This is a genomic window from Sphingomonas sp. ASV193 (assembly GCF_040203355.1).
In the GTDB taxonomy this organism is placed as follows: domain Bacteria; phylum Pseudomonadota; class Alphaproteobacteria; order Sphingomonadales; family Sphingomonadaceae; genus Sphingomicrobium.
Genome location: NZ_JBEHBW010000001.1, coordinates 107,902 through 162,579, shown reverse-complemented (window position 1 = coordinate 162,579; position 54,678 = coordinate 107,902). Strand labels below are relative to the sequence as shown.

58 protein-coding genes, 2 tRNA genes and 2 pseudogenes (2 of these 62 cut by a window edge) are annotated in these 54,678 nt (G+C 68.0%); 28 read left to right on the top strand and 34 right to left on the bottom strand.

Annotated elements, in window-relative coordinates:
* From ABDK56_RS00915 to thiE, 16 genes are all read right to left on the bottom strand, one after another.
* Positions 1-81, bottom strand: the beginning of a protein-coding gene (locus ABDK56_RS00915; protein WP_349806191.1) for a hypothetical protein. Its footprint begins 156 nt before the window's first position; only the first 81 of its 237 coding nucleotides appear in the window; its start codon is at positions 79-81; its stop codon lies beyond the left edge, outside the window.
* Positions 82-89: 8 nt separating this feature from the next.
* Complete coding sequence (nuoG, locus tag ABDK56_RS00910) at positions 90-2,102, bottom strand: NADH-quinone oxidoreductase subunit NuoG (protein ID WP_349806190.1); 2,013 nt, start codon at positions 2,100-2,102, stop codon at positions 90-92.
* Positions 2,102-3,409, bottom strand: coding sequence for an NADH-quinone oxidoreductase subunit NuoF (nuoF, locus tag ABDK56_RS00905; protein ID WP_349806189.1), 1,308 nt, complete (start codon positions 3,407-3,409; stop codon positions 2,102-2,104). The genes nuoG and nuoF overlap by 1 nt, the downstream gene beginning before the upstream one ends.
* Entirely contained in the window at positions 3,409-3,546 is a 138-nt protein-coding gene (locus ABDK56_RS00900; protein WP_349806188.1) for a hypothetical protein, read from the bottom strand. The genes nuoF and ABDK56_RS00900 overlap by 1 nt, the downstream gene beginning before the upstream one ends.
* Positions 3,543-3,689 carry a hypothetical protein gene (locus ABDK56_RS00895; RefSeq protein ID WP_349806187.1) on the bottom strand — a complete coding sequence of 49 codons (147 nt, stop codon included), beginning with the start codon at positions 3,687-3,689 and terminating at the stop codon, positions 3,543-3,545. Before ABDK56_RS00895 ends, ABDK56_RS00900 begins: the two co-directional genes overlap by 4 nt.
* Complete coding sequence (locus ABDK56_RS00890; protein WP_349806186.1) at positions 3,686-4,354, bottom strand: complex I 24 kDa subunit family protein; 669 nt, start codon at positions 4,352-4,354, stop codon at positions 3,686-3,688. Before ABDK56_RS00890 ends, ABDK56_RS00895 begins: the two co-directional genes overlap by 4 nt.
* Positions 4,347-4,574 carry a hypothetical protein gene (locus ABDK56_RS00885; protein ID WP_349806185.1) on the bottom strand — a complete coding sequence of 76 codons (228 nt, stop codon included), beginning with the start codon at positions 4,572-4,574 and terminating at the stop codon, positions 4,347-4,349. Before ABDK56_RS00885 ends, ABDK56_RS00890 begins: the two co-directional genes overlap by 8 nt.
* Positions 4,571-5,770 (bottom strand): NADH-quinone oxidoreductase subunit D, encoded by a 1,200-nt coding sequence (locus ABDK56_RS00880; protein ID WP_349806795.1) that lies wholly within the window; start codon positions 5,768-5,770, stop codon positions 4,571-4,573. Before ABDK56_RS00880 ends, ABDK56_RS00885 begins: the two co-directional genes overlap by 4 nt.
* Before the next feature lie 32 nt (positions 5,771-5,802).
* Positions 5,803-6,609: an NADH-quinone oxidoreductase subunit C gene (locus ABDK56_RS00875; protein ID WP_349806184.1), complete on the bottom strand. Its 807-nt coding sequence runs from the start codon at positions 6,607-6,609 to the stop codon at positions 5,803-5,805.
* Positions 6,606-7,175 carry a NuoB/complex I 20 kDa subunit family protein gene (locus ABDK56_RS00870; RefSeq protein WP_502959239.1) on the bottom strand — a complete coding sequence of 190 codons (570 nt, stop codon included), beginning with the start codon at positions 7,173-7,175 and terminating at the stop codon, positions 6,606-6,608. The genes ABDK56_RS00875 and ABDK56_RS00870 overlap by 4 nt, the downstream gene beginning before the upstream one ends.
* Positions 7,166-7,543, bottom strand: a complete 378-nt coding sequence (gene ndhC / locus ABDK56_RS00865; RefSeq protein WP_349806183.1) for an NADH-quinone oxidoreductase subunit A — start codon at positions 7,541-7,543, stop codon at positions 7,166-7,168. The genes ABDK56_RS00870 and ndhC overlap by 10 nt, the downstream gene beginning before the upstream one ends.
* An 85-nt stretch (positions 7,544-7,628) precedes the next feature.
* Entirely contained in the window at positions 7,629-8,441 is an 813-nt protein-coding gene (locus ABDK56_RS00860; RefSeq protein WP_349806182.1) for an inositol monophosphatase family protein, read from the bottom strand.
* The gene (gene efp, locus ABDK56_RS00855) at positions 8,441-9,004 is read right to left on the bottom strand and encodes an elongation factor P (RefSeq protein ID WP_349806181.1); all 564 of its coding nucleotides are present in this window, start codon (positions 9,002-9,004) and stop codon (positions 8,441-8,443) included. Before efp ends, ABDK56_RS00860 begins: the two co-directional genes overlap by 1 nt.
* A 68-nt stretch (positions 9,005-9,072) precedes the next feature.
* A complete protein-coding gene (locus tag ABDK56_RS00850) occupies positions 9,073-9,732 on the bottom strand; it encodes a M23 family metallopeptidase (protein ID WP_349806180.1) in 660 nt (219 codons plus the stop codon).
* A gap of 7 nt (positions 9,733-9,739) precedes the next feature.
* The gene (locus ABDK56_RS00845; protein ID WP_349806179.1) at positions 9,740-10,894 is read right to left on the bottom strand and encodes a L,D-transpeptidase family protein; all 1,155 of its coding nucleotides are present in this window, start codon (positions 10,892-10,894) and stop codon (positions 9,740-9,742) included.
* Positions 10,895-10,961: 67 nt separating this feature from the next.
* Positions 10,962-11,630 carry a thiamine phosphate synthase gene (gene thiE, locus ABDK56_RS00840; protein WP_349806178.1) on the bottom strand — a complete coding sequence of 223 codons (669 nt, stop codon included), beginning with the start codon at positions 11,628-11,630 and terminating at the stop codon, positions 10,962-10,964.
* Positions 11,631-11,763: 133 nt separating this feature from the next.
* Here thiE and ABDK56_RS00835 point away from each other — a divergent pair, with 133 nt between their 5' ends.
* Entirely contained in the window at positions 11,764-12,066 is a 303-nt protein-coding gene (locus ABDK56_RS00835; RefSeq protein ID WP_349806177.1) for a hypothetical protein, read from the top strand.
* Between the two features lie 13 nt (positions 12,067-12,079).
* Here ABDK56_RS00835 and ABDK56_RS00830 read toward each other — a convergent pair whose 3' ends face one another.
* The 4 genes from ABDK56_RS00830 to tkt are packed head-to-tail and all read right to left on the bottom strand — an operon-like array spanning position 12,080 to position 17,187.
* Entirely contained in the window at positions 12,080-12,979 is a 900-nt protein-coding gene (locus ABDK56_RS00830; protein WP_349806176.1) for a fructose bisphosphate aldolase, read from the bottom strand.
* Positions 12,980-12,993: 14 nt separating this feature from the next.
* Entirely contained in the window at positions 12,994-14,196 is a 1,203-nt protein-coding gene (locus tag ABDK56_RS00825; RefSeq protein WP_349806175.1) for a phosphoglycerate kinase, read from the bottom strand.
* A gap of 4 nt (positions 14,197-14,200) precedes the next feature.
* Positions 14,201-15,205 (bottom strand): type I glyceraldehyde-3-phosphate dehydrogenase, encoded by a 1,005-nt coding sequence (gap, locus tag ABDK56_RS00820; RefSeq protein WP_349806174.1) that lies wholly within the window; start codon positions 15,203-15,205, stop codon positions 14,201-14,203.
* On the bottom strand, positions 15,202-17,187 hold the full coding sequence (tkt, locus tag ABDK56_RS00815) for a transketolase (RefSeq protein WP_349806173.1): 1,986 nt from the start codon (positions 17,185-17,187) through the stop codon (positions 15,202-15,204). Before tkt ends, gap begins: the two co-directional genes overlap by 4 nt.
* A gap of 111 nt (positions 17,188-17,298) precedes the next feature.
* On the opposite strand from tkt, the gene ABDK56_RS00810 reads away from it, so the two are divergent.
* The 5 genes from ABDK56_RS00810 (at position 17,299) to ABDK56_RS00790 (ending at position 19,922) form a co-directional block, all read left to right on the top strand.
* Complete coding sequence (locus ABDK56_RS00810; protein ID WP_349806172.1) at positions 17,299-17,487, top strand: hypothetical protein; 189 nt, start codon at positions 17,299-17,301, stop codon at positions 17,485-17,487.
* Positions 17,487-17,801, top strand: a complete 315-nt coding sequence (locus ABDK56_RS00805) for a cell division protein ZapA (protein WP_349806171.1) — start codon at positions 17,487-17,489, stop codon at positions 17,799-17,801. Before ABDK56_RS00810 ends, ABDK56_RS00805 begins: the two co-directional genes overlap by 1 nt.
* 153 nt (positions 17,802-17,954) lie before the next feature.
* Positions 17,955-18,542: a 5-formyltetrahydrofolate cyclo-ligase gene (locus tag ABDK56_RS00800; RefSeq protein ID WP_349806170.1), complete on the top strand. Its 588-nt coding sequence runs from the start codon at positions 17,955-17,957 to the stop codon at positions 18,540-18,542.
* Complete coding sequence (locus tag ABDK56_RS00795) at positions 18,539-18,742, top strand: DUF2842 domain-containing protein (protein WP_349806169.1); 204 nt, start codon at positions 18,539-18,541, stop codon at positions 18,740-18,742. The genes ABDK56_RS00800 and ABDK56_RS00795 overlap by 4 nt, the downstream gene beginning before the upstream one ends.
* A gap of 97 nt (positions 18,743-18,839) precedes the next feature.
* Positions 18,840-19,922, top strand: coding sequence for a cell wall hydrolase (locus ABDK56_RS00790; protein ID WP_349806168.1), 1,083 nt, complete (start codon positions 18,840-18,842; stop codon positions 19,920-19,922).
* 53 nt (positions 19,923-19,975) lie between these two features.
* Here ABDK56_RS00790 and ABDK56_RS00785 read toward each other — a convergent pair.
* From ABDK56_RS00785 to ABDK56_RS00770, 4 genes and pseudogenes are all read right to left on the bottom strand, one after another.
* Positions 19,976-20,052 (bottom strand) — tRNA-Asp (locus ABDK56_RS00785).
* A 53-nt stretch (positions 20,053-20,105) separates the two neighbouring features.
* Entirely contained in the window at positions 20,106-21,272 is a 1,167-nt protein-coding gene (locus ABDK56_RS00780) for an AI-2E family transporter (RefSeq protein ID WP_349806167.1), read from the bottom strand.
* A 120-nt stretch (positions 21,273-21,392) separates the two neighbouring features.
* Positions 21,393-21,476 (bottom strand) — tRNA-Leu (locus ABDK56_RS00775).
* Positions 21,477-21,521: 45 nt separating this feature from the next.
* Positions 21,522-22,397 (bottom strand): annotated as a pseudogene (locus ABDK56_RS00770) (YifB family Mg chelatase-like AAA ATPase); the annotation flags it as partial.
* 67 nt (positions 22,398-22,464) lie between these two features.
* Between ABDK56_RS00770 and ABDK56_RS00765 the strand changes: the two are divergent.
* The 4 genes from ABDK56_RS00765 (at position 22,465) to ABDK56_RS00750 (ending at position 29,411) form a co-directional block, all read left to right on the top strand.
* Positions 22,465-24,054: a recombinase family protein gene (locus tag ABDK56_RS00765; RefSeq protein WP_349806166.1), complete on the top strand. Its 1,590-nt coding sequence runs from the start codon at positions 22,465-22,467 to the stop codon at positions 24,052-24,054.
* A gap of 636 nt (positions 24,055-24,690) precedes the next feature.
* Entirely contained in the window at positions 24,691-25,386 is a 696-nt protein-coding gene (locus ABDK56_RS00760) for a hypothetical protein (protein ID WP_349806165.1), read from the top strand.
* Positions 25,387-27,840: 2,454 nt separating this feature from the next.
* The gene (locus tag ABDK56_RS00755) at positions 27,841-28,536 is read left to right on the top strand and encodes a recombinase family protein (protein ID WP_349806164.1); all 696 of its coding nucleotides are present in this window, start codon (positions 27,841-27,843) and stop codon (positions 28,534-28,536) included.
* A gap of 116 nt (positions 28,537-28,652) precedes the next feature.
* Positions 28,653-29,411, top strand: a complete 759-nt coding sequence (locus ABDK56_RS00750) for a hypothetical protein (RefSeq protein WP_349806163.1) — start codon at positions 28,653-28,655, stop codon at positions 29,409-29,411.
* 19 nt (positions 29,412-29,430) lie between these two features.
* Here ABDK56_RS00750 and ABDK56_RS00745 read toward each other — a convergent pair whose 3' ends face one another.
* Both ABDK56_RS00745 and ABDK56_RS00740 read right to left on the bottom strand, forming a co-directional pair.
* Positions 29,431-30,147 (bottom strand): helix-turn-helix domain-containing protein, encoded by a 717-nt coding sequence (locus ABDK56_RS00745; protein WP_349806162.1) that lies wholly within the window; start codon positions 30,145-30,147, stop codon positions 29,431-29,433.
* A 197-nt stretch (positions 30,148-30,344) separates the two neighbouring features.
* Positions 30,345-30,992, bottom strand: a pseudogene (locus tag ABDK56_RS00740) (magnesium chelatase domain-containing protein); the annotation flags it as partial.
* A gap of 113 nt (positions 30,993-31,105) precedes the next feature.
* On the opposite strand from ABDK56_RS00740, the gene ABDK56_RS00735 reads away from it, so the two are divergent.
* From ABDK56_RS00735 to ABDK56_RS00705, 7 genes are all read left to right on the top strand, one after another.
* Complete coding sequence (locus ABDK56_RS00735; protein WP_349806160.1) at positions 31,106-31,417, top strand: hypothetical protein; 312 nt, start codon at positions 31,106-31,108, stop codon at positions 31,415-31,417.
* Between the two features lie 90 nt (positions 31,418-31,507).
* The gene (gene rpmH, locus ABDK56_RS00730; RefSeq protein ID WP_028970824.1) at positions 31,508-31,642 is read left to right on the top strand and encodes a 50S ribosomal protein L34; all 135 of its coding nucleotides are present in this window, start codon (positions 31,508-31,510) and stop codon (positions 31,640-31,642) included.
* Between the two features lie 56 nt (positions 31,643-31,698).
* Positions 31,699-31,965, top strand: a complete 267-nt coding sequence (gene rnpA, locus ABDK56_RS00725) for a ribonuclease P protein component (RefSeq protein ID WP_502959238.1) — start codon at positions 31,699-31,701, stop codon at positions 31,963-31,965.
* Positions 31,962-32,174, top strand: a complete 213-nt coding sequence (gene yidD, locus ABDK56_RS00720; RefSeq protein ID WP_349806159.1) for a membrane protein insertion efficiency factor YidD — start codon at positions 31,962-31,964, stop codon at positions 32,172-32,174. Before rnpA ends, yidD begins: the two co-directional genes overlap by 4 nt.
* Before the next feature lie 29 nt (positions 32,175-32,203).
* Positions 32,204-33,922, top strand: a complete 1,719-nt coding sequence (gene yidC / locus ABDK56_RS00715) for a membrane protein insertase YidC (protein WP_349806158.1) — start codon at positions 32,204-32,206, stop codon at positions 33,920-33,922.
* Positions 33,922-34,563 (top strand): ribosome biogenesis GTP-binding protein YihA/YsxC, encoded by a 642-nt coding sequence (yihA, locus tag ABDK56_RS00710; protein WP_349806157.1) that lies wholly within the window; start codon positions 33,922-33,924, stop codon positions 34,561-34,563. The genes yidC and yihA overlap by 1 nt, the downstream gene beginning before the upstream one ends.
* Before the next feature lie 18 nt (positions 34,564-34,581).
* Positions 34,582-35,250: a glutathione S-transferase family protein gene (locus ABDK56_RS00705; RefSeq protein ID WP_349806156.1), complete on the top strand. Its 669-nt coding sequence runs from the start codon at positions 34,582-34,584 to the stop codon at positions 35,248-35,250.
* On the opposite strand, the gene ABDK56_RS00700 is transcribed toward ABDK56_RS00705, so the two are convergent.
* Complete coding sequence (locus tag ABDK56_RS00700; protein WP_349806155.1) at positions 35,247-35,708, bottom strand: cupin domain-containing protein; 462 nt, start codon at positions 35,706-35,708, stop codon at positions 35,247-35,249. The genes ABDK56_RS00705 and ABDK56_RS00700 overlap by 4 nt on opposite strands.
* 80 nt (positions 35,709-35,788) lie before the next feature.
* Between ABDK56_RS00700 and dapE the strand changes: the two genes are divergently transcribed.
* Complete coding sequence (dapE, locus tag ABDK56_RS00695; RefSeq protein ID WP_349806154.1) at positions 35,789-36,910, top strand: succinyl-diaminopimelate desuccinylase; 1,122 nt, start codon at positions 35,789-35,791, stop codon at positions 36,908-36,910.
* Here the strand turns inward: dapE and ABDK56_RS00690 are convergent.
* The 4 genes from ABDK56_RS00690 to ABDK56_RS00675 form a co-directional block, all read right to left on the bottom strand.
* The gene (locus ABDK56_RS00690; RefSeq protein ID WP_349806153.1) at positions 36,907-38,562 is read right to left on the bottom strand and encodes a putative bifunctional diguanylate cyclase/phosphodiesterase; all 1,656 of its coding nucleotides are present in this window, start codon (positions 38,560-38,562) and stop codon (positions 36,907-36,909) included. The two genes, dapE and ABDK56_RS00690, sit on opposite strands and share 4 nt — an antisense overlap.
* 82 nt (positions 38,563-38,644) lie before the next feature.
* Positions 38,645-39,184: a Smr/MutS family protein gene (locus tag ABDK56_RS00685; RefSeq protein ID WP_349806152.1), complete on the bottom strand. Its 540-nt coding sequence runs from the start codon at positions 39,182-39,184 to the stop codon at positions 38,645-38,647.
* Positions 39,165-40,349, bottom strand: a complete 1,185-nt coding sequence (gene mltA / locus ABDK56_RS00680; protein ID WP_349806151.1) for a murein transglycosylase A — start codon at positions 40,347-40,349, stop codon at positions 39,165-39,167. The genes ABDK56_RS00685 and mltA overlap by 20 nt, the downstream gene beginning before the upstream one ends.
* Entirely contained in the window at positions 40,346-41,005 is a 660-nt protein-coding gene (locus ABDK56_RS00675; RefSeq protein ID WP_349806150.1) for a Tim44/TimA family putative adaptor protein, read from the bottom strand. The genes mltA and ABDK56_RS00675 overlap by 4 nt, the downstream gene beginning before the upstream one ends.
* Before the next feature lie 203 nt (positions 41,006-41,208).
* Between ABDK56_RS00675 and secB the strand changes: the two genes are divergently transcribed.
* The 3 genes from secB to trpS are packed head-to-tail and all read left to right on the top strand — an operon-like array spanning position 41,209 to position 44,359.
* Positions 41,209-41,733 (top strand): protein-export chaperone SecB, encoded by a 525-nt coding sequence (secB, locus tag ABDK56_RS00670; RefSeq protein WP_349806149.1) that lies wholly within the window; start codon positions 41,209-41,211, stop codon positions 41,731-41,733.
* Between the two features lie 5 nt (positions 41,734-41,738).
* Positions 41,739-43,343, top strand: coding sequence for a murein biosynthesis integral membrane protein MurJ (murJ, locus tag ABDK56_RS00665; RefSeq protein ID WP_349806148.1), 1,605 nt, complete (start codon positions 41,739-41,741; stop codon positions 43,341-43,343).
* Between the two features lie 11 nt (positions 43,344-43,354).
* Entirely contained in the window at positions 43,355-44,359 is a 1,005-nt protein-coding gene (gene trpS / locus ABDK56_RS00660; RefSeq protein WP_349806792.1) for a tryptophan--tRNA ligase, read from the top strand.
* Between the two features lie 758 nt (positions 44,360-45,117).
* Here the strand turns inward: trpS and dnaA are convergent.
* The 3 genes from dnaA to mutM all read right to left on the bottom strand — a co-directional run bounded on the left by dnaA (position 45,118) and on the right by mutM (position 48,104).
* On the bottom strand, positions 45,118-46,506 hold the full coding sequence (gene dnaA, locus ABDK56_RS00655) for a chromosomal replication initiator protein DnaA (protein WP_349806147.1): 1,389 nt from the start codon (positions 46,504-46,506) through the stop codon (positions 45,118-45,120).
* 389 nt (positions 46,507-46,895) lie between these two features.
* On the bottom strand, positions 46,896-47,156 hold the full coding sequence (gene rpsT, locus ABDK56_RS00650) for a 30S ribosomal protein S20 (RefSeq protein ID WP_349806146.1): 261 nt from the start codon (positions 47,154-47,156) through the stop codon (positions 46,896-46,898).
* A gap of 129 nt (positions 47,157-47,285) precedes the next feature.
* The gene (gene mutM / locus ABDK56_RS00645; protein WP_349806145.1) at positions 47,286-48,104 is read right to left on the bottom strand and encodes a bifunctional DNA-formamidopyrimidine glycosylase/DNA-(apurinic or apyrimidinic site) lyase; all 819 of its coding nucleotides are present in this window, start codon (positions 48,102-48,104) and stop codon (positions 47,286-47,288) included.
* Between the two features lie 48 nt (positions 48,105-48,152).
* Between mutM and ABDK56_RS00640 the strand changes: the two genes are divergently transcribed.
* The 7 genes in view from ABDK56_RS00640 to ABDK56_RS00610 are tightly spaced (at most 18 nt apart) and all read left to right on the top strand, a layout consistent with a single transcriptional unit that may run on beyond the window.
* Positions 48,153-48,884, top strand: coding sequence for a class I SAM-dependent methyltransferase (locus tag ABDK56_RS00640; RefSeq protein WP_349806791.1), 732 nt, complete (start codon positions 48,153-48,155; stop codon positions 48,882-48,884).
* A gap of 3 nt (positions 48,885-48,887) precedes the next feature.
* The gene (gene ubiB / locus ABDK56_RS00635; protein WP_349806144.1) at positions 48,888-50,420 is read left to right on the top strand and encodes a 2-polyprenylphenol 6-hydroxylase; all 1,533 of its coding nucleotides are present in this window, start codon (positions 48,888-48,890) and stop codon (positions 50,418-50,420) included.
* Complete coding sequence (locus tag ABDK56_RS00630) at positions 50,417-51,487, top strand: hypothetical protein (protein WP_349806143.1); 1,071 nt, start codon at positions 50,417-50,419, stop codon at positions 51,485-51,487. Before ubiB ends, ABDK56_RS00630 begins: the two co-directional genes overlap by 4 nt.
* Entirely contained in the window at positions 51,484-52,683 is a 1,200-nt protein-coding gene (gene coaBC, locus ABDK56_RS00625) for a bifunctional phosphopantothenoylcysteine decarboxylase/phosphopantothenate--cysteine ligase CoaBC (protein WP_349806142.1), read from the top strand. Before ABDK56_RS00630 ends, coaBC begins: the two co-directional genes overlap by 4 nt.
* Positions 52,680-53,120, top strand: coding sequence for a dUTP diphosphatase (gene dut, locus ABDK56_RS00620; protein ID WP_349806141.1), 441 nt, complete (start codon positions 52,680-52,682; stop codon positions 53,118-53,120). Before coaBC ends, dut begins: the two co-directional genes overlap by 4 nt.
* Positions 53,117-53,881 carry a HesA/MoeB/ThiF family protein gene (locus ABDK56_RS00615; protein ID WP_349806140.1) on the top strand — a complete coding sequence of 255 codons (765 nt, stop codon included), beginning with the start codon at positions 53,117-53,119 and terminating at the stop codon, positions 53,879-53,881. Before dut ends, ABDK56_RS00615 begins: the two co-directional genes overlap by 4 nt.
* A gap of 18 nt (positions 53,882-53,899) precedes the next feature.
* A protein-coding gene (locus ABDK56_RS00610) for a carbohydrate binding domain-containing protein (protein ID WP_349806139.1) crosses the window boundary here: on the top strand, positions 53,900-54,678 show its 5' portion. 262 nt of this gene lie beyond the right edge of the window; the window shows 779 of its 1,041 coding nt (coding positions 1-779); its start codon is at positions 53,900-53,902; the stop codon falls past the right edge of the window.

Below are 54,678 nucleotides of genomic sequence, written 5' to 3'. Positions count from 1 at the left end.
CATTGCAGCAATGTTCGTCGTCACCGTGACAAAGAAGTTCAGGGCCGCGACGACCAACAGGATGACCGACGCGGACTTCATGAGCGACCTCATTCCGCCGCCTCCGCGAAGGGCGAGCGCCCGTGGATCAGCTCGTCCGAACAACGGTGCATCATCGGGCTCGCGCGGCAGATCGCGTTGGTGAGGTAAAAGTCGGCGATCGCATAGCCAACCGCGCCTTCCGCCTTCGCGTCGAGCTGTGGCGGGTTCCAGCCATAGTCGAGGATCGTCCCCTCGTCGGCGCCCAGCCCCGGCGTGTCGGCGACCATCGCGCTACGAAGCTGGTCGAACCGGTCGAACGGCAGCGGCTTGCCGATCAGGTCGCTCACCGCGCGGAAGATCGTCCAGTCCTCGCGCGCATCCCCCGGCGCGAAGGTCGCGCGTTCGCCACGCTGCACCCGCCCCTCGATGTTGACGTAGGTGCCGTGCTTCTCGCTGTACGCCGCGCCCGGCAGCACGAGGTCCGCCTGCCGCGCCCCGCGGTCGCCGTGATGGCCGACATAGACCTTGAACGCGCCCGCGAACGCGTCGTCGGCAACCTCGTCGGCGCCGAGCAGCAGCACCAGCTTCGGCCCCGCCGCCTGCACGTCCTTGAGCCCGCCCGGCTGCGCATAGCCGAGCATCAGCCCCGCCATCCGCGCCGCGCTGGTGTGGAGCACGTTGAACCCGTTCCAGCCGTCGCGCACGAACGCCTTGCCCGCCTTCAGCGCCGCGCCGAGCGCGCCCTTCGCCAGCGCGCCGGGACCGACGATCATCAGCGGCCGATCGGCCTTGCCCAGCGCCTCGGCGGCCTCCTTGGGCAGCTTGGCGAGCGCCTTGAGGTCGTCGCCCAGCCATTCGACCTTGTAGGTCAGGTCGACTTCCGGCCCGATCGCGAAAACCTTCGCCCCGCGCTTGACCGCCTTGCGCAGCCGCGTGTTGACCAGCGGCGCTTCCCAGCGGACGTGGCTTCCCACCAGCAGCACGAAGTCGGCGTTCTCGACTTCGGCCAGCGGGGTGTTGAATCGCACCGCGCCAAGCGACGTCACGTCATAATCGAGCCCGGTTTGCCGCCCTTCGAGCAGGTTCGACCCCTGCCCCGCAAGCAGCGCCTTGGCCGCGTACATCGTCTCCGCATCGAGCAGGTCGCCGGCGATCGCCGCGACGCTGCTGCCTGCCGCGTTGAGCTGCTCGGCGAACAGCGCGAGCGCCTCGCTCCAGCTCGCTTCCTGCAACTTGCCGCCGCGCCGCACCCACGGCCGGTCGAGCCGGCTTCGCACCAGCGCGTCGACATGGTGGCGCGTCTTGTCGTGCGCCCACTCCTCGTTGACCGCGTCGTTGATGCGCGGAAGCACCCGCATCACCTGCCGCCCGCGCACGTCGAGCCGGATGTTGGTGCCCAGCGCGTCCATCACGTCGATTCCCGGGACCTTTTTCAGCTCCCACGGCCGCGCCTCGAACGAATAGGGCGCGCTCAGCAGCGCCCCGACTGGGCACAGGTCGACGAGGTTGCCGGACAGCTCGCTGGTCAGCGTCTTTTCGAGGTAGCTGGTGATCTGCGCGTCCTCGCCGCGATAGAGCATCCCCATCTCGGGCACGCCCGCGACTTCCTCCGAAAAGCGGACGCAGCGCGTGCACTGGATGCAGCGGGTCATCGAGGTCTTGACGACCGGACCCATGTACTTGTCCTCGACCGCGCGCTTGTTCTCGTCGTAGCGCGAGCTGCCGCGGCCATAGGCCATCGCCTGGTCCTGCAGGTCGCACTCGCCGCCCTGGTCGCAGATCGGGCAGTCGAGCGGGTGATTGATGAGCAGGAACTCCATCACCCCCTCGCGCGCCTTCTTGACCATCGGCGTGTCGGTGCGGATCGTCTGCCCGTCGGCGGCGGGAAGCGCGCACGACGCCTGCGGCTTGGGCGGCCCGGGCGCGACCTCGACGAGGCACATGCGGCAATTGCCGGCAATGCTCAGCCGCTCGTGATAGCAGAAGCGCGGGATTTCCTTGCCCGCAAGCTCGCACGCCTGCAGGACGGTGGCGCCCTGCGGCACCTCGAGCTCGACGCCATCGACGGTAACCTTGGGCATTATTCCGCCGCCTCCTGCATCGCGCCGCCGCTGCGCGCCGCAATCCGTCGCTCGAGCTCCGGCCGGAAATGCCGGATCAGCCCCTGGATCGGCCACGCCGCCGCGTCGCCCAGCGCGCAGATGGTGTGGCCCTCGACCTGCTTGGTGACGTCGTGCAGCCGGTCGATCGTCGCGACCTCGGCGTCGCCCTCGCGAAGCCGCTCCATCGTCCGCCACATCCAGCCGGTGCCCTCGCGGCACGGGGTGCACTGGCCGCAGCTCTCGTGCTTGTAGAAATAGCTGAGCCGAGAGATCGCGCGGACGATGTCGGTCGACTTGTCCATCACGATCACCGCCGCGGTGCCGAGGCCGCTGCCGAGCGCCTTCAGCCCGTCGAAGTCCATCGGCGCGTCCCAGATCTGCTCGGCGGGCACCAGCGGCACCGACGACCCGCCCGGGATCACCGCCAGCAGATTGTCCTTGCCGCCCCGAATGCCCCCGGCGTGCTTCTCGATCAGTTCGGAGAAGGGGATGCTCATCGCCTCCTCGACCACGCAGGGCCTGTTCACATGGCCCGAGATCTGGAACAGCTTGGTGCCTTCGTTCTTGGGGTTGCCGATCCCCGCGAACCAGGCCGCGCCGCGCCGCAGGATGGTCGGAACCACCGCGATGCTCTCGACATTGTTGACCGTGGTCGGGCAGCCATAGAGCCCCGCCCCGGCCGGAAACGGCGGCTTCAGGCGCGGCTGGCCCTTCTTGCCCTCGAGGCTTTCGAGCATCGCGGTCTCTTCGCCGCAGATGTAGGCGCCCGCGCCGCGGTGGACGAACACGTCGAAGTCACAGCCCGACCCGGCGGCATTCTTGCCCAGCAGTCCGGCGGCATAAGCCTCGGCCACCGCCTTGCGCAGCGTCTCGCACTCGCGGATGAACTCGCCGCGGATGTAGATGTAGGCTGCCCGCGCGCGCATCGCGAAGCCCGCGATCAGCGCGCCTTCGACCAGCTTGTGCGGGTCGTGGCGGATGATCTCGCGGTCCTTGCAGCTTCCCGGCTCGCTTTCGTCGGCGTTGATGACGAGGAAGTTCGGCCGGCCCGCGGTCGGCTCCTTGGGCATGAAGCTCCACTTCATGCCGGTCGGGAAGCCCGCCCCGCCGCGCCCGCGCAGGCCCGACGCCTTGATCTCGTCGATGATCGCGTCCTGTCCGCGCTTCATCAGATCGGCGGTCTTGTCCCAGTCGCCGCGCGCCTCCGCCGCCTTCAGCCCCCAGTCCTGGAAGCCGTAGACGTTGGTGAAAATGCGATCCTTGTCGGTGAGCGAGGTAATCCCCATCAGCGCACGCCCCCATACATCACGAACAGCACGCCGATGACGACGATCGCCGCGATCACGGCGAACTTCACCATCCCGGCGATGAACCGGAAAGCCAGGAACGCAAGCAGCGCGGCGATGACGAGCGCGACGATCACCGGATTTCCTTCCGGCCGAACATCTTCTGCGCGACCAGCACGATGAACACCGCCATCGCGAGACCGATGGCGATGCCGATGATCTTGAGGATCAGCCCGAGGAACACGACCAGCAGGATCGCGACGATGATGACGGCGATCATGACCATTGGCTCCGATAATCGTAATTGCGCTCGGCCATTTTCTTCAGGGTCGTCGGGCCGCCCTCGGGGCAGCTCGTCTGGCGATCGACCTGCGGGCCGGGTTTGGGATGCTTGCCGTCGGCGAGCGCATCGAGCACCGCGCCCATGCTCTCCTCGGTCAGATCCTCGAAATTGTCGTCGTTGATCTGGACCATCGGCGCGTTGGCGCAGGCGCCGAGGCATTCGACCTCGGTCAGGGTGAACAGCCCGTCGTCGGTGGTGTGGCCCTTTTTGAGGCCCCGCTTGAAACAGGCCGCCAGCACGTCGTCCGACCCGCGCAGCAGGCACGGCGTCGTGCCGCACACCTGGACGTGATATTTGCCGACCGGCACCAGGTTGAACATGGTGTAGAAGCTGGCGACCTCCATCACCTGGATCGGCGGCATGTTGAGTTCGCGCGCGACGAACTCGATCACCGGGATCGGCAGCCACCCTTGCGTCCCCGTCATCTCGCCGACCTGCCGCTGGGCGAGGTCGAGGAACGGGATCGACGCCGACATCTGCCGCCCCGCCGGATAGCGCGACACGATATCCGCCGCCGCCTTGGCATTGGCTTCGGTCCAGGCGAAATCGGCCCATTCGGCGCGAAGTTCGGGCGTATCAGGTGCGAACGCGCGCTCAGCCATTGGCGTTTTTCCAATCTTGCCAGGCGTTGTACGCGGCTACTGCAGCGATGAGACAACCCGTCGCATAACCGGGGAACGAGCCCGTCCGCAGAAGCTTCACCAGACCCGCAGCCAAAAGGATCGTCCCGACGACACCATAACCAAGCATTCTGGTTTTGGCTCGCGAACGCAGTTCCTCGTGTGTGGGATACCAAGGCGATGTATGCAGCCCGTCGCTCACCGGTCGCACTCCCCGAACACCACGTCGATCGCGCTCAGCACGGCGGTCGTGTCGGCCAGCATGTGGCCCTTCATCATGAAGTCCATCGCCTGCAAGTGCGAGAAGGCGGTCGGCCGGATCTTGCAGCGGTACGGCTTGTTGGTCCCGTCGGCGACGAGGTAAACGCCGAACTCGCCCTTCGGGCTCTCGGTCGCCACGTAAACCTCCCCCGCGGGGACGTGATAGCCCTCGGTGTAGAGCTTGAAGTGGTGGATCAGCGCTTCCATCGACTGCTTCATCTCGCCGCGCTTGGGCGGGAACACCTTGCGGTCGAGGCTGCCGATCGGACCGGCGGGAATATCGCGCAGGCACTGGCGCATGATCCGCGCCGACTGCCGCACCTCCTCGACCCGCACCATGAACCGGTCGTAGCAGTCGCCGCGAGTCCCGACCGGCACGTCGAACTCCATCCGGTCGTAGACGTCATAGGGTTGTGAGCGCCTGAGGTCCCACGGGATCCCCGCCGCGCGGATCATCGGGCCCGAGAAGCCCCACGCCAGCGCGTCTTCCTTGCTGACCGTCCCGATGTCGACGTTGCGCTGCTTGAAGATGCGGTTGTCCGCGACCAGCGAGATCGCGTCCTCGAACAACGGCATGCGCTTGTCGAGGAACGCCGCCATGTCCGCCAGGACCTTTTCGGGAATGTCCTGGTGGACCCCGCCGACGCGGAAGTAGTTGGCGTGCATCCGCGCGCCCGATACCGCCTCGTACAGCTGCAGCGTATCCTCGCGCACCTCGAACAGCCACAGGTTCGGCGTCATCGCGCCGACGTCCATGATGTGGCTGCCAAGGTTCAGCATGTGGTTCGAGATGCGGGTCAGCTCCGCCATCAGCACGCGGATGTACTGCGCGCGGAGCGGCACCTCGAGCCCGAGCAGCTTCTCGACCGCGAGCACGTAGCTGTGCTCCATGCACATCGGCGAGCAGTAATCGAGCCGGTCGAAGTAAGGCAGCGCCTGCGCGTAGGTCTTGTACTCGATCAGCTTCTCGGTGCCGCGGTGGAGCAGCCCGATATGCGGATCGACCCGCTCGACGATCTCGCCGTCGAGCTCCATGATCAGCCGCAGCACGCCGTGCGCCGCCGGGTGCTGCGGGCCGAAATTGATCGTGAAGTTGGAAACGGTCTCGTCCCCCGGGGTCGGCTTGTCGCCTTCCATCGGCGCGCCCAGCGTCACGTCGAGCGTCGTGGTCATTTCGCCACCTTCTTGCCGCGTCCGGCCGGCTTGGGCTCGGCCGCCTTGCCCGCCTTGGGCGAGGCCGCCTTCTTCGCCGCCGGCTTCTTCGCCGCCTTGGTCGCCTCGACCTCGGCCGGCTTGCCCGCGCCGGTGTCGGCGGGCTTTTCGGTCACCTTGGGATCGTTCGGAGGGGTCGGCGCGGGCGGCGGCGCGGCGGGCGCCTTTTCGTCGCCCGGCAGCACATAATCCGGCCCGTCCCACGGCATCAGAAAATCGAACGTGCGGAAGTCCTGCGGCAGCGACACCGGATGGTAGACGACGCGCTTCTCGGCCTCCGAATAGCGCAGCTCGACATAGCCGGTCAGCGGGAAGTCCTTGCGCTGCGGATGCCCCTCGAACCCGTAATCGGTGAGGATCCGGCGCAAATCGGCGTTGCCGCTGAACAGCACGCCGTACATGTCGAACACCTCGCGCTCGAGCCAGCCGGCGACCGGCCACAGCCCGGTCAGGCTCGGCACCGGGCTGCGCTCGTCGGCGGTGACTTTGAGCCGCACCCGGTGATTCTCGGTCAGCGAAAGGAAGTGATAGACCACCTCGAACCGCTCGGCGCGCTCGGGATAATCGACCCCGGCGATCTCCATCAGCTGCTGGTAGCCGAGCGTGTCGCGCAGCGTCCGCGCCGCCTCGACCAGCCCGTCGCGGGTCACGGTCACGGTCAGCTCGCCGACCGCGTCCTTGGTCGCGACATGCGCGGCGCCGATCGCCTTGGCGAACGCGTCGGCGAACCCGTCACGCGGCTTGATAAGCGGTGCCGTGCTCACCGTTCGATCGTCCCGACGCGGCGGATCTTCCGCTGGAGCTGCATGATCCCGTAGAGCAGCGCCTCGGCGGTCGGCGGGCAGCCGGGGACATAGATGTCGACCGGAACGATCCGGTCGCACCCGCGCACCACGCTGTAGCTATAATGGTAGTAGCCCCCGCCGTTGGCACAGCTGCCCATCGAGATGACATATTTCGGCTCGCTCATCTGGTCGTAGACCTTGCGCAGCGCCGGGGCCATCTTGTTGCACAGCGTTCCCGCCACGATCATCACGTCCGACTGGCGCGGGCTCGCGCGCGGGGCCGCGCCGAACCGCTCGAGGTCGTAGCGCGGCATGTTGACGTGGATCATCTCGACCGCGCAGCAGGCGAGCCCGAAGGTCATCCACCACAGGCTGCCGGTCCGCGCCCAGTGGACGAGGTCCTCGAGGCTGGTGACGACGAACCCCTTCTCGTCGAGCTCGGCGCGCATCGCCTCGAACTGGCCCTGCTCCTCGGGGCTCAGCTGGACCGGCGGCGCCCCGGTCTGGAGCTCGTCGCCGCCGTGCTTGGTGAGGCTCACTCCCATTCGAGCGCCCCCTTCTTCCACGTATAGGCGAGCCCGAGCCCGAGTTCGGCGAGGAACACGATCATCGCGGTCCAGCCGGTCCAGCCGACGTCCTTCAGGCTGACCGCCCACGGGTAGAGGAACGCCGCTTCGAGGTCGAACACGATGAACAGGATCGCGACGAGGTAGAAGCGCACGTCGAACTGGCTGCGGCTGTCCTCGAACGCGGGAAAGCCGCACTCATATTCGCTCAGCTTCTCCGCAGTCGGCTTGTACGCGCCGGTGAACCGCTGGATGACCATCGGCAACAGCACGAACGCCCCCGACAACAGGAGCGCGATGGCGAGGAAGATGAGGATCGGCAGGTAACCGGCGGCGACCGAGGCCAAGGGGAGACTCCAGCGTTTCGAAACTTGGGCGTCCTCTAGGGCGCGAGGCCGCTTCGGGCAAGGCTAGGAACGCGCCAATATTTGACTAGCGCAGCGCCCCCGCGACCAGCTTGTGCAGCTTCGAATGAAGCTCGCCCGCCGCGGCGAGATATTCGCGCCGCTCGGCCATCCGGTCGGACCCGCGATAGTCGGTGACGAACCCGCCCGCTTCCTTCACCAGCAGCAGGCCGGCGGCGGTGTCCCACCAGTCGAGATCGTCCTCCCAGAAGCCGTCGAACCGCCCCGCCGCGACCCACGCGAGGTCGAGCGAGGCGCTCCCCATCCGCCGGATGCCGCTGACCTCGGGACCGACCGCGCCGTAGATCCGGCTCCACTGGGCGACGTTTCCGCGCCCGAAATGGGGCATGCCGGTGGCGATCATCGCCTCGTCGAGGCTGCGCCGCGCCGACACGCGCAGCCGCCGCTCGTTGAGCCACGCCCCGCGCCCCTTCTCGGCCCAGAAGCTCTCGTCGGTCAGCGGCTGGTAGACCATCGCGTGGGTGACGTCGGGCGCGCCGCCCGGCTTCTTGTCCTCGACCGCGATCGAAATGGCGAAGTGCGGCACCCCGTGAAGGAAGTTGCTGGTCCCGTCGAGCGGGTCGACGATCCAGCGCGGCTTCATCGGATCGCCCGCGATCTCGCCGGTTTCCTCGCTCAGCACGCCCCAGTCGGGCCGCGCGTTGCGAAGCTCGTCGAGGATCGTCGCCTCGGCGCGCTTGTCGGCCATGCTGACGAAGTCGGCCGGCCCCTTCTTCGACACCTGCAGCTGTTCGACCTCGCCGAAGTCACGGCGAAGCCGCGGCGCGGCCTTGCGGACCGCGCGCTGCATGACGGTGATCAGGCCACTGTGCGAAACCATTAGTCGGCGCGGCGGACGTAGGTCTGCTCGTAGACGTCGACGACGATCCTCGTCCCCGACGAGATGTGCGGCGGCACCATCACGCGCACGCCGTTGTCGAGCAGCGCGGGCTTGTACGACGAGCTGGCGGTCTGGCCCTTCACCACCGCGTCGGCCTCGACGATCGTCGCCTCCACCGTGTCGGGCAGCTGCACCGAGATCGGCTTCTCGTTATAGAGCTCCATCACCACGTCCATCCCGTCCTGGAGGAACGCCGCGGCATCGCCCAGCGTGTCGCGCGGGAGCGTGATCTGCTCGTAATTGTCCTTGTCCATGAAGGTCAGCTCGTCGCCGTCGGCGAACAGGAACTGGAAATCCTTGGTGTCGAGCCGGACGCGCTCGACCGTCTCGGCGCTGCGGAAGCGGACGTTGGTCTTGCGGCCGTCGATGAGGTTCTTCATCTCGACCTGCATGTAGGCCCCGCCCTTGCCCGGCTGGGTGTGCTGGATCTTCACGGCGCGCCAGATGCCGCCTTCATATTCGATGATGTTGCCGGGACGAATGTCCACGCCGCTGATCTTCATGCCGATCCGCTTTCCGCTGTACGAGGTTGAAAGAGCCCCGGGTCGCCCCGGTAGGATTGCCCGGCCCCCTAGCGCGCGACCGGCCGCGCGGCAAGCAGCGGGTAGGGATTGATTGGCGTCCCCTGGTACCATTTCTCGCCCGGCGCCATCTGGTTGATCGCGAAATGGAGGTGCGGCCCCGCCGCCACCGCGTCGCCGCTATGTCCGACGAACCCGACCAGGTCGCCCTGGTTCAGATGCTGCCCCTCGGCCAGCCCCGGCGCATAGCTGTTGAGGTGCGCGTAATAGTAGACCCACTGCCCGTCGTCCGATCGCTGGTAGACCGTGGTCCCGCCCTTCCCGACCGATTCGAACAGTTTCTCGATCCGCCCCGGCGCGGCGGCGCGGACCGGGGTCCCTTCGGGCGCCATGATGTCGATCGCGTTGTGCAGCCGCGCGCCGTTCGCCCGCGACTGGGTGAAGGTATCGACCAGCTGGCCGGGCTTCACCCCCTCGACCGGCACCGCCAGCCCCGCCGGCCCGACCACCAGCCCCTCGGCCACCGTCAGCGTCCCCTTGCCGGTATAGACGACCTTCTTGTCGCCCGCCGCGGCGACCTTCCCGTTGGGCGAGGCGAGCACGACATTGTCCCCGCCCGGATCGCGCCCCTTGCCGGTCGCGCCGAGGAAGAACAGCCAAAAGGCGCTGGTAAGGATCGCGGTGACGATCGCGGTGGCGACGACCTTCATGGCGGCGTCAGTTGGTGAACACGGCCTTGAACCCGGGCTTCAGCATCCGCGACAGGCGAAGCACGTCCCAGTTCGACAGCCGGATGCAGCCATGGCTCTCGGCGCGCCCGATCGTGTCGGGCGAGCTGGTGCCGTGAATCCCGTAATGCTCCTTGGTGAGGTCGAGCCACGCGAGCCCGACCGGCCCATTCGGCCCGGGCTTGAGCATCTGGTCGGGCGCGCTCTTGTCCTTCGCGTCCCAGAACAGGTCGGGCTGGTAATGGAACGGCGGCAGGTAGGCATAGGTCACCACCTTCCACAGCCCGAGCGGGAGCGGGTCGTGAGTCGATCCCATCGTCACCGGGAACTGCGCGACCACCGTTCCCTGGCCGAGGTCGGTCGGCGCGACATATTTCGCGCCCTTCCCGCCGTCCTTGGTCAGCGGCCCGGCGGGGGGTGTCCCCTTCATCACCCGAAGCACGCCGAGATGCTTGGAGACGACGACATAATCGCCCTGGATGTCGCCCGAATCGACGTTGAGCTTCTGGAACCAGGGCAGCACGTCGCCCTTCACCTCGCCATAATCGGCCTTGGCCGGGACGACGTTGGGCAGCCGCAGCACCTGCCCCGGCCCGATCAGCGCGTCCGGCCCGTTGAGCGCGACGATCGTGTCGGGGGTGGTGTGGAACTCCTCGGCGACTTCCTCGAGCATGTTGCGATAGCCCATGAACGGCAGCTTGGCCTGGTCCTCGGGCTTCTTGGGGAAGGGATAGACGAACGGCCCGCCGACCTGTTCGGGAGTCAGCTTGACCATGATCGTCGACGGCCGGTTCTGCGCCAGCAGCGAGCGCCGCGTATTGCCGTCGAGCTGGCCGTTGGTCTCGAGGCTGTTGGCTTCCTGGTAGCCCTTGATCGCCTGTTCGAACACCTTGCCCTTCTTCCCGTCGATTACCCCCGAGGGGAAGCCGGCGGCGTCGAGCAGCACCTGCGCGTGGAAGATCGTCCCGTCGATCGGCGAGCCCTTCGTCCCCGGCGCGGCCCAGCCGGCATTCTTGACCGCCGCGGCCGGCGGCGCGGTCGCCGCCTTGCCCGCCGGTGCGGACGACGCGGGCTTCTGCGCCAGCGCGGCGGCGGACCCCGCGGCGATCAACAGGGCGGGGATCAGGGCGCGACGCAATGACATGGAACCTCCTCCGACGGATGTCCGCGACCAACGCCAGAAGTTGCGGCTTGTTTCCCCGCCGTTCCGATCAGCGCGCGAATAGTTCGCCGAACGCCGCCACCGCCGCGCCCGGCGCGTCTGCTCCCCACACCGCGTTCGACACGGCGAGGAAATCGGCCCCCGCCGCGACCAGCGGCGCGGCGTTCGCCGGGGTGATCCCGCCGATCGCGACGCACGGGATCTCGAACAGGCTCGCCCACCAGCTCAGGATCGCGGGCGGCGGCCGATGTTCGGTCGCCTTGGTCGTCGTCGGGTAAAAGGCGCCGAACGCGACATAGTCGGCCCCCGCCTCCCCCGCTTCCATCGCGAGGTGGCGGCTGGCGTGGCAGGTGACCCCGATCATCGCCGATGGACCGAGTTCGCGCCGCGCGTCGCGCGCATCGCCGTCGGACTGGCCGAGATGCACCCCGTCAGCCCCCAGCCGCTTCGCCAGCGCGACGCTGTCGTTGACGATGAAGGCGACGTCATGCTCGGCGCAGATCGCCTGGAGCGGCTCGGCGAGCCGCGCGGCCGCGTGACTGTCGAGACCCTTTACGCGGAACTGGAACGCCGCCACGGGTCCCCCGTCGAGCGCGGCGCGAAGCCGGTCGGGAAAGCCCCCGCCGACCTCGGTCGGGCTGATCAGGTAAAGCTGGCACGGCTGGACGCGCGGCGGCGGCGCGAAGTCGGGGAACGGCTCAAGGTCGCTATCGTTCATCGCCCGTTCCATAGTCGAAGCGCTGGATGAGGCAATCAAGACGATCCTCCCCCTGTTCGCGGCGGCCGCGCTCGCCGGTTGCGCGGCCTACGGTCCGCCCCCACCGCCGCCGCCCCCCCCCGTCTACGGTCCGGTGCAGGCGAGTTCCTCGGCCACCGTGCAGCTGCCGCTCGGCGGCACCGCCGAGGTCAACGGGATGACCATCCAGCCGATCCGGATCGTCGAGGACAGCCGCTGCCGACCCACCGTCCAGTGCGTGTGGGCGGGCCGCCTGGTGGTGCTCGTGGCGCTCGACGGCCAGCAACGCAGCTTCGAGCTCGGCAAGGCGCAGCAGACGCGTGTCGGCTGGATGACGCTGACCGGCGGACCGCCGCTAACCCCCGGCGGCGTCCTTCCGCCGGTCCCGCCGCTGCTGACCTTCACGGTGACCCGCTAGGGCCGTCGTCGGCTCAGGCGGCGACTTTATCGACCGACGCCGTGTAGATCTGGTCGATCGCGCTGCCGAGCGCCGCGTCGAAGTCCGAATCGCTCATCTGCGCGCGAAGGTCGTTCAATAGCGCGCGGCTGAAGCTCGCGATCATTCCCGGGTTCTTCGCCAGCTCGGCGCACGCCTCGTCGCGGCTGAATCCGCCCGACAGCGCCACCACCTTGAGCACGCGCGGATGCTGGGTCAGCGGGGTGAACAACCCCGCCTCGGCCGGGATCGACAGCTTGAGCATCACCTGCTCGTCGCCCGGCAGCCGGTCGAGCTCCTCACCCAGCGCGGCGAGCAGCAGCCGGTCGCTGTCGGCCCGGTCGGCGCTCTTGATATTCACCTCGGGCTCGATGATGGGCACTAGGCCATGCGCCAGCACCTGCTGCGCGACCTCGAACTGCTGCGCCACCAGCACCGCGATCCCCGCGTCGTTGGCGGCGTTGATCACCGACCGCTCCTTGGTCCCGAACACGCCGAGCTTTTTCGCGCGGTCGAGCAGGTCGCCGAGCCCGGGCATCGGCTTCATCAGCTGGACGCCGTTCTCCTCGTCCTCCAGCCCCTTGTCGATCTTGAGGAACGGCACCACGCCCTTGTCGGCCAGCGCCTGCACCGTCGGCTTGCCCCCGACCTCGCCGTCCATCGTCCGCTCGAACAGGATCGCGCCGACCACCTTGTCGCCGCTAAAGGCGGGCGACTGGATGATTCGGCTCCGCATCTGGTGGATCAGGTCGAACATCTGCGCATCGCCCGAATATTCGGACGGCTCGATGCCATAGCCCGACAGCGCCTTGGGGGTCGATCCGCCCGACTGGTCGAGCGCGGCGATGAACCCGTGCCCCGCCGCGATCTTGGCCTTCATCTCGTCGAACGTCATGTGCCTCTCCACTCTTATCGTTGCAGCGCCGCGACTCCGGGAAGCACGCGGCCTTCCATCCACTCGAGAAATGCCCCGCCGGCGGTCGAGACGAAGCTGAACGCCCCGCCGACCCCGGCTTGGTTGAGCGCGGCGACGGTGTCGCCCCCGCCCGCGACCGAGACGAGGCTGCCGTCCTCGGTCAGCGCCGCCGCGGTCCGCGCCAGCGCGACCGTCGCCGCGTCGAACGGCGGGGTCTCGAACGCGCCCAGCGGCCCGTTCCACACCAGCGTCCGGCAGGTCTTGAGCGCATCGCTCAGCGCCTCGACCGCCGCCGGGCCGATGTCGAGGATTATCTCGTCGGGCGCGACTTCGTGGACGTTGCAGGTGCGCAAGGACGGCGGATTGGCCGCGAACTCCTTCGCCACTACCACGTCATAGGGCAGGTGGACGGTGCAGCCCGCCGCCTCGGCGCGCTCGAAAATGCTCTCCGCCTCACCCAGCAAATCCTTCTCGCACAAGGACTTTCCGACATCGACCCCGCGCGCGGCAAGAAAGGTGTTGGCCATCCCCCCGCCGATGATCAGGTGATCGACCTTGTCGACGAGGTGGCCGAGCACCGCGAGCTTCGACGAGACCTTGGCCCCGCCGACCACCGCCGCGACCGGCCGCTCGGGCTGCCCGACCGCGCGCTCGAGGTGGCTCAGCTCCTTTTCCATCGACCGGCCGGCATAGGCGGGCAGCAGGTGCGCAACCCCCTCGGTCGACGAATGCGCGCGGTGCGCCGCCGAAAAGGCGTCGTTGACGTAGAAATCGCCGAGCGCGGCGATCGCCTTCGACAGCGCCGGGTCGTTCTTCTCCTCGCCCGCGTGGAAGCGGGTATTCTCGAGGATCCCGATATTGCCCGGCAGCATCGTCGCGATCGCCCGCGCGGCCTCGGGCCCCTGGCAATCCTCGACGAACCGCACCGACCGCCCGGTCAGCTCGGCCAGCGGCCGCACCAGCTGCGCCAGGCTCATGTCGGGCCGAACCTCGCCCTTGGGCCGCCCGAAGTGCGACAGCAGCAGCACGATCGCCCCGCGATCGCTAAGGTCGAGGATCGTCGGCAGCGCGGCGCGGAGCCGCGTGTCGTCGGTCACCTTGGCCCCGTCCATCGGCACGTTGAGATCGACGCGAACCAGCGCCTTCTGCCCGCTGAGGTCGGCGGGCAGGTCGTCGAGCGTCCGAAACGAGCTCATCCGCTCAGATCAGCTTGGCCATCGCGCCGGCGGTGTCGACCATCCGGTTCGAAAAGCCCCATTCATTGTCGTACCAGCTGATCACCCGCACCAGCTTGCCCTCGATCACCCCGGTCTCGAGGCTGTCGACGGTCGAGCTCGCCGGCGCGCCGTTGAGGTCGATCGAGACGAGCGGCTCGTCGGTATAGTCGAGCACGCCCTTGAGCGGCCCCTCGGCAGCGGCCTTCAGCAGCGAATTCACTTCCTCCTTGGTCGTGTCGCGGCCCGGGGTGAAGGTGAGGTCGACCAGGCTGACGTTGGGCGTCGGGACGCGGATCGCCGACCCGTCGAGCTTGCCCTTCAGCTCGGGCAGCACCTCGCCCACCGCGCGCGCCGCGCCGGTGGTGGTCGGGATCATCGACATGCCGGCGGCCCGCGCGCGGCGCATGTCGCTGTGAATCTGGTCGAGGATCTTCTGGTCGTTGGTATAGGCGTGAATCGTGGTCATCAGCCCGCGCTCGATCCCGATCGCGTCGTTCAGCACCTTGGCCACCGGGGCGAGGCAGTTGGTGGTGCAGCTCGCGTTGCTGACGATCTTGTGGTCGGCGGTCAGCTTGTCGTGGTTGACCCCGTAGACGACGGTGAGGTCGGCGCCCTTGGCCGGCGCCGAGATCAGCACCCGCTTGGCGCCCGCGTCGAGATGCTTCTGCCCGCCTTCCTTGTCGGTGAAGAAACCGGTGCACTCGAGGGCGATGTCGACCCCCATCGCCGCGTGGGGCAGCTTGGCGGGATCGCGCTCGGCGGTGACCTTGATCCGCTTGCCATCGACGATCAGCTCGTCGCCCTCGGCGCTGACCTCGCCCGCGAACGGTCCGTGGACGCTGTCGCGCTTGAACAGCAGCGCGTTGGCCTTGGCGTCGGCGAGGTCGTTGATCGCGACCAGCTCGAGGTCATGATCGTCGCGGCTCAGGATCGCCCGCGCGACCAGCCGACCGATACGTCCGAACCCGTTGATGGCGACCTTGGTCATGCGATTCCTCTTTCTTTGATGAAGGCGGTGATCTTGCCGGTGATCTTGGGCGCGGTCAGCCCGAAATAGTCGTACAGTTCCTCGGCCGGGCCCGACGCGCCGAACCGGTCGATCCCGAAGCGAAGCCCGTGCAGGCCGGTGTAGCGCTCCCAGCCGAAGGTCGTCCCCGCCTCGATCGACACGCGCAATATCTCGCGGTTCGACACGTCGGGAAGGATATGCTCGCGGTAGGCCGCGTCCTGGGCATCGAACGCCTCGGTGCACGGCATCGACACGACATCGGCGCCGATCCCCTGCTCCTCGAGCGCCTTGGCGACATCGACCGCGATCATCACCTCGCTGCCGGTGGCGATCAAAATGACCTTGCGCGCGGCCCGTGCCGCCTTGAGCCGGTAGCCGCCCCTGGCCGACAGATTGCCCTCGGCCTTCTCGGTCCGCAGCGCGGGCAGGTTCTGCCGCGACAGCGCGAGCAGGCTCGGCCCGTCGTTCTCGATCGCCGCCGCCCAGCATTCGGCGCACTCGACCGCGTCGGCCGGGCGATAGACGTGAAGGCCCGGCATCGCGCGCAGCGCCTGGAGGTGCTCGATCGGCTGGTGGGTCGGCCCGTCCTCGCCCAGCCCGATCGAATCGTGGGTCATGACATGGACCACCCGCGCCTTTTCGATCGACCCGATGCGGATCGCGTTGCGGCTATAGTCGCTGAATACGAGGAAGGTCCCGCCATAGGGCAGCACCCCGCCGTGAAGCGCCATCCCGTTCATCGCCGAGGCCATGCCGAACTCGCGGATGCCGTAGTGAATGTAGCGCCCGCCGTAATTGGCGGCGTCGAGCACCGGCAGCCCCTTGGTCAGCGTATTGTTCGAGCCGGTGAGGTCGGCCGACCCGCCGACCGTCGCGGGGATCGCGGCGTTGATCACCTCGAGCGCCATTTCCGACGACTTGCGGGTCGCCACCTTCGGCTTGTCGGCGATCAGCTTGTCGACATAGTCGCCCAGCCAGTCGTCGGGCCACCTGTTCGCCATCCGCGCCTCGAACTCGGCCTTCTTCGGATGCTTGTCGAGCCGCGCCTGCCACGCCGCGCGCGGCCCCGCGCCGCGCGCCCCGATCTCGCGCCAGCCGGTGGCGACGTCCTCGGGAATCTCGAACGGCGGGAAGTCCCAGCCAAGCTCCTTGCGCGCCGCCGCGATCTCCTCGGGGCCGAGCGGCGAGCCGTGGGTCGCGGCGGTCCCCTGCTTGTTCGGCGCGCCGAAGCCGATGATCGTCTTGCAGCGGATGAGGCTCGGCCGCCCGTCGGCGAGCGCCTCCTCGATCGCCCTGGCGACCTTGGCGCTGTCCATCCCGTCGCACTCGTGCGTGCCCCAGCCCATCGCCTCGTAGCGCGCCAGCACGTCCTCGTTGCGCGACAGCTCGGTCGACCCGTCGATGGTGATCCGGTTGTCGTCCCACAGGACGATCAGCCGCGACAGCTTGAAATGCCCCGCCAGCCCCGCCGCCTCGTGGTTGACGCCTTCCATCAGGCAGCCGTCGCCGGCGATGACGAAGGTGCGGTGATCGACCAGCTCGTCGCCGTAGATCGCGTTGAGGTGCCGCTCGGCGAGCGCCATTCCGACCGCCATCGCCAGCCCCTGCCCGAGCGGGCCGGTGGTGCATTCGACCCCGGCCAGCTCGGTGCTCTCGGGATGCCCCGCGCACGGGCTGTGAAGCTGGCGGAAGTTCCGGATGTCCTCGATCGTCGGCTTGGCGTAGCCGGTGAGGTAGAGCAGCGAATAGAGCAGCATCGAGCCGTGCCCCGCCGACAGCACGAAGCGGTCGCGGTCGGGCCACTTGGGGTCGCGCGGGTCGAACTTCAGATGCTTGGAAAACAGCGCGGTGGCGGCGTCGGCCATCCCCATCGGCATCCCCGGATGCCCCGAATTGGCCTGCTGGACGGCGTCCATCGCCAGGGCGCGGATGGCATTGGCGAGTCGGCGTTGCGTCGGCATGTTTTCTCCGGGGGCGGGTCGGTCGCGCGGCCTATGGTCGCTCGCGGGTCGAATCGTCAAGGCGAGGCCTCGTCTTGCCCCCCGCGCCGCCATGTCTTAGGCAAATCGGCGATGAGCGCTTCCCCTTTCGACCAGGCCCTCGACCGCTGCGAGCGCGCGCTTCTGCGGATCGAACGCGCCGCCGCGGCCCCGCGCCCCGCGCCCGCCCCGCTGCTGGTCCGCGACGACCGGCTGCGCGCGGAAGTGGCGCAGGTCGTGGCCGAGCTCGACGAGATATTGCGCAAGGCGGCGCACGCCTGATGGCCGAGGTCGAACTGACCATCGCCGGCCGTCCCTATCGGGTCGCCTGCCGCGCGGGCGAGGAAGCCAATCTGATGGCCGCGGGCGCGCTGGTCGACGCCAAGAGCCGCGAGGCGCTGTCGGGCCTCGGCGCGCTCAGCGAATCGCGCCAGCTGCTGTTCGCCGCGCTGCTGCTCGCCGACCAGCTGGTCGACGGGCGGGTCGACCAGATCGACACCGGCCCCGACCCCGCGCTGGTCGACCGCGCCAACCGGCTCGCCGACCGGCTCGAATCGATCGCCGACACCCTTGAGCAGACGCAGCAGGACGCCTAGATTGGGGGGCGACGGGTACTGCCTCGCACGAGCCGCTAACTTCCCTGAGGCGATAAATATCCAACTGGGAGTTGTCCCTGCCCGGGCCCTGGCCCGACGCACACGGCGCCCACCTGATGCTGATGGCGTCAGAGGATTTTAAGGCAAACGACCATGGCGGTCCCGTCACCCTCCCCCACCGATCCCGCGCCCGACATGGCCAAGGCCCGGCTTCGCAGGACTCTCCGCGAAGTACGAAAGGCGCATGTCGCCGCGCTGTCGCTGACCGATCGCGCGGCCGAGGAAAGCGCGCTCGCCCGCCACCTCGAGCCGCTGATCGCCCGCGCCTCGGTGATCGGCGCCTATTGCCCGGTCGGCAGCGAGATCGACCCGCGCCTCGCGCTCGGCGGGCGAAGCGTCGTCCATCCCAGCTTCGGCGAGGGCGGCGACACCTTCCGCTTCCGCGCCGGCCCCTGTACCGCCACCGGCCCCGCCGGAATCCCCGAACCCGAGCCCGACGCGCTCGAGCTCGACCCCGACCTGGTCCTCGTGCCGCTCCTCGCGATCGACCCGGTCGGGCACCGCCTCGGCCAGGGCGGCGGCCATTACGACCGGGTGCTCGGCCGCTACCGCGCTTCAGGCGCCCTGCTCGTCGGGGTCGGCTGGGCCTGCCAGCGGCTCGATTTCCCCCTCCCGGCCGAGCAATGGGACGTCGCGCTCGACGCCTTCGCCAGCCCCGCCGGGCTCGAGCGCTTCGAATGACCGGCCGCCCGTTCGTCGGAACGATGCTGATCCTCCTGTGGATCGCGGTCTACAGCCTCGTCGTCATCGTCCTGTTCGACTTCGTCCTGCGCTGGCCGGTTCCGGTGCAGGGCCTCTTCTTCCTTGTCGCCGGAATCGCGTGGATCGCCCCGCTGAAGCCGCTGCTGCGCTGGATCGAAACCGGGCGTTTCGGTCGCTGAGCGGAACGGCGCACCCGTCCATTTAAGGGCGGAAAAGCACCGTTCGTCGAGCGCACCTTGGAACGGCTGTGTCAGCGCCCTATATCACCGCCATCCCATGACCGTGAAGATGCTCACCATGCCCGCCCTGCCGTGGCCGACGGCCGTTCGCGACAAGCGGATGGCGCTTGCCGCCTCGCTCGGCGGTCTCGCGCTGGTCGCGGGCGCGGTCAGCGCGATGCCGACGCTCGGCCACCTCGACCGCCACCGCCCGCTCGCGGCCGACGCCCAGCCGGCGCCCGCCGCCCCGACCGCCGATTCCACCGCCGCGACCCAGCTCCGCGACCTCGCCCCCGCCGACGCGGTCAAGCTCAACGCCGAAATTCCGCTCGCCGCGCTCCCCGCCGGCGCCGCCCGCCCCTTCTCGATCAACGGGTCGAGCCTCGAGGCGCAGCGCCAGGCGCTCGAATGCCTGACCAGCGCCATTTATTACGAAGCGGGGCAGCAGGACGACGACGGTCAGCGCGCGGTCGCGCAGGTGGTGCTCAACCGGGTCCGCCACCCCGCCTTCCCCAACAGCGTCTGCGGGGTCGTCTACCAGGGTTCGACCCGCCCGACCGGCTGCCAGTTCACCTTCACCTGCGACGGCTCGCTGGCGCGCACGCCGATGGCCTCGGCATGGGATCGCGCGCGGCGCAATGCCGAGGCGATGCTCCACGGCGCGGTCTACGCCCCGGTCGGCAACGCGACCCATTATCACGCCAATTACGTGCTCCCGACCTGGGCCTCGAGCCTCGTCAAGACGCAGGTCGTCGGCCCGCACCTCTTCTACCGCTGGGCGGGAAGCTGGGGCCAGCCCGCCGCCTTCACCCAGGCCTATGCCAGGACCGAGGCCAACGCCGCCGCGCTCCGCCGCGCCGCGCTCGCGGTGCCGCACGTCGTCTCGCGCCCGCTCCAAGCGATCGCCGGCAGCCAGGGCGCGTCGATCGCCGCGCTCGAACGCGCGGGCGGGGTCAAGGTGGCGATGGCCGACGGCCGGGTCCGCGCCCGCTTCACCGTCGCCGCGCGCGACGCGGTCGAAAAGGCGATCGCGAAGCCGGCCGCCGAGCGGGTCGAGGCGTCGGACAACCTCAAATATGCGCTCGGCGACAGCGGGGTCGACAGCTCGCAGGCCGCGTTCGGCTCGACTCCCGCCAAATAGGCGCGCCGCTGCAAGGGGCGCGGCCCCTAAGGCTTTCGAAATTTTGGGAAAAATGGCGCGAGTGACGGGACTTGAACCCGCGACCCTCGGCGTGACAGGCCGATACTCTAACCAACTGAGCTACACCCGCGCACTGGGTATGGCGGGCCAACTACGGCGCACCCCCCACCCTGTCAACCGGCGCTAATCGTCTTTTTCGTCGTCGTCGCCAATGTGGGTCAGCGTCCCGCGCTCGAACAGGAAGCCGGCGATGTCAGGCGTCCCCGCCGCCGCGAATACGGTCTTGAGGATGATCAGCAGCGGCACCGCCAGCAGCGCGCCGACCGTCCCCCACACCCATGCCCAGAACGACAGCGAGACGAGGATCGCGAGTGGATTGACCTCGATCCGCCGCCCGACGACCATCGGCGTGAACGCGTTCGCCTCGACCAGGTGGAGCGCCAGGAAGATCGCCGGCGGGGTCAGCGCGCCCCACAGGTCGGTGAACGTCATCAGCCCGCCAAGCGCCAGCAGGCAGACCGAGGCGATCGGGCCGATGTAGGGGATATAGTTGAGCAGCGCGACGATGCCGCCCCACATCAGCGGCGAATCCATCCCCACCAGCCACATCGCCAGCGCGGTGATCGCCCCCATGCCGACGTTGATCAGCGTGATCGTGCCGAGATAGGTCGAGGTCGCCACCACCACCTGCTGGATCACCCGGGCGGTGGTCAGCGCGCCCTCGAAGCTGCCGCGGCTGGTGATCGTGCGCTTGCGCATCGCGGTCCAGCCCGACAGGAAAAAGAAGATCACCAGCAGCGAGAAGAACAGCTGGATCGCGATGTGCGGGGCCGAGGTCGTCACCATCCCCAGCATCGTGTTGTTCTCGGCCACCTGCACGGTGCGCGCCTGCGGTGGCTTGGCGGCGGCGATCTGCTGCGCGGTATGGTCGATGAACCGCTGCGCCTTCGAATAGAATTCGAGCAGCGGGTGGAGCGCGTGCTGGACCCGGTCGACCCGGGTCGGGATCAGCGCCACCCAGTCGGTCGCCGGAAGCGCGATCGAGGCGACCGCGAAGATGGCGATGCCGAGGAAGATCACCACGCACAGCCCCGCCGCCAGCTTCGAGGGCACCCCGCGCCGCTCGAACCATTCGAGCAGCGGCACCAGCGCGATCGCGACGACCAGCGCGGCGGTCACCGGCATGAAGAACTCGGCCCCCTCGCGAAGCGCGAACGGCAGCCCGAGCACCAGCGCCAGCCCGGCGATCAGCGTCAGCGAGGCAAGCAGCCGCACGCGCTTCACCTCGACCGCGTGAAGCTCGTGCTCGGGCAGCGATTCGCCGACCGGGGTGGGCAGATGCTCGTTCATGAAGGCCACCTTATCAGGCGTCGGCCACGCTTCAATGGCGCCAGGACCTCGAAAAGCGCCGGAATCGGCGAAGCGGGTTGAGCTCGATCGACGCCGCGCGAGCCTCGCGTTTTTCTCCGGTGGTGCCCCCGGTCCGACTCGAACGGACACGTCTTGCGACACTCGATTTTGAGTCGAGCGCGTCTACCATTCCGCCACGGGGGCCCGAAGCGTCGAGCCGCTGCTAGCCCACCCCCTCGCCCGGCGCAATCAGTTGCGCGGTGCCTGGTGGCGGTAGCTCAGCGCCTCGGCGACATGGACGCGCCCGACCGTCTCGGCCCCGGCGAGGTCGGCGATGGTCCGCGAAACCCTCAGCACGCGGTGATAGCCGCGCGCCGACAGCCGCATCGCCGCCGCCGCGTCGGCGAGCAGCTTCATCCCGGCCTCGTCGGGCCTGGCGACGAGGTCGAGCAGCACCCCGTCGGCCTCGGCATTGGTCCTGAGCCCATGCTCGGCGTAGCGCCGCGTCTGCACCGCGCGCGCCGCCGCGACCCGCCCGGCGACCGCCGCGCTTCCCTCGGCGGGGGGCGGCAGCGACAGGTCGGCGGCGCTGACCCCCGCCACCTCGACGAAAAGGTCTATCCGGTCGAGCAGCGGCCCGCTGACCTTGGCCTGGTAATCGGCGGCGCAGCGCGGCGCGCGCGCGCAGGCCCGCCCCGGATCGCCAAGGTGGCCGCATCGGCACGGGTTCATTGCCGCGACCAGCTGGACCCGCGCCGGGAAGGTGACATGGGTATTGGCCCGCGCCACGCTGACATTGCCGGTTTCGAGCGGCTGGCGGAGCGAATCGAGCACCCCGCGCTGGAACTCGGGCAGCTCGTCGAGGAACAGGACGCCGAGGTGCGCGAGGCTGATTTCGCCCGGCCGGACCTTGAGGCCGCCGCCCACCAGCGCGGGCATCGACGCGCTGTGATGCGGGCTGCGGAACGGCCGCCGCCGCCTCAGCTTGCCCCCGTCGAGCTCGCCCGCGACCGAGGCGACCATCGACACTTCGAGCGTCTCCGACGGGGTCAGCGGCGGCAATATCCCCGGCAGGCACGAGGCGAGCAGCGACTTGCCCGCCCCCGGCGGCCCGCTCATCAGCACTTAGAGACCTTCGAGACCCGATTAACCCACCCTCTGGGTAATTGAACCTCGAAGGAGCATGACAGTGTTGCATCAACCCATCGCGAACCAGCCCGCCATTCCTGCGGGAGCCGGGAAGCCCAAAGTCTACAGTTATGCCCGTTGGTCGACAGCGGAGCAGGCCAATGGCGATAGCAACCGCCGACAAGAAGAAGCCGCCATGAAGTGGGCAGAAAGAAACGGACTCGAGCTTGATGTGAGTCTCCGGATCACGGACGAGGGCGTGTCTGCTTACCGAGGGGGCAACGCTCTAGAGGGCGGTCTTGGCCGTTTCCTAGAAGCCTGTCGCCGGGGGCTGATCGAAAGCGGGTCTTTCCTGCTTGTCGAGAGCTTGGACCGCATCAGCCGCATGGCACCGAGAAAAGCGCAACGCCTGATGGACGACATCGTCGACAGCGGCGTCACAATCGTCACGCTGTCGGACGACCAACGATACAACACCGAGCGCCTCGACAACGATCCGCAAGCAATGCTCATCGCTTTGATGGTCGCTTGGCGTGCTCACGAGGAGTCTAAAACTAAGGGCCGCCGCGTCGCAGAAGCTTGGAGCCAAAAACGCCTCCGCGTCCGTGAAAACCCGAATGAACGGCTCACAAAGCGCGGTCCTTCTTGGCTGGTTCCGACCACCGATAGCTGGAAGCTCGACCCCACCAAGGCGGCCGCAGTGCAGCGAATCTACGCCCTAACGCTAGCTGGCACAGGAGAGCACAAGATTGCAGCGATCCTCAATGCGGAACAGGTTCCGGTCCTCTCCAATGGCCAGCATTGGCATCGCTCGACGGTCGCTAAGGTTCTTCGCAATCCTGCAGTGATTGGAACATTGGTCCCCGGCCATATCCGGTACGTCGACGGGCAGCGGCACCATGTGAAGGAGGAGCCGATTGCGAACGCCTTTCCCGCTGTAATCAGCGAGGCTGATTGGCTCGCCGTGAGAGCCTTGAAGGACGGTAAGCTGCGCGGTGCCCGGGGTCGCAACGCAGCGAGACCTGTGCATATCTACGCTGGTCTCGCCAAGTGCCCTGCGTGTGGCGCCGCCATGATCCGGGTAAATAAAGGTTCCGCTGCCAAGGGCGGCCTCCCCAAACTCGTTTGCAGGGCCGCGAAGGCGGGCGCAGGGTGCGCTTATGTTTCAGTACGCGTCAGGGAAGTGGAGGAGGCATTCCTTGCAAACTGGGGGGCGCTGTTCGCCAGCATCCCAGCCGACGACGCCTCGGGCGAACTGGACGCCCAGTACCGCGAACTGGAAGGCGCGATATACGGCACGGAGGATCATTTGGAGCATCAAGCTGAGGCGTTTCGAAAGCACCGGTCGCCGACGCTCGCCCGTGAGATTGGTCGTCTCGACGCCTGCCTGCAGGGCATGAGGCATCGGCTTGGAGAGTTAGACGAACGCCGTCGTATGGCCGACCGGGGCTTGATCAGGGCCCGAATGGATGACCTCCACGACCAGCTCGACCGGGTTGGTCCACTTGGCCCGCTCGCTTTGGATCGGGCATCAATCAACGCAAGACTGAACGTCTTGTTTGATGCGGTCATAGTCGACCACCAAGCTGGGCTTCTACGGTTCAGCTGGAGACAGGGTGGAGAAACCAGCATCCGTTATGCTTGGATCGATTGAGCTGGGGCCGTTCCGAACGTGGAGCGGCCCCATTTCGATTAACCCACACTCTTGGACAGGGAAGCTGACGACCATGCGACTTTGCAGGTCGACAATTAACCCCCACTCTTGGACAGGAAACCGACCGTCACCGGTCACCCTGCCCCCGGATCAAAATGGGTCGCGACCGGGTTAACAAAGCGCGAGGCGGGAGGTTGTAGAACCCGACAGGAGCTGGTCGCCGAAAGGGTCAGATAGCTTTGTGTCCGACGCGTAAGCGGGACAAGACGGGTCCGTCGATTGACGGGTAGCCACGGGCCGAAGGAATGAGGCTTTCAGTTGCTGTAATGGCGCTGGTCCGCTGCAGGGGTAAGCAGCATCCGACGTCGAGAGATCGACGTCCCCGTGTAGAAGGAGGGAAGCTGGTCAACCGAAGGGTCAGCTTAGGTTCTCCTCCTTCCGTTTCCTTCAGTTACACCTCCGCCACACCCCGCCTTGGGTTGCTGTGGCGACGCAGCAGCGAGGATCGTCACCTGTCTGGTGGCGGGTCTGGTCCCTGCTGCTGCGAGACTTCCCCGGCACACCGCCGGTGATCCCGACGGGCCACGGAAATGGCCCACTACCACCAGCAACCCACCAGCAAGAAAGTGACATCAAGTGACCGACAACACCATTACGCCTGCGGCTCCCGTCGAAGAGCCGACCCCTGCTGAGATTGCCGAAGCAGGCAAACTCCGGCCACTGGAAAGCCTGGGCTCGGTCTGGGTTCAGAAGGGTCCGGCCACGAACGAGCCCTTCACCACGCCGACCGCCGACGCCTTCGACCCCGAGACCCGTGATCGCATCCGTCGGGAAGCCCAAGGTGATCCCAAAGCGGAAGCCCGACTTGTCGCTGAAGAAGTCCGCAGCAAGTCTCGACAGGCCCGACTGATCATCGGCGCAGCCGACATGACCGCTGCCGAGGCGGAGGCGCTCGACCAGCGCAACAACATCCGCCTCATTGATGAAGAGAGCGTCCGACTTAACGCCGAGCTCATGGCCGTCGACGGCTACATCACGGTCCAAGGTCCCAATGGGGAGCCGTTTCCGGAGCCGGTGCTTGCAATCGCTGAAGGTTCGCAGCGCTATCTCGCTATGAAGGCGCGCCTGAACGAACTGGCCGCTCAACGCTCACTGATCATGGGCCGCGAGGGCCAGAAGGCCCTTGATGAAGCCGCCAAGAAGGACGCGATCCGCAATCGAGAGATTAAGTCGCAGATCGAGGACCGAAAGGAGATCGATCGCCGAGCCAGCGAGATCGCACGGGAGCGCCGCCTCAACGCCGCTGCTGAGACGAAGGCCAAGTTCCTCTAATGGCTCGCTTCTCCTGTCGGGATGGTCGTTGGTACGGGCGTAAGCCGCGCCGTACCGCGATCATTCCGGAAGGGGTTCGTGACGAGAGGGTCTGGCACACCGAGTTGCCGGGAGGGATGATGCGCGTCGACTACGGCGCGCCCCTTCCTCAACATCCCACGAACCCCCAGCCGGTTCGCCGAGCGGACCTTGAACGCGCAAAGCGCTGCTCCGAGGACGTTCCGAAGGCGAACCTAGGGGACACCGACGACGCGCCGCTGGAAACCCTGCGACGCGCCAACGTGGACACCTCTCCGTTCCAGCCCCACCGGGCCATCACCCGCAACGCCTGATCGGAGGACGAATGAGCGATCAAACGGAGATGCTGAAGGCGGAGGCAATCGCAGCCCGCCGAGCGGCGCGCGCACCGTGGCAGAACGCTCATGCTGACCGTCTCCACCGCGAGCGGGAAGCGAGGGCCCGAGCCAAGGCTTGTCGGGCGGCGGAAGCTGCCACCGCATACTGCTCAAAGTGTAAGCAGCGGCTTCCCGCGACGTCCTTTGGGCGTCAATCGTGGTGCAAGCCATGCGCCGCTGCCTATGCGCGGGAACGGTACTATCGCCTCAAGGGCGGCGCAGCTTCAGCTCCACAGGGCCTTGCCAATCTAGAGGGCCTTCCGAACGCCGTAGAGCGCATCGAACAGCTGGCCGCGCTCTTGGCAGGCGTCGGGCCCGGCGAACGCCTGACAAGCGAACAAGGGTGGGACATGACCGCGACAGAGCTTCATCGTCTCTGGTCGGAGACCGGGAACAAGGAGTGCAAGTCGTGCAAGGCGGTCGTCCCGCCAAGCGCCATGCTGCCTCCTGGTCCCGCTAACTTCTACCCCGGCAAATGCCGAAGCTGTGCGGCTGCCGAGTCTCGAGCGCATTCGGAGGCCGTCTTCGGGTCATTCAAGGGCCCGAGACCGATCCTGCTGCGCGACGGCTCGACCATCACTCTCGGCGAGTTCGCCCGCCGCCATCGCGAGCGGGAGCAGAGCCGACCATTCAACGCAATCGGAGCTGACCATCAACACCACAATCCAATCCGCACCGCTCTGGGCTGACCTTAAGGCCTTGGAGCGGTTCCCATTCGCCGGAGCTGCGCGGTCCTTTCGCGATCCGGAGGCTCGCCAGCGTTTCATCGCCCGTGTCCGAAACAACAACGGTCTGTGCACCTACGGCGTCCTTCGGGGCGTCGTTCGGAGCGCCGCTCAGTAACGAGCTGGGCCCCTCCCTGTCCTGTCTCCGGGGAGGGGGTCTTCCCCACCACAGAGGCAGACGAGAGAAGCCAACCGATGAACACCAACGTGGCCCCGGCCACGATCCCGGCCCTGCTCCTTGCAGGCCGCGAGCGCACTTGCGCCCAATGCACCTCCAGCTTCCACCCCTACCGAGCTTCGGCGAGGTTCTGCTCTTCCTTGTGCCGCGTAAGGGCCCACCGAGGCGTTACAGCTTTCGCAGCTGGGGATGGCCGATTGCCTTCCTGTAACGGCTCAAAGGCCGCTCGCACGGTCTCTAGGATGGGCTCCGACCAAGAAGCCCCCCAGTACATCGAGAGTGCCCACGGGGAGCATCGCATCTACCCCCGCACCTACGCCGAGCATGGCCTGCCGTTGCCCGACTATCTCAGGGTCGCCACGCCACTCCGACGTTAGGATTGCGCTCAAACGGGATGACAAACTTCGACCCATTGCGGACGCCCATTTCCTCTGCCAAACGAGATGGATGGACAGCGAATGGGGGAAAGGCTGCGGTCTAACCGCCATCTTCTTCGCGATCTTGGCGCTCGCTTTTTGCGCTAGGTGGAGGGACGCTGGTTCCAGCCAGCCGGCTTCTGACTGCGTTACAGCCATGAGGGAACGCATTCTCGAAAAGACGGCCGAGATGCCGAGCAACGCGATTTTGCGATTGAAAGGTGCCACAGTTGAGCACGACCTCTACGGGAATGAGGAAGATGTCCGTAGGCTTTCGGACAATTTCCGAAGGCTCGGGTGGGTAACCGAGGTGCAGCCCGTCAACGAAGTTGGATGGACTGTGACGCTGAGGGAGGACCCTGCTTTCTTTCGCAAGATTGCAGATCAGAGAGTGCGCCAATTATGCGATGTCGCAGCCAAGAATCGGGTTCGTTATAAATGGTGGATGCTTAGCGCTCGCGACGTAGGCACTGAAGTCTCCCAATGACCGCTTTCCACCCATAGCGGACATTCGGCCCGCTCACTTTTGGCGCAAAAATCCGAAGCGGCTTATCGTTGGAGGCGATTACGATCTCCCCCCGTCACGGGGGGTGGCAAGCGATAAGGCGTGTGAGGAGCGTTCCGTTCCCCTGCGGTTGAGGGTGGTCATCGGGCGCGATAGCAGTCCTACCACGCGGCTTGACGAGCCCTTACAAAACCATCTAACGGACGTCACATGATCTTGTAAGGGGAGTTGAGCTGTGAAGGTCGTCGCCTACTATCGCGTGTCCACCGCCCAGCAAGGCCGCTCTGGCCTTGGCCTAGACGCTCAACGCGCAGCCGTCGCTCGGTTCGCTGAAGGCGAGCGGCTCGAGGTCGCCGGGGAGTTCGTGGAGATCGAGACCGGCAAGGGCTCCGACGCTCTAGACCGCCGCCCGCAGCTCGCAGCTGCCATGGCGCAAGCGGCCCTTCTCGGGTGCCCTGTGATTGTCGCCAAGCTCGACCGCCTGTCTCGCGACGTGGCGTTCATCAGCGGCCTCATGGCGAAGCGCGTTCCGTTCGTCGTCGCGGAGTTGGGCTCCGACGTCGACCCTTTCATGCTCCATCTCTACGCGGCCCTCGCCGAGAAGGAGCGCCGTCTGATCAGTGAGCGGACCAAAGCCGCCCTAGCCGCCGCAAAGGCGCGTGGGGTAAAGCTCGGGAACCCCAACGGAGCCGCAGCGATCCGCAGGGCTGGCAAGGGCACAGCAGCAGCAGTCGAAGCGCTGAAAGCCGGGGCGGACGCTCACGCCCAGCAGCTCGCACCCGTGATCCGACACCTGCAGGCCGAAGGGTACACGTCCCTAACGGCACTGGCAGGGGCACTGAATGAGCGCAGCATGGTGACCCCGAGGGGCGGCAAGTGGCACCCTTCGTCAGTACGCAACTTGCTTCATCGCTTGAGCGAGTGCGAGTAGCTGCTCAACCTTCTACGCTTTGCCCTGCTTTTTTCCGCATCATTCCGCTAAGTTCGGCACCGCTGAGGGGAGTAATTTCGGCATCCTCTGCAGACCCATCATTGACTGAGGCCAAGATGAACGACCCCGCCCTTCAAGGGAAACTTAGAAGATTTCTTCAGCATCGGCGCGACGACGCCGCCGCAGCGCTTGCGAACCGAGTAACCCAACTCGAGGTAAAAGCCTCGATTCATGGCGCACTGGGTAGCGGAAGGTTTGTTCTTCAGGTTCTCGATGCAAGCAAGGACACCTGGAGGGAACTTGTCGACTCCGCAATGTCCGACGTCCGCGGTTTCGTAAGTGCGAAGCACCTTACGGTAGCCGATGCAGTACCCGTCTTTAGAGAGGAGCTAGAAGGGGCGTTGGGGCACCTTTTGGACTTCTCGAAGCTAGTTGATCAGGGCTCAGGACGGTACCCAACTGACGGGGTAAAGGATGAAGTCGAGCGGGTGTGGTCCGAACTGCCAGCCTATCTTGAACTCAGGATCACAGAGCTCGAACTCGGCCTCGGCCCTCAGATCGGTGGCAGTCCAACAGTGACATACGCGATCCAAGCGCACACCATCAGCGGCAACGTTCAGCAAGGCGCCCACCAATCCATGCAGACATCGGTTGTCAGTGGCGACACGCTACTCAGCAACCTGACTTCGACCATTCAAAGCGAAATCGCGGACGGAGAAACCCAAGCAGCGCTGCTCGAACTCGTGCGCGAACTGAGCGAGACCAAAGGCACACCCGGGTTCCTCAATGCCTACCAGCGTTTCATGACTGCCGCTGCAAATCATGTAACGGTGCTGGCTCCGTTCCTTCCAGCGCTCGCGCAGATGCTAGGATAGTCGTAGGAATGCGTGAGCCTTAAAAGGGCACACCGTCGTCATACTCGATTTCTAGAGGCCAATTGACCTGCGGCGAAACGCGTACTCGTTCAGACACATAGTCCGCGATCAGAAACCTAGCGGCGAAAGCGTACTCCGGACTTTGCCGGATTGAGACAGCCATATGTCCTTCTTCTTGTCCCTGAGGGACTCTAACGAACTGGCTCGACGTGGACATATAAAGTGCCATGCCTTGCCGCTCTAACTCGGCGAGCGAGCCATTGAGGGCCGCCACGCTTTCCAGACGATCGATAAGGGACGTAAAGCGAAGTGGGGGTTGGTCATGAATGCACCACGGGTCGCGGATGAGCGACTCGACCTGCTTAATGGCCTTTCGAAGGGTAGGCATCGTGGCTTCGGTAGGCTCGCACGAGCACTCGAATGCAGACATTACGGCACGCTCCAGCGCGCGAACGACCTGATCGGCATTCGTAACCCTTTTTAGGGACGTTTGGACCTCGGCTTCTGCCTCGGCTTCCAACACTTCGGGTTCCTTGAATGGCTCCACCGCGAGAAGCCCAACGGGCGGTACTCCGAGAACCGCCGCGATCTCCGCCAGCGTTTCAGCACGGATTGGCAAGCCGGTTTCGGCTCTCTGGATGGTACGAACGTTCACGCGAGCTTGGTGCGCTAAGTTTTCTTGAGTCAATGCCCGACGCTCGCGAGCACTCTTCATCTTCTTAGGATCGACGTACATTCCTCGGTCTCCTTCCGCAGAAGAGCAATGCACCGACTTTACCCGACAATGCCACGGCGTGTGCACGAAAGCGATACGACTTGCGCCCGACACTTCTGCAATCCACCCGACAGCTATACGGCATAAACCCGACATTCCCGACAAAAGGCGGTTTTGTCGCTGGGATGCGGCGGCCTTCGCTCCGAGGGTCTTGAAGTCCCGCAAGTGAACAGGTTGTGCCCCCCCGCCGCCGCGATCTCCAGCGCGCGCTTGGCGACTTCCTGCCCCTTGACCTGGACGAGGTCGGGTCCGCTCGCGGCCTCCTCGGCCACCCCCGGCTCGGGCGCTCGGAGCAGCTGGGTGCCCTTGAGATGCGCCAGCAACGCCAGCAGGTCGGGCGCGGCGAGCACCTCGACCTGGCCCGCCCATGCCGCCTCCGCCCCCTGGCTCGCCGGGCAGATCAGCCCCATCCCCTGCTGCGAGGCATGGAGCGCGGCGAGCAGCACGCCGGGCGACGGCGCGATCCGCCCGTCGAGGCTTAGCTCGCCCACCGCGACATAGTGCGACAGGCTCTCGGCATCGGCCGCCCCGACCGCCGCGAGCAGCCCGAGCGCGATCGGCAGGTCGAAGTGCGAGCCTTCCTTGGGCAGGTCGGCGGGCGACAGGTTGATGGTGATCACCTTTGGCGGCAGCGCCAGCCCGATCGACGACAGCGCCGCGCGCACCCGCTCGCGGCTCTCGGCGACCGCCTTGTCGGGCAGCCCGACGATGGCGAAGCGCGGCACCCCGCTCGACAGCTGGACCTGAACCTCGACGGGCCGCGCCTCGAGCCCGAGGTACGCGACGGTGGCGACGGTGGCGACCATCAGCCGCGCCCCCGCGTCGCCCGCACTGACCGACTTTGCAACATTCCCCCTGGCTTCGGCGCGGTCACCTTAGCCTTGCCGCGTGGACCCGCAAGACCCACATCGTTCGGGCGATGAGCGACTATTCGCCCCTTACCCGCTGGCGCGCCAACCCGATGGTGCGCACCTGCCTGTTCGGCCTCGGCGTCATGCTGATGCTCGGCTCGCCGCTGGTCGGGGTCATCCCCGGTCCCGGCGGGGTGTTCGTGTTCGCCGCGGGCCTCGCGCTCGCGCTGCAGAACAGCCACTGGGCCAAGCGCCAGTACGTCCGATTCAAGCGCTGGCAGCCCAAGGCCGGACGCTGGGCCGACTGGGGCCTTCGCCGCCGCAGCGCGAAGCGGCGCGAGGCGATCGCGAAGGGCGATCCCGCGGCGCGAATCGATTGACTTGCGCCCCGTCCTTGCGTAGGGGCGCCCCCAACGAGGCCGCATTGCGCGGCCCTTTTCTTTTCTTTTCGATTTTTGAAGGCATGAGCGATGAAGCGCACTTTCCAGCCGAGCAATCTGGTCCGCAAGCGGCGGCACGGGTTCCGCAGCCGCATGGCGACGGTCGGCGGCCGCAAGGTGCTGAACGCGCGTCGCGGCCGCGGCCGCAAGAAGCTCAGCGCCTAATCACCCTCACCAGGCGGAGCGATTTCCTCGCCGCCAACCGCGGCCGTCGCGCCCCCATGCCCGGCTTCGTCCTGCTCGTCCGCCCGCGCGGCGACGGCGACGACACCCGGCGGGTCGGCTACACCGTCACCAAGAAGGTCGGCAACGCGGTCGTCCGCAACCGAATGAAGCGCCGGCTTCGCGCGCTCGCCCGCGAATATCTGCCGACCCAGGGTGTCGCGGGCGCCGACCATGTCCTGATCGGCCGCGAAGGCGGGATCGAGCGCGACTTCGCCCTGCTCCGTGACGAACTCCAGCGCGCGCTCAGGAAACTCGCCAAGTGATCGCCCGCGCGATGATCCTCGTCACCCGGGCGTGGCAGAAGGGGCCGAGCCGCGTGCTCCCGCCCTCGTGCCGCTTCCAGCCGAGCTGTTCGGCCTATGCGATCACCGCGATTGAGCGCTATGGGGCCACCAAGGGGGGCTGGCTCGCGCTCAAGCGGCTGCTCCGTTGTCATCCGTGGGGCGGCAAGGGTCCCGACCCGGTCCCCTGACCGGCGCCACAAGAGGTTCGAGGAAGACCGTGCAAGACAATAAGAACATGGTGCTGTTCATCGTGCTCAGCGCGCTGATCCTGCTCGGCTGGAGCTTCCTGTCGGACAAGGTGATGCCGACCGCCGGGCCGCAGACCCAGAAGGTGCAGAACGGCAAGGTCGTCGCCACCCCGCAGCCGCAGGCGAGCCCCGCCGCGCTTCCCGCGACGCTCCAGGACCGCGCCGCCGTGCTCGGCGCGACTCCGCGCCTGCCGATCGACACGCCCGCGCTCAAGGGCTCGATCAACTTGAAGGGCGCACGGTTCGACGACCTCGACCTCGTCACCCAGCGCGAGACGATCGCCCCCAACTCGCCCCCCGTCCGCCTGCTCTCGCCGGCGGGCGCGAAGGGCGCCTATTTCGCCGGCTTCGGCTGGAGCGGCCAGGGCGTCGCGGTCCCCGGCCCCGACACGGTGTGGACCGCCAGCGCCCCGGTGCTCAAGCCCGGCGCCCCGGTGACGCTCAGCTGGACCAACCCGACCGGCCAGACCTTCCAGCTGATCGTCTCGGTCGACGACAATTACCTGTTCACGGTCAGGCAGCGCGTCGCCAACGCCGGCCCCAACGCGATCTCGGTCACCCCCTACGGCCTCGTCAACCGCGCCGAGGCGAGCCCCGACAAGTCGATGTGGACCAACCACGTCGGCCCGGTCAGCTATCTCGGCGGCAAAGCCAATTACGGGGTCGACTGGAAGGACCTCGACAAGGACCCGGCGGGCACCACCACCCAGTCGAACGGCGGCTGGCTCGGCTTTTCCGACAAATATTGGCTGACCGCGCTCGCCCCCGCGGGCAACGCCCCGATCGCCGCCTCGGTGCGCAAGGCGGCGAGCGGCGCCTACCAGGCCGACTATAGCGACGCGCCCGAGCTGATCGCCCCCGGCCAGGCGGTTTCGACCGACGCGCACCTGTTCGCCGGCGCCAAGGACTACGACCTGCTCCAGAAGTATGAAGCGCAGGGCATTCCCCAGCTCAACCGCGCGATCGACTGGGGCTGGTTCCGCTTCTTCATGATCCCGATCTTCAGGCTGCTCCTGTGGCTGTTCCACGTCACCGGCAACTTCGGCGTGGCGATCATCTGCCTGACGCTGATCGTTCGCGGCGCGATGTTCCCGATCGCCGACAAGCAGTTCAAGTCGATGGCGGCGATGCGCACCATCCAGCCCAAGATGAAGGCGATCCAGGAACGCTACAAGGACGACAAGCCGCGCCAGCAGCAGGAAATCCTCAAGCTCTACCAGGAGGAAAAGGTGAACCCGGCGGCGGGCTGCCTGCCGATCCTCATCCAGGTCCCGATCTTCTACGCGCTCTACAAGGTGCTGATGGTCAGTGTCGAAATGCGCCACCAGCCGTTCGGGCTGTGGATCCACGACCTCTCCGCGCCCGACCCGATGACCCCGGTCAACCTGTTCGGGCTGCTCCACTTCACCCCGCCCGCCTTTCTTGCGATCGGGGTGCTGCCGATCATCATGGGCATCACCATGTACATGCAGTTCAAGCTCAATCCGCAGCAGATGGACCCGATCCAGCAGCAGATGTTCTCGATCATGCCGTGGTTCCTGATGGTCATCATGGCGCCCTATGCGGCCGGGCTGCTGCTCTACTGGTGCTGCTCGAACATCCTCACCCTGCTCCAGCAGAAGTGGCTCTACCACCGCTACGGGCTGACCAAGACCAGCGACGCGCAGGGCGCGGTTCCGGCCAAATAGTGGACGAGGCCGCCCCCGACCTCGCCGAACAGGCGCGCAAGCTGTTCGCCGGGCCGATCGACTTCCTGAAGTCGGCGCCCGGCCTCCAGCATTTGCCCGACCCGGCCGCGCCCGAGATCGCCTTCGCCGGGCGCTCGAACGTCGGCAAGTCGTCGCTGATCAACGCGCTCACCAACCGCGCCAAGCTCGCCCGCGCCTCGAACACCCCGGGGCGAACGCAGGAGCTCAATTTCTTCGACGTCGGCCGCCCGCTCAGCATCCGGCTGGTCGACATGCCCGGCTATGGCTTCGCCGAGGCGCCGAAGGACATGGTCAAGCGCTGGCGCTTCCTCATCAACGACTATCTGCGCGGGCGGCAGGTGCTCAAGCGCGCGCTGGTCCTCGTCGACGCGCGCCACGGGCTCAAGGACGTCGACCGCGACGTGATGAAGATGCTCGATGCCGCCGCGGTTAGCTACCACCTCGTCCTGACCAAAGCCGACAAGGTCAAGCCGACCGACCTCGCGGTGACGCTCGACAAGATCCGCGCCGAGGCGGCCACGCATCCCGCCGCGCACCCGCTGATCCTCCCCACCTCGAGCGAGACCGGCAGTGGTATCGCCGAGCTTCGCACCGCGATCCTTGCCGCCGCGCGCGATTGACGGGTAGGGACGCGGGCCATGCTCAAGCTGATCGTCGGCAACCGCGCCTACTCCTCCTGGTCGCTCCGCGGCTGGCTCGCGCTCAAGCAGTCGGGGCTCGAGTTCGAGGAACTGGTCGTGCCGCTGTTCGACGAGAATTGGGAAAAATCGCGCGAAGGCGACGAGTTCGCCCCCGGCGGCGGCAAGGTCCCGCTATTGTGGGACGGTGACCTCGTCGTGTGGGACAGCCTCGCGATCATCGAATTTTGCGCCGAGCGCGCGGGCCGCGAGAAATATTGGCCCGAGGACGAGACCGCGCGCGCGATGGCGCGCTCGATGGCGGCCGAGATGCACTCGAGCTTCGCCAACCTGCGCCGCGAGCTGCCGATGAACGTCCGCCGCAACTTCGGCAGCCGCGCGCTCTCGGGCCCGGTCGAGGCCGAGGTCATCCGCATCCTCAACCTGTGGGCGCAGGCGCGCGCGCGCCACGGCTCGGGCGGCGAATATCTGTTCGGCCCATGGTCGGCGGCGGACATCATGTTCGCGCCGGTGGTCACCCGCTTCGTCACTTACGGCGTCGCCGTCCCCCCGTTCGCCGCCGCCTACATGGAAGCCGTGCTCCACCGCGCCGACATGGTCGAATGGATCGAGCTCGCGCAGGACGAGCCGTGGGTGATCGAGCAATATGAAAGCCCGCCCAGGGCCTAGGCCCGGCTGGCGTCGTAGGGCGTCCCGTCGCGCCGGGTATAGCGCCCGTCCTCGGTGAACAGCATGTCGATGTCGCTATAGCCGCCGCGCCCGCGCGGCCCGGCGCTGATCGCGACGAAGCGGCACGGCGCGCCCGACCGGTTGACGAGGTGATGGCCGTCGGTCGATCCCTTCGCCCAGGCGGCGACGTCGCCGGGGGTCAGCACCGTCTCGCCGCCGTCCTCGACCAGCACCGCCTCGCCCTCGATCATCACCACCAGCTCGTCCTCGGCCTCGTGCCAGTGCCGCTGGCTCGACCAGGCCCCCGGCTCGAGCGTGACCATGCTCGCCCCCATCTCGGTCAGCCCGGCGAGCGGCGCGATCCGCTTGTACCATCGCCCCGCCACCGCGGCGTCGAACGGCGGCGGATAGCCGGTCCGGTTGACCGCTTCGATCGAATCGAGGTCGACTTTCGGCATGGCCGTCTCCTTGCGTCGCGCCAACCGGCCCGACCGCAATCGGCGTTGCGGCTGGCCGGTCGTCGCCCTAGTCACGCCTCATGACCGACCCGATCGACCTCGCCAAGGCCCTCATCGCCATCCCCAGCGTTACCCCCGCCAGCGGCCCGGTGTTCGACGTTCTCGAGGCCGCGCTCGCCCCGCTCGGCTTTACCGTCCACCGCTTCACGCTCGGCGAGGCGCCCGACGGCCCGACCGAGAACATGGTCGCGATCCGCGACGCCGGCCCCGGCCCGCACTTCGCCTTCGCCGGCCACCTCGACGTCGTCCCCGCGGGCGACGGCTGGGCGAGCGACCCCTATAAGCCCACGGTCGCCGACGGCGTCCTCACCGGCCGCGGCGCGGTCGACATGAAGTCGAGCATCGCCGCCTTCGTCGCCGCGCTCGACCGGTTCGACGCCCCCGGCACGCTCTCGCTGCTGATCACCGGCGACGAGGAAGGCTATGCCACCTTCGGCAGCCCGCGGATCATCGACTGGCTCAACGAGCGGTCGATCCGCCCCGACATGATGCTGATCGGCGAGCCGACCTCGGTCGACCGGCTCGGCGACACGGTCAAGGTCGGGCGGCGCGGCTCGGTCAACATGTGGATCGAGGTGCCGGGGACGCAGGGCCACGTCGCCTACCCCCACCTCGCCGACAACCCGGTCCCCGGCCTCGCGCGGATCGTCGCCGCGCTCTCGGCGGTGACGCTCGACGACGGCACCCCCGCCTTCCCGCCCTCGAACCTCGAATTCACCGCGCTCTCGACCCCGACCGCGGCGAGCAACGTCATCCCCGCCAGTGCCACCGGCCAGCTCAACATCCGCTTCAACGACCTCCAGCGCGGGGAGGATCTCGTCCGCCTGGTCGAGGAAATCGCCGCGCGCGAAGCCCCCGGCGCGACCGTCCGCGCGCGGATCTCGGGCGAAGCCTTTCTCACCCCGCCCGGCGCGATCTACGATCACCTCGTCGCGGCGATCGAGGACGAGACCGGCCTCACGCCCGAGCTATCGACCAGCGGCGGCACCAGCGACGGCCGCTTCTTCCACAAGCTCTGCCCGGTGGTCGACTTCGGCCTGCCCAACGCCTCGATGCACAAGGTCGGCGAGCATGCCCGCCTCGACGACATCCGCGCGCTGACGCGGATCTACCGCCGCGTGCTCGAGCGCGTATTCGCCTAGGCCGCCGCGCGCCGCGACCAGGCGCGGAATTCGTCCTCGAACATCGGCTGGGCGAAGATATGGCCCTGCACCGTATGGCAGCCCATCGCCCGCAATATGTCGGCCTGCGCCGCGGTCTCGACCGCCTCGGCGACGATCTCCGCCCCGAACGCCTTGACCAGCTCGATCACCGCCTGGACCACTTCGCGCGCCTGCGCGCTGGTGCCGATGTCGGCGATCAGCGACTGGTCGATCTTGACCCGGTCGAACGGCATCGTCCGCAACCGCGCGATGTTCGAATAGCCGGTGCCGAAATCGTCGATCGCCACCGTCGCCCCTGCCGCGCGAAGCGCCTCGATCTCGGCGATCGTCGCGGGCGAACAGTGCATCGCCGCCGATTCGGTGAACTCGAGCTCGACCAGCGACAGCGGCACCCCCGCTTCGGCCATCGCGTCGCGCAGGTGCGGCAGGAAGTCGGGCCGGTCGAGCTGGCGCGGGCTGATGTTGAACGACACCCGCCGCGCCTGCCCCTCGCGGTGCCACGCCGCCAGGATCGAGGCGACCTCGGCCACTACCCAGTCGCCGATCTCGTTGATCAGCCCGGTCTGCTCGGCTACCCCGATGAAGCTGCCCGGAAGCCGCACCCCGTCGCGCGGGTGGTTCCAGCGCAGCAGCGCCTCGGCCCCGGTCATCTCGCCGGTCGTCAGGCTGACCTGCGGCTGGAGCGCGAGCAGGAATTCGCCTCGCTCGATCGCCTCGCCGAGCGCCGCCTCGACCTCGATCCGGTTCTGATATTCGCGCGCCAGCGCCTCGTCGAACAGGCAGTGGCGGCTGCCCCCCATCGACTTGGCGCGGTACATGGCGATGTCCGCCGCGCGCATCAGCGACTCGATCGTCGCGCCGTGCCCGGGGCACATCGCCACCCCGACCGACGCGCCGATGTCGACGCTGTGCCCCTGGAGCTCGAACGGCTCGCCGATCGCCAGCGCGATCCGCCGCGCGATCCGCACCGCCTCCTCGACCTTCGCCACCCGCGGCACGAACAGGGTGAACTCGTCCCCCGCCAGCCGCGCCAGAAGCAGCCCCGCCTGCGCGTCCTCGGCATTGACCAGCACCCGCAGCCGGTTGGCGACCATCACCAGCAACTGGTCGCCGCGCGCGTGGCCGAGGCTGTCGTTGACCGACTTGAACCGGTCGAGGTCGACGAACAGCATCGCCGCCAGCACGCCCTCCTCGCGCGCGGCGAGTAGCCGGTCGGCCTCGGAGCGGAAGTTGAGCCGGTTGGGAAGCGAGGTGACCGGGTCGTACATCCCCAGCGCATGGGCGTTGTCGATCGAGCTTCGCACCTCGGCGAACAGGCTGTCGACCGCCGCCGCGACCTTGGGCATCGAGCGCTGGACGATCGCCGGCGCCGGCGAGGTCAGGTCGCCATGCTCGACCGCCAGCAGCCGCTCGCCGAGCGCGTTCAGCGCACGCGCGCTCTCGCTGTTGGGGCGTTCGGAGGCGACATAGCTGATCAGCAGGCAGAACGCCCCCGCGACCAGCGCGGCGACGATCTTCTGGTCGAACTCGGTGATGGTCAGCAGCGCGGTCAGCGAGAACAGGAACGAGGCGACCCCCGCCGCGAACGACAGGATGGCATTGCTGATCTTCTGCGCCGTCCCTGCCTTCACCGCCGGACCGTCCCCCTTCGCGCGCGTCGCGCCGCGTGAGGCTCCAGCGCTAAATAAAACGGGTTAAGAAAGGATGGAGGATTCAGCCCCGGCGGAGAATCAGGTAGAGGCTGCCGCCCCCGCCGTGACGGCGATGCGCGCCGCGCACCGCCGCGATCCGGTCGGCGTGGCGCGACACCGCCAGCCAGTCGTGGACCGCGGCGCGGATCTTGCCGCGCTTGACCGGCGGCTCGCCCGGTCGGGCATGGCCGGTGACCAGCAGGATCACCCGCTCGCCGCGCTCGATCGCGCGTTCGAGCGTCCGGTCGATCGCCTCCCACGCGCTGTCCAGCGAATGGCCGTGGAGGTCGAGCACCCGTTCGGGCTCGACGCTGCCGCTCTTAAGCCGCCGCTCCCAATGCCCGTCGAGCGTCGCGCCGCGATGGGTGGCGGGCGCGCGGACCGGCGGCGCGGGCGGGCGCGGCGGCGGGACCCGGCCCTTCGGCTTGGAAGAAACCGCCGGGAGCGGCGGCGGCGGGCTATCCGCCTTGGGGAACTCGACTAGCGGCTCGCGCGACAGCGGGCGGACGGTCGCGACGACCTTCGCCCACAGGTCGGCTTCTTCATTGCTGAGACGCCGCACGTGCTGCCGCGATCCGGGCGAGGGAGGGTTTGGGAAGCAGGATCAGCGCCTGCCCGCTCGCCGACATGCCGCCCGCGATCCGCTCGGCCTCGGCCCCGCCGCCCCAGAAGCTGTCGAACCGGTTGGCGCCCTTGATCGCCCCGCCGGTATCCTGCGCGATCCACAGGCCATAGGGCTCGGGCCGGTCGAGCGCGAGGAACAGGGGCGCCCCGAGGGGCACGAACTTCGGATCGGCGGCGACGCTGTCGAGCGGGGTCACCGGCACCTCGAGCGCGCCGAGCGGACCCGGCGTGTCGAGCGGCTTGAAGAAAACGTAGCTCAAATTCTCGCGCATCAGCGCGCGCCCCTCGGCCGGGTTGGCGCGCATCCACGCGATAATCGCGTCGCGGGTCACCGGCGGCTGGATCAGTCCGCGGTCCTTGAGCAGCTTGCCGATCGCGACATAGTCGCGCCCGTTCTGCCCGGCATAGCCGATCCGCCTCACGCTGCCGTCGGGCAGCAGCAGCGTCCCCGACCCCTGGATCTCGACGAAGAACAGGTCGATCGGGTCGGCCGCCCACGCGATCTCGAGCCCGCGATTGGCGAGCGCCCCGTCCTCGATCGCGGCGCGGTCGTAATAGAGGACGCATTGCCCGGTCTCGTCGATCCGGCCCTTGCCGGTCGTGCCGTCGGGCTTGGTGCAGCGGACGAGGTCGGTCGGCGGCCCGTAGATCGGGACCGAATAGCCCGGCTGCTGCGTCAGCGAGCCGCGGATCTCGGGCTCGTAATAGCCGGTGACGAACGCCTTGCCGTCGCCGACGCGGACCCAGGCGAAGGCGTTCTGGAAAAAAGCCGCCTCGCCCCCCGGCGCGACGCTCGCCGCCGCGGCGCACAGCGAGTCCCAGTCGCCCGGCTGGGTCAGCCCCGACGCGTCGGTCCGCCTGACCAGCTTGGGGCAGCTCCGCTTGAACGCGGTCAGCGCGCCCGCCGCGTCGGCGGGCTGGATCGCGACCGGCGAGGCGGGCGACACGCCCTTGCTAAGCGCATTCTCGGGCGCCGGCGGTGGCGCAACGACCACCGGCGGCGGCGGCGGAACGGTCGGGGGAAGCGGGGCCTGGGGCGCGGTCGAACAGCCGGCGACCAGCAGCGCCGCGGCCAGCCCACCCCCGCGAATCGAGCGGATCATTCCTCTTCGTCGGTTTCGACGAGCAGCCAGTTTGGATCGCGCGTTCCGAGCAGTCGGCGGAAGGTCCAGCGGTCGCGCGTCTGCACCGCGTCGCTGGTCGACCCGGCGATCACCTCGCCCGCGGCGTTGCGCGTCACCGCGGCGATGTCGGCGTCGAACCGAACCGTCACCAGCGCCTCGTCGCGCTCGACCTCGGCGGCGGCGATCACCGCCTGCTCGATCGCGACCAGCCGGTTGTCGAGCCGGTGCCCGTCGACCCCGCGCTGGCGGATCGCCGCCTCGAAGCTCTCGAACACGTGCGGGTCGAGATGCTCGCGCACCTTGTCGAGCTCGCCCGCCCAGAAGGCCTCGAGGATCATCCGGTAGGCCGACTTCGCCCCTTCAAGGAACCGCGCCACGTCGAAGCTGCTGTCGGCGGCGAGCAGCGCGCGCACCCCCGGCCCGGCAGTCGGCAGGAAGGCATAGTCGGCGCCGTCGACCGGCCCCGCCGGCCCCGCCGCGCTCGCCGGGACCCCGGCCGCGACCGGTTTCAGCCGCGCCTCGGGCTCGGCCGGCTTGACGATCGGTTGCTCGTGCCCGGTCCGTTCGCCGAGCACCGAATAGAGGCGCAGGCCGAGGAACAGGGCGATGAGCGCGAGGACGACGATGGTGGTCAACGGCGGACTTTCTGTGTCGAAGGGTCGATAGCTACATAATCCCCTTAACGCGCAGTTTCAAAGGGCGCTCCATCGCGCGTTCACGACGCCCCGCCGCCATTGCGCGCCAGTGCCGGCGCTGCTAGTCGCGGCGTCGATTTTGAGGGCAGGCGCCAACCGCCTCCCGCCGCCGCCGCAACCCGTTACAGCCAAAAGGAATTTCCATGTCCGATACCGATACCGCCCCGACCGAGGGCGCGATCGCCACCCCCGCCGCCAACGGCGCCGAGGACACGGATTCGATGCCGCAGGTCGGCGTCATCGTCCAGTTCATCAAGGACATGTCGGTCGAAAACCCCAATTCGCCCGCGGTCTACCAGTGGCAGGACCAGCCGCAGCTCGACGTCCAGTTCAACATCAACGTCAACCGCGTCAACGACGACATCCACGAAGTGGTGCTCAAGATCGCGGTCAAGGCGACCTCGCCGCAGGGCACGCTCTACGTCGTCGACCTCGCCTACGGCGGGCTGTTCGGGCTTCGCAACGTCCCCGAGGACGCGCTTCCGCCGTTCATGCTGATCGAGGCCCCGCGCCTGCTGTTCCCGTTCGCGCGCCAGATCGTCGCCGAACAGATCACCAACCTCGGCTTCCCCCCGCTGCTGCTCGAGCCGATCGATTTCGGCGCCGCCTACATGCAGCAGCTCGACGCGCAGGCGCAGGCCGCCGGAACCCAGCCCGGCAACGCCTGAGCGACATGGCCAAGCAGGGCGTGAACCTGGTCAAGGCCACCGGCACGATCGGTGGCCTGACCCTCGTCAGCCGCGTCGCCGGGTTCGCCCGCGAAATGCTGATGAGCCGCGTGATGGGCGCGAGCTGGCAGGCCGACGCCTTTTTCGTCGCCTTCCGCCTCCCCAACACCTTCCGCCGCCTGTTCGGCGAAGGCGCGTTCAGCGCGGGCTTCGTCCCGCTCTACGCACAGCGGCTCCACGGCCCCGGCGGCAACGAGGAAGCCCGCCACTTCTCCGAGGAAGTGCTCGCGGTCTTCCTCCCCACGCTGGTCCTGTTCACCGCGCTGTTCCAGGTCATCATGCCGCTGTTCGTCGAGGCGATCAGCGGCTACGTCGGCGACAAGCTGGCGCTCGCCACCTTCCTCACCCGCATCACCTTTCCCTACCTCGTCCTGATCAGCCTCGTCTCGCTGTTCAGCGGAATCCTCAACAGCCTCGCCCGCTTCACCGCCGCCGCCTTCGCGCCCGCGCTGCTCAATCTCGCGATGCTGACCGCGCTGATCGTCGACCGCCGCGGCGGCGAGGGCACCGCGACCACGCTGGCCATCGCCGTCACGCTCGGCGGCGTGCTCCAGATCGCGCTGCTCGTCGCCGCCTGCGCCAGGGCGGGGATCGTGCTCAAGTGGCGCAAGCCGACCATCACCCCCGGCGTCCGCCAGTTCGTCCGCGTCGTCGTCCCCGCCACGCTCGGCGCGGGCGTCTACCAGATCAGCGCTTTCATCGACACCTTCTTCCTGACCCGCATCGGCACCGGGGCGATGAGCTATTTCAACTATGCCGACCGGCTGAACCAGCTCCCCTTGGGCGTGATCGGCGCCGCGCTCGGCACCGCCATCCTGCCGCAGGTCAGCCGCCACGTCGGCGCGGGCGAGAATGTCGAGGCGGCTCGGGTCCAGGGCCAGGCGGCCGAGCTCGCCATGCTGCTCTGCCTCCCCGCCGCGCTCGCGCTCGCGGTCAGCGCCGGGCCGCTGGTGTTCGCACTGTTCCAGGGCGGCCATTTCACCGCCGAGGACGCGCGGCTCAGCGCCCTCACCCTCTCGATCATCGTCCTCGGTCTTCCCGCCTACGTCCTCGTCAAGGTGCTGACCCCGGGCTTCTACGCGCGGCAGGACACCGCCACCCCGGTCAAGACCGCGGCGTTCGTGCTGGCCGCCAACATCGTCCTCAACTTCGTGCTGATCCCGCCGTTCAAGATCGCCGGCCTCGCATCCGCGATCGCGATCTGCAGCTGGCTCAACTGCCTGATCCTCTACACCATCCTTCACCGCCGCGGCCATTTCCGGATCGAGCCGTGGCTCGCCAGCCGCGTGCTTCGCCAGCTCGCGGCCGCCGCGGCGATGGTCGCCGCATTGTTCGCGATCAAATATGCGCTGGCGGGCTGGTTCGACGGCTCGGTCGGCCACCGCATGGCGGGCGTCGTCGCGCTCGTCGGCGGCGGCATGGCGGTCTATTTCCCGCTGGTCCTCCTCGTCGGCGGCACCGACACCAGCGAACTGAAGGCGCTCCTCTCGCGCCGCAAGCGCGCGAAGAAGCTCGAAGAAGGTCCGACGGACCCGGGAGCGGCGGAATGACCGACAAGCCGATGCGCGTCCTGTCGGGCATCCAGCCGACCGGCGACCTCCACCTCGGCAACCTGCTCGGCGCGATCCTTCGCTGGGTGCGGATGCAGGAAGAGGCGAAGCCCGGCGAGGAGCTGCTGTTCTTCCTCGCCGACCTCCACTCGCTCTCCGACCATATCGAGCCGGCCCGCCGCCTCGCCAACCGGCGCGAGATGGCCGCCGCGCTGGTCGCCAGCGGGATCGACCCGGCGCGCTCGATCCTGTTCGCCCAGTCCGACGTCCCCGCCCATGCCGAGCTGTGCTGGCTGCTCAACGGCACCGCGCGGATGGGCTGGCTCAACCGCATGACCCAGTGGAAGGACAAGGCGGGCAAGAACCGCGAGTCCGCCTCGGTCGCGCTGTTCGACTATCCGGTGCTCCAGGCCGCCGACATCCTGCTCTACCAGGCGACCCACGTGCCGGTCGGCGAGGACCAGAAGCAGCATATCGAGCTGACCCGCGACATCGCGATCAAGTTCAACAATGATTACGACACCGAGCTGTTTGTCGTGCCCGAGCCGTTCGTCGGCGCGGGCACCGCCGCACGGGTGATGAGCCTTCGCGACGGCAGCGCCAAGATGAGCAAGTCCGACCCCTCGGACATGAGCCGGATCAACCTCACCGACGACGACGAGACGATCGCGCAGAAGATCCGCAAGGCCAGGACCGACCCCGAGCCGCTTCCCGCCGACCCCGCGCTGCTGGCGACCCGGCCCGAGGCGAAAAACCTCGTCGGGCTGATGGCCACCGCCACCGGCGACAGCGAAACCGCCGTCCTCGCCCACTTCGAAGGCCAGGGCTTCGGCGCGTTCAAGCCCGCACTCGCCGACGCGCTGATCGCCCTCATCGCTCCCCTGCGAACCCGCCTGACCGAGCTTCGTACCGACACCGGCGAACTCGACCGCCTCCTCGCCACCGGCGCCGCCCGCGCGAGGGCGATCGGCGAGCCGGTCCTCGAACAGGCCTACCGCGCGGTCGGCCTGCGGTAGGACGTTCGCCTTCGACCCATTGCGGGCTCGAGAAATCGTTGCGAAGCTGCGCGCATGACTCGAAATGTCATGACTTGTATTCTTCTGGTTGCGACCGTGATCTCATCGTGCGCGCGCCCTGTCCGAGTCACACTCTCTAAAGGAGCGGACTACAGCGGCCTCTGGGCCGAAAACGCATACTCTAACACTGGCGAAACTCGGTGGGCTGCAATTGATGCCAGCTTTCCCGCAAGTGTCGCGCGATCGATCCGAAGGTGGCAACTAAGCAACGTCACCTTGCACTTCCAGCGCTGCAACGACGTCAAAGATGCCTACCCAGCGTCGGCTAGCTTCAACGGGCGGATTTTCAACTTTGAATCCCTGGAGGAGCCCCTTCCGTCGTCAGTCAAGCTGACATTTTATCTTCCAGACCATGTTCAGCAGCGTGAACACTACGACTGCGCTGTCTTTGATGCTCGAGGATACTCGCCCTTGACTCTCCGCAGTCAAACGCTTCATTTGCCTGACCTAGCCTTTGTCGGCGAAAGCTTGCGGCCACTCCAGTGATTGGCGGCTGTCCACCACGGCCGACCGTCCGCTTTTCCGCTGTCCTACAACCCCCGATCCATAAGACAGTGCGAACGGCGGCTCATGTCCGATAGAATTCGCCTTGTCCGGACCGGCGTCCGCCACGGCCTTCCCGCCGATATCGACCCCGCCGCCCCTTGCTTAAGGTCACGAAAAAGTCCGGGGTAACGCTGGCTTTTGCGACCTTAAGCTCAGCCCTCGAGCTGGCGGGTCAGCAGGCGGATGTCGGCGTCGAGTTCGCTGTCGGCGGCGCGCAGTCGCTCGATCTGCTTGACCGCGTGGATCACCGTGGTGTGGTCGCGCCCGCCGAACCGGCGGCCGATGTCGGGCAGCGACTTGGGGGTCAGCTGCTTCGACAGGTACATCGCCACCTGCCGCGGCCGCGCCACTTCGCGCGCCCGGCGGGCGGAGGTCATCTCGGCCTTGCGGATGTTGTAATGCTCGGCGACCTGCTTCTGGATCTCGTCGATCGTGATCCGCCGCTGGTTGGCGCGAAGCACGTTGGCCAGCACTTCCTCGACGAAGGCGACGTCGATCGTCCGCCCGGTCATCATCGCATAAGCGGCGATGCGGTTGAGCGCGCCCTCAAGTTCGCGGATCGAGTTGGTCAGCCGGCGCGCGAGGAACTCGACCACCCCGCGCGGCATCTCGACCCCCGGCAGCGCGGCCAGCTTGGCCTCGAGGATGTTGAGCCGAAGCTCGTACTCGGCCGGGTTGATGTCGGCCACCAGCCCCCACGACAGCCGCGAGAGGATCCGCGGCGCGATCCCGTCGAGGTCCTGCGGCGCGCGGTCCGAGGTGATCACCAGCCGCCGCCCGGCGGTGATGATCTCGTTCATCGTGTGGAAGAATTCCTCCTGCGTCGAATCCTTGCCGGCGATGAACTGCACGTCGTCGATCAGCAGTAGGTCGGCGCTGCGCAACCGGCTCTTGAAGCCGATCGTGTCGTTTTCCTTCAGCGCGCGGATGAATTCGACCATGAACTTCTCGGCCGACATCGACACGACCTTGGCCGACGGCCGCTTGTCGAGGAACGCCTGGCCGATCGCGTGGAGCAGGTGGGTCTTCCCGCGCCCGGTGCCGCCGTGGATGAACAGCGGGTTGAACGCCACCGTGTCCGACCCCGCGAGGGTTCGCGCGGCGGTCGCCGCGACCTCGTTCGCCTTGCCGACGACGAAGCTTTCGAACCGGTAGCGCGGGTCGAAATTGGGCCGGTTGGGATCGGGCGTCGCGGCCGGCGCGGGCGGGATCTGCTCGAGGATCAGCAGCGGCGCGGGGCGCGGCCCGTCGGGCGCGGCGGCGAGCCGGACCGAGCGTACCAGCGGCAAGGTCGTACGCCACGCCAGCGTCAGCCGGTCGCCGAAGTTCGAGCGCACCCAGTCGGCCATGAACTGGCTCGGCAGGATCAGCTCGAGCTCGCCCGACTCGCCGTCGAACGCGCCGAGCTCGGCGGGCTTGAGCCAGCCGTCGAAAGTCCGCGCCCCGCAATCGCGGCGAAGCCCGGCGCGAATCGATTCCCACGCGGCGTCGAGCGGGCTCGCATGACCGGCGTCGCCCCGGGTCGGGGTCTGGCGCGACATGTCTTCACGGCCCTGCACTGACGCGCCTCTCCCGAAAGTTGGTGTTCGCAAGGCAAAGCTCACCCGACCGCGACGATCGGATCGCCCCGGACGAAGCCGCTATTTGACTTGCCCCCCGACGCGGATTCGCGACCGGAAGGAGGCGTTTTGAAAGCAGGAGGGGGGCGATTCAAGGCGAAATTTTTCGCGAAAGTGAAATAAACGGGCTTGACAGCCCCCGCCCCTCTTAAGGCCGATTTAATGGCGGAAACGCGCCATTTTCTAGGTTAACCGGACGAGACCGGAATCGCGAATCGCCGGATTCGCTCGACTTTTTTAAGTCATCGAATCGAAACGGGCCGCCGGTTGTCCCGACGGCCCGTTTCAGCGCGGGACTGAAGCCCGGAAAATTAGAGCGCGGCGACCCGCTTCGACAGGCGCGACATCTTCCGCGAGACGGTGTTCTTGTGCATCACGCCGCGCGCCACGCCGCGAGCGAGTTCGGGCTGGGCGGCCTTGAGCGCCTTGGCGGCATCGTCCTTCTTGCCCGACGCGATCGCCGATTCGACCGCCTTCAGGAAGGTGCGGATGCGGCTGACCCGGACGCCGTTGATCTCGGTGCGAACGGCGTTGCGACGGATGCGCTTCTTGGCTTGCGGCGTGTTCGCCATGGATCGTCCTCGTAAAGTCTAAAAGTGTAAGGTCTGGTCTGTCTAACAAGACAAGCGGCGCGCACCCGTCGGGCGGCGCCGGCTTGGCGGCTCCCTAGCGAAACCGTCGATTCGCGTCAACCAACGCGGCTAGCGCTGGCAGCGCGGGCAGTAAAAGGTCGAGCGCCCGCCCTGGACGATCCGGACCACCGCGCCCCCGCATCCGCCCCGGCACGGCTCGCCCTCGCGCCCGTAGACGTCGAAGCTCTTCGAAAAATAGCCGAGCTCGCCGTCGGGGGCGGCGAAGTCGCGAAGGGTCGAGCCGCCCGCGCGGATCGCGTCCTCGAGCACCGCGGGGATCGCCGCGGCGAGCGCGTCGAGCTTCGGGCGACCCACCTTCCCCGCCGCCTTGCGCGGGTCGATCCGCGCGCGGAACAGCGCCTCGCACACGTAGATGTTGCCCAGCCCTGCCACGAGCCGCTGGTCGAGCAGGAGCAGTTTGACCGCCGCGCTCCGCCCCTCGAACCGCTTCCGGAGCCACAGGCCGGTGATCGCGCCGCCGAGCGGCTCGGGCCCGAGCCCGGCAAAACCGGGCCAGTCCGCCACCGCGCCGGTCTCGACCAGGTCGACCGAGCCGAACCGGCGCGGGTCGTTGAGCGCGAGCCGGCGGCCATCGTCGGTCGCGAGCAGGAGGTGATCGTGCTTGTCGAGCTCGGCCGGGTCGATCCGCCAGCGCCCCGACATGCCGAGGTGGAAGATCATCGTGTCGCCGCGATCGGTATCGACCAGCCCATATTTGGCGCGGCGGCCGAGCGCGACCACCCGTGCGCCGGTCAGCCGCTGGCCGAGGTCGCGCGGGAACGGCCGGCGAAGGTCGCCGCGCCGGGTCTCGACCCGGTCGAGCCGGCGCCCGAGCAGCACGCGTTCGAGGCCGCGGACGGTGGTTTCGACTTCGGGAAGTTCGGGCATCGCCGCGGTCTATGGCGCGCGCGGGTGAAGACCGCTAGAGCCGCCGCCATGCAGGACAAGGTCAATTTCGGCGACCAGCTGGTCACGCCCGAGGAAAAGACGCGGCGCGTGGGCGGGGTCTTCTCCTCGGTCGCCAAGCGCTACGACGTGATGAACGACCTGATGAGCGGCGGGCTTCACCGGCTGTGGAAGGACAGGTTCGTCGCGCGGGTGAAGCCGCGAGCGGGCGACCGGATCCTCGACATGGCGGGCGGCACCGGCGACATCGCCTTCCGCATGGCGCGCAAGGGCGCGCTGGTGACGGTCAGCGACATCAACCCCGACATGCTCGGCGTCGGGATGGAGCGCGCCACGGCGAAGCGGATCGAGGGGCTGACCTGGCAGGTCGAAAATGCCGAGACGCTGAGCTTCGACGACGCGACGTTCGACGCCTACACCATCGCCTTCGGAATCCGGAACGTGACCGACATCCCCGCCGCGCTGCGCGAGGCGCACCGCGTGCTGAAGCGCGGCGGGCGTTTCTTCTGCCTCGAATTCTCGACCAGCGAGTGGCCCGGCTTCGGCGAGGCCTACGACCTCTATTCGGACAAGGTCATCCCCAAGGTCGGCAAGGCGGTCGCGGGCGACGAGGAAAGCTATCGCTACCTCGTCGAATCGATCCGCCGCTTTCCGAAAATGCCCGCGTTCCGGGCGATGATCGAGCAGGCCGGGTTCGTCCGCGCCGATTACGAGCCGATCCTCGGCGGGCTGGTCGCGATCCATTCGGGGTGGAAGATCTAACCCTTGGCGCGCGCACCGACCCATCTCTGGCGGCTCCTGAAATGGGGCCGGACGCTGGCGCGGCACGGGGCGCTTCGCGGGATCGAGAACGACCCGCTGACCCCGCCCAACGTCCGCCGTCTGTGCCGGATCGCGCGATTCGGGACTCGCCAGCCGGCGACTCCCGACTATGCCGCCGCGCTCCAGGAAATCGGGCCGGCGGCGATCAAGCTCGGCCAGGCGCTCGCCACGCGGCCCGACTTGGTCGGCGAGGCGGCGGCGCTCAACCTCGTCCAGTTGCAGGACTCGCTTCCTCCCGCCCCGTTCGCGGCGATCAAGGCCGAGATCGAGCGCGCGCTCGAAGCCCCGCTCGAGACGCTCTACGCGCGGTTCGACGAAGTGCCGGTCGGCGCGGCCTCGATCGCGCAGGTCCACCGCGCGGTCACCCCCGAGGGCAAGGACGTCGCGGTCAAGGTGCTCCGCCCGGGAATCGAGGAGGAGTTCGCCCGCGCGCTCGAGACCTATGAATGGGCGGCGGCGCATGTCGAACTGCTCGGCGGCGAGCTCGAGCGGCTTCGCCCGCGGCTGGTCATCGCCCACTTCAAGCAGTGGACCCGGCGCGAACTCGACCTCCAGCGCGAGGCGGCCTCGGCGTCCGAGCTCAAGGAGAACATGGTCGCCGAGCCGGGCTTTTACGTTCCCGAGATCGACTGGCGGCGAAGCGCGCGGCGGGTGATGACGCTCGAGTGGCTCGACGGGATCAAGCTGTCGAAGCGCGACGAGCTGGTCGCGGCGGGGCATGAGCCCAAGGCGCTCGCGGCGATCCTGGTGCGTGCCTTCCTGCGGCAGGCGGTAGTCGACGGCTATTTCCACGCCGACCTTCACCAGGGCAACCTGTTCGCGCTGCCCGACGGGCGGATCGCGGCGATCGACTTCGGAATCATGGGGCGGATCAACCGCAAGGCGCGGCTGTGGCTGGCGGAAATCCTCTACGGGCTGATTACCGGCAACTACCGCCGCGTCGCCGAGATTCACTTCGAGGCGCAGTACGTTCCGTCCTATCACAATATCGACGAGTTCGCGACCGCGCTGCGTGCAGTGGGCGAGCCGATCCGCGGGCTTCCGGTCAAGCAGATCAGCGTCGGGCGGATGCTCGAGGGGCTGTTCTCGATCACCCGCGACTTCGACATGCAGACCCAGCCGCACCTGCTGCTGCTGCAGAAGACGATGGTGATGGAGGAAGGGGTCGCGACCGCGCTCGACCCCGACATCAACATGTGGGAGGCGGCCGAGCCGTTCCTCAAGGAATGGATCCGCTCCGAGCTCGGCCCTGAGGCCTATGCCGCCGACCGGATCGTCGAACTCGTCCGCACGCTGAAGAAACTGCCCGCGCTGATCGACCGCCTCGACGAGCATTACCCGCCGCGCGGGGCGGCGCCGCCCCCGCCCCCGATCGCCGACGTCGCGATCGTCCGTCCGCGCCCATGGCTCGGGCTGGTCGCGGTGGCTGTGGTCGCGGCGGTGCTGGGCGCGGCGGCGATGGCGCTGCTGCATTGATCGACCTGGGGCCGCCGAGCCGGTTGGCGGGCGCGAGCCGGCCCGCGGCGTTGGGGCTGGTCGCCGCGATCGCCGCGCTGCTGCTGGTCGCGCTGTGGCCGAGCGCGACGCCGCCGGCCGCGCCCAAGCTGCGGACCAAGGCCAGCCAGCAGAGCGACCTCGCGCTCTATCGCACGATCATCGCGCGGATGCGGGCGGGCGAAGGCTATTATCCGGCGGCGGCGGACGAGCTTCGCCGCGACGGCTACCCGTTGAAGCCGGTGTTCACCGTCCGCCTGCCGACGCTTGCGACGCTTTACGCGCGGCTCGGCGAGCCGATGATGATCGCGATCGAGGCGCTCGTCGCGCTTGCCGCGCTGCTCGTCTGGTGGCGGCGGCTCGAGCCGTGGCCGCTTTGGCTCAAGGCGTTCGGCGTGGTATTGTTCGCGGGCGGAACCGGGGGGCTGGTCGAGCCGGTCACCGGGCTGTTCCATGAAAGCTGGGCGGCGCTGCTGATGGCGCTCGCGCTCGGGCTGTGGCGGCCGCGGCGGGCGTGGCCCGCGATCCTGATCGCCGGGGCGGCGCTGATGATCCGCGAGACGGTCCTTCCGTTCGTGCTGATGATGAGCCTCCTTGCCGCGGTAGAGAAGCGCTGGCGCGAAGCCGCCGGCTGGCTGGTCCCGGTGGCACTGTTCGCGCTCTACCTCGGCTGGCACGCGGGCCAGGTCGCGGCGGTGGTCCGGCCGGGCGACCCCGCCTCGCCGGGCTGGCAGGCGCTGCTCGGGCTCAGGTTCGCGCTGCGTGCCCTAGGCTCGGTCAATGCCCTGATCCTCGCGCCCTATGCGGTGGCAGCGGTCGTGCTCCTGCTGTCGATTGTCGGTTGGTGCTCGCTCGACCGGCCATGGGGGCTGCGCGCCGCGGGGCTGCTGGTCGGCTACACCGCGATGGTCGGGCTGTTCGCGCGCGCCGACACCTTTTACTGGGCGCTGCTGGCGGCGCCGCTGTCGCTGGTCGGCGTAACCTTCGTCCCTGCCGCGGTGCGCGACCTTGCGCGGGCGCTGCGCCCCGTGGCAGTCAGCCCGGCATGAGCCGCATCCTGCTGATCGTCGGCGGCGGAATCGCCGCGTACAAGGCGGCCGAGCTGATCCGCCACGCGCGCCGCGCCGGTCATCCGGTCACCCCGGTGCTGACCGCCGGAGGCGCGCATTTCGTCACCCCGATGAGCCTCGCCGCGCTGGCCGAGAGCCCGGTCTACACCTCGCTGTGGGACCTCAAGGACGAGAGCGAGATGGGGCATATCCAGCTCTCGCGCGCCGCCGACCTCGTCCTCGTCTGCCCGGCGACCGCGGACCTCCTCGCCAAGATGGCGGCGGGGATCGCCGACGACCTCGCGACCACGCTGCTGCTGGCGACCGACAAGCCGGTGGTGGTCGCCCCGGCGATGAACGTCAGGATGTGGCTTCACGCCGCGACCCAGGCGAACGTCGCGACGCTGCGCGCCCGCGGGGTCACCGTGCTCGGCCCCGACGAGGGCGACATGGCGTGCGGCGAACACGGGCCGGGGCGGCTGCCCGAGCCCGACGACATCCTGCGCCGGATCGCGCCGATGCTCGAGCCGGACGCGGCGATATCGCCGGTCGAGGCGCAGCCGCTTGCGGGGCGGCACGTCCTCGTCACCGCCGGTCCGACCCATGAGCCGATCGACCCGGTGCGGGTGATCGCCAACCGCTCGTCGGGCAAGCAGGGCTTCGCCATCGCCGCCGCCGCCGCGCGCGCCGGGGCGCGGGTGACGCTGGTCGCCGGGCCGGTCGCGCTGCCGACTCCCGGCGGGGTGGCGCGGATCGATGTCGAGACCGCGCAGCAGATGGCCGACGCGGTGCTTGCCGCGCTCCCTGCCGATGTCGCGATCCTCGTCGCCGCGGTCGCCGACTGGCGGATCGCCAACCCCGCCGCGACCAAGATGAAGAAGGGCGGTGGTCCGCCGACGCTCGCTTTCGCGCCCAACCCCGACATCCTCGCGACTCTCGCCGAGCGCCCCGACCGCCCGCGCCTGCTGGTCGGCTTCGCCGCCGAGACCGACGATGTCGTCGCCAACGCCACCGCCAAGCGCGCCGCCAAAAAGGCCGACTGGATCGTCGCCAACGACGTGTCCGGTGACGTCATGGGCGGCACCGACAACCGCGTCCACCTGGTCAGCGCCGCGGGGGTCGAGGACTGGCCCGAGGCGAGCAAGGACGCGGTCGCGGCCCAATTGATCGAGCGCATCGCCAAGGAAATCGCATGACCATCACCATCGAGATCAGCCGGCTCCCCCACGGCGAGGGCCTTCCCCTGCCCGCCTACGCCACCCCCGGCGCGGCGGGGATGGACGTGGTCGCGGCCGAGGACCTCGACCTGATGCCCGGCCAGCGGCACGCGGTCGCGACCGGGTTCCGGTTGGCGATTCCCGACGGCTACGAGATCCAGGTCCGCCCGCGTTCGGGGCTTGCGCTCAAGCATGGGGTGAGCTGCCCCAACACCCCCGGCACGATCGACAGCGATTATCGCGGCGAGCTCAAGATCATCATGATCAACCACGGCAGCGAGCCCTTCCCGGTCCGCCGCGGCGAGCGGATCGCGCAGCTGGTGCCCGCGGCGGTGACGCAAGCGAGCTGGGCCGAGGTCGCCGATCTGTCCGACACGGCGCGCGGCCACGGCGGGTTCGGCAGCACCGGGCGATGAGCCTCACCGACGACGAGCTCGACCGCTACGCGCGGCAGCTCGTCCTGCCCCAGTTCGGCGGGCTCGGGCAGCAGCGGCTTAAGGCGGCGCGGGTCGCGGTGATCGGCGCGGGCGGGATCGGCTCGGCGGTGATCCCGGCGCTGGCGGGCGCGGGAATCGGGCATCTCACCATCGTCGACGGCGAGCGGGTCGAACTGTCGAACCTCCACCGCCAGCCGCTCTACCAGACCGCCGAGGTCGGGATGGGCAAGGCGCTGCTGGCGAGCAACCACGTCCGCGCGCGCAACCCGCACGTCGGCGTCGCGACGGTGAGCGAGCGGGTCGCGCCCGCCAACGCCGCCGATCTGCTCGGCGGGCACGAGCTGGTGATCGACGGCACCGACAATTTCGCGACCCGGCTGCTGGTCGCCGACACCTGCCTGTCGCTCGGCATCCCGCTGCTGTCGGCGGCGGCGGCGCAATATCACGGGCAGGTCGGGCTGTGGCGCGGGCGACCCTGCTATCGCTGCTTCGTCGGCGACGCGTTCGACGCAGACGATTGCGACAATTGTGCCGAGCTAGGGGTGATCGGCGCGCTGACCGCGAGCGTCGGGGCATTCGCCGCGCTGCTGGCGATCAACGGACTCGCCGGGATCGGCGACGACCCGGCAAGAACGCTCCACCTGTTCGACGGCGCGGCGCTCGAATGGCGCCGCATACGTATTCCGGCCGACCCCGAGTGCCGAAGCTGTGGAAATATGCGCGGCGATGGGGTGGACTGACCCTCGAGGGAGAGGGACATGAAACACTGTTTGTTCGGCGCCGGGCTGGCGCTGGTCGCGACGGCCGCCAATGCGCAGGTCGCGCCGAAACTGCTCAACGATCCGACCAGCCTCGACTGGACCTACTATGGCGGCGGCTATCGGCTGAAACCGATCAGGGAGATTGCCATTCCCGGCGGCGCGGCGGTCGAGGTGACCGTCGAGAAGGGCAGCCAGCCCTATGCCGCGGGAGCGACCGTCCCGCTGACCGGGCCGTTCGTGAAGGGGCGCGACTATGTCGTCGCCTTCTGGGCGCGGACGATCGCGTCGAAGGCGGCGGACAGGCAGGGACGGATCCTCGTCCGCTTCTTCCGCAACCAAGACCCCTATCCAGGGTTCGGCGACAGCCTGCTGTCGATCGGCAGCGAGTGGCATCGCTACGAAGTGTCGGCGCGCGCGACGATGGACATCGACCAGGCTGCCGCGATCGGGCTGCAGCTGGCGAGCGCGACCCAGACGCTGCAGATCGGGCAGATGCACGTCGCCGAGGGGGTGACCACGCTCTCGACCAACGCGCTGAAGCCGGTGGTGAACGACCCGCTGCCGCCGCAGATCGCCGACAAGGGCGAGTTGCTGAACGACCCCGACGACCGCAACTGGGTCGCCTATGGCGATGCCCAGACCGTTCTGGCGACGAGCACCGACGTGTTCACCCGCAAGGCGACGCTGCAGACGGTCGCCGTGGCCGGGGCCAATCCCTACGACGCGGGGCTGAACGCGCCGATCAAAGGGGCGATCCGGGCGGGCGACCGGCTGCT

Excerpts from the sequence above, each read along its gene's own strand:
- nuoG (WP_349806190.1), bottom strand. The coding sequence starts at position 2,102 with ATGCCCAAGGTTACCGTCGATGGCGTCGAGCTCGAGGTGCCGCAGGGC.
- nuoF (WP_349806189.1), bottom strand. The coding sequence starts at position 3,409 with ATGGGGATTACCTCGCTCACCGACAAGGATCGCATTTTCACCAACGTC.
- ABDK56_RS00895 (WP_349806187.1), bottom strand. The coding sequence starts at position 3,689 with ATGATCGCCGTCATCATCGTCGCGATCCTGCTGGTCGTGTTCCTCGGG.
- ABDK56_RS00890 (WP_349806186.1), bottom strand. The coding sequence starts at position 4,354 with ATGGCTGAGCGCGCGTTCGCACCTGATACGCCCGAACTTCGCGCCGAA.
- ABDK56_RS00880 (WP_349806795.1), bottom strand. The coding sequence starts at position 5,770 with ATGGAAGGCGACAAGCCGACCCCGGGGGACGAGACCGTTTCCAACTTC.
- ABDK56_RS00870 (WP_502959239.1), bottom strand. The coding sequence starts at position 7,175 with ATGGGAGTGAGCCTCACCAAGCACGGCGGCGACGAGCTCCAGACCGGG.
- ABDK56_RS00860 (WP_349806182.1), bottom strand. The coding sequence starts at position 8,441 with ATGGTTTCGCACAGTGGCCTGATCACCGTCATGCAGCGCGCGGTCCGC.
- efp (WP_349806181.1), bottom strand. The coding sequence starts at position 9,004 with ATGAAGATCAGCGGCGTGGACATTCGTCCCGGCAACATCATCGAATAT.
- ABDK56_RS00850 (WP_349806180.1), bottom strand. The coding sequence starts at position 9,732 with ATGAAGGTCGTCGCCACCGCGATCGTCACCGCGATCCTTACCAGCGCC.
- ABDK56_RS00845 (WP_349806179.1), bottom strand. The coding sequence starts at position 10,894 with ATGTCATTGCGTCGCGCCCTGATCCCCGCCCTGTTGATCGCCGCGGGG.
- thiE (WP_349806178.1), bottom strand. The coding sequence starts at position 11,630 with ATGAACGATAGCGACCTTGAGCCGTTCCCCGACTTCGCGCCGCCGCCG.
- ABDK56_RS00830 (WP_349806176.1), bottom strand. The coding sequence starts at position 12,979 with ATGACGTTCGACGAGATGAAGGCCAAGATCGCGGCGGGGCACGGGTTC.
- ABDK56_RS00825 (WP_349806175.1), bottom strand. The coding sequence starts at position 14,196 with ATGAGCTCGTTTCGGACGCTCGACGACCTGCCCGCCGACCTCAGCGGG.
- gap (WP_349806174.1), bottom strand. The coding sequence starts at position 15,205 with ATGACCAAGGTCGCCATCAACGGGTTCGGACGTATCGGTCGGCTGGTC.
- tkt (WP_349806173.1), bottom strand. The coding sequence starts at position 17,187 with ATGCCGACGCAACGCCGACTCGCCAATGCCATCCGCGCCCTGGCGATG.
- ABDK56_RS00810 (WP_349806172.1), top strand. The coding sequence starts at position 17,299 with ATGAGCGCTTCCCCTTTCGACCAGGCCCTCGACCGCTGCGAGCGCGCG.
- ABDK56_RS00805 (WP_349806171.1), top strand. The coding sequence starts at position 17,487 with ATGGCCGAGGTCGAACTGACCATCGCCGGCCGTCCCTATCGGGTCGCC.
- ABDK56_RS00800 (WP_349806170.1), top strand. The coding sequence starts at position 17,955 with ATGGCGGTCCCGTCACCCTCCCCCACCGATCCCGCGCCCGACATGGCC.
- ABDK56_RS00795 (WP_349806169.1), top strand. The coding sequence starts at position 18,539 with ATGACCGGCCGCCCGTTCGTCGGAACGATGCTGATCCTCCTGTGGATC.
- ABDK56_RS00790 (WP_349806168.1), top strand. The coding sequence starts at position 18,840 with ATGACCGTGAAGATGCTCACCATGCCCGCCCTGCCGTGGCCGACGGCC.
- ABDK56_RS00780 (WP_349806167.1), bottom strand. The coding sequence starts at position 21,272 with ATGAACGAGCATCTGCCCACCCCGGTCGGCGAATCGCTGCCCGAGCAC.
- ABDK56_RS00750 (WP_349806163.1), top strand. The coding sequence starts at position 28,653 with ATGAACGACCCCGCCCTTCAAGGGAAACTTAGAAGATTTCTTCAGCAT.
- ABDK56_RS00745 (WP_349806162.1), bottom strand. The coding sequence starts at position 30,147 with ATGTACGTCGATCCTAAGAAGATGAAGAGTGCTCGCGAGCGTCGGGCA.
- ABDK56_RS00735 (WP_349806160.1), top strand. The coding sequence starts at position 31,106 with ATGAGCGACTATTCGCCCCTTACCCGCTGGCGCGCCAACCCGATGGTG.
- rpmH (WP_028970824.1), top strand. The coding sequence starts at position 31,508 with ATGAAGCGCACTTTCCAGCCGAGCAATCTGGTCCGCAAGCGGCGGCAC.
- rnpA (WP_502959238.1), top strand. The coding sequence starts at position 31,699 with ATGCCCGGCTTCGTCCTGCTCGTCCGCCCGCGCGGCGACGGCGACGAC.
- ABDK56_RS00705 (WP_349806156.1), top strand. The coding sequence starts at position 34,582 with ATGCTCAAGCTGATCGTCGGCAACCGCGCCTACTCCTCCTGGTCGCTC.
- ABDK56_RS00700 (WP_349806155.1), bottom strand. The coding sequence starts at position 35,708 with ATGCCGAAAGTCGACCTCGATTCGATCGAAGCGGTCAACCGGACCGGC.
- dapE (WP_349806154.1), top strand. The coding sequence starts at position 35,789 with ATGACCGACCCGATCGACCTCGCCAAGGCCCTCATCGCCATCCCCAGC.
- mltA (WP_349806151.1), bottom strand. The coding sequence starts at position 40,349 with ATGATCCGCTCGATTCGCGGGGGTGGGCTGGCCGCGGCGCTGCTGGTC.
- secB (WP_349806149.1), top strand. The coding sequence starts at position 41,209 with ATGTCCGATACCGATACCGCCCCGACCGAGGGCGCGATCGCCACCCCC.
- murJ (WP_349806148.1), top strand. The coding sequence starts at position 41,739 with ATGGCCAAGCAGGGCGTGAACCTGGTCAAGGCCACCGGCACGATCGGT.
- trpS (WP_349806792.1), top strand. The coding sequence starts at position 43,355 with ATGCGCGTCCTGTCGGGCATCCAGCCGACCGGCGACCTCCACCTCGGC.
- dnaA (WP_349806147.1), bottom strand. The coding sequence starts at position 46,506 with ATGTCGCGCCAGACCCCGACCCGGGGCGACGCCGGTCATGCGAGCCCG.
- rpsT (WP_349806146.1), bottom strand. The coding sequence starts at position 47,156 with ATGGCGAACACGCCGCAAGCCAAGAAGCGCATCCGTCGCAACGCCGTT.
- mutM (WP_349806145.1), bottom strand. The coding sequence starts at position 48,104 with ATGCCCGAACTTCCCGAAGTCGAAACCACCGTCCGCGGCCTCGAACGC.
- ABDK56_RS00640 (WP_349806791.1), top strand. The coding sequence starts at position 48,153 with ATGCAGGACAAGGTCAATTTCGGCGACCAGCTGGTCACGCCCGAGGAA.
- coaBC (WP_349806142.1), top strand. The coding sequence starts at position 51,484 with ATGAGCCGCATCCTGCTGATCGTCGGCGGCGGAATCGCCGCGTACAAG.
- dut (WP_349806141.1), top strand. The coding sequence starts at position 52,680 with ATGACCATCACCATCGAGATCAGCCGGCTCCCCCACGGCGAGGGCCTT.
- ABDK56_RS00615 (WP_349806140.1), top strand. The coding sequence starts at position 53,117 with ATGAGCCTCACCGACGACGAGCTCGACCGCTACGCGCGGCAGCTCGTC.